The sequence below is a fragment of the Pseudomonas sp. SZ40 genome (assembly GCF_052958135.1).
Genome location: NZ_JBQWIF010000034.1, coordinates 1 through 57,671, shown reverse-complemented (window position 1 = coordinate 57,671; position 57,671 = coordinate 1). Strand labels below are relative to the sequence as shown.

General features: G+C 60.9%; 15 protein-coding genes (1 of these 15 running past the window's edge). 11 read left to right on the top strand and 4 right to left on the bottom strand.

Going from position 1 to position 57,671, the window contains the following annotated elements; genetic code table 11:
- From ACT9T4_RS21445 to ACT9T4_RS21435, 3 genes are all read right to left on the bottom strand, one after another.
- Nucleotides 1-328: the 5' end (the start) of a peptidylprolyl isomerase gene (locus ACT9T4_RS21445; RefSeq protein WP_499118843.1), read on the bottom strand. It extends 599 nt beyond the left edge of the window; 328 of the gene's 927 nt are visible here — the first part of the coding sequence; its start codon is at nucleotides 326-328; its stop codon lies off the left edge, out of view.
- Nucleotides 255-1,136: a peptidylprolyl isomerase gene (locus ACT9T4_RS21440; RefSeq protein WP_499118841.1), complete on the bottom strand. Its 882-nt coding sequence runs from the start codon at nucleotides 1,134-1,136 to the stop codon at nucleotides 255-257. Before ACT9T4_RS21440 ends, ACT9T4_RS21445 begins: the two co-directional genes overlap by 74 nt.
- A gap of 91 nt (nucleotides 1,137-1,227) precedes the next feature.
- Entirely contained in the window at nucleotides 1,228-43,953 is a 42,726-nt protein-coding gene (locus ACT9T4_RS21435; protein WP_499118840.1) for an Ig-like domain-containing protein, read from the bottom strand.
- 289 nt (nucleotides 43,954-44,242) lie between these two features.
- Here ACT9T4_RS21435 and ACT9T4_RS21430 point away from each other — a divergent pair, with 289 nt between their 5' ends.
- Together ACT9T4_RS21430 and gspD are read left to right on the top strand one after the other, a co-directional pair.
- Nucleotides 44,243-44,938, top strand: coding sequence for a type II secretion system protein N (locus tag ACT9T4_RS21430; RefSeq protein WP_499118838.1), 696 nt, complete (start codon nucleotides 44,243-44,245; stop codon nucleotides 44,936-44,938).
- A gap of 13 nt (nucleotides 44,939-44,951) precedes the next feature.
- Complete coding sequence (gene gspD / locus ACT9T4_RS21425) at nucleotides 44,952-46,862, top strand: type II secretion system secretin GspD (RefSeq protein ID WP_499118837.1); 1,911 nt, start codon at nucleotides 44,952-44,954, stop codon at nucleotides 46,860-46,862.
- A 214-nt stretch (nucleotides 46,863-47,076) separates the two neighbouring features.
- Here gspD and ACT9T4_RS21420 read toward each other — a convergent pair whose 3' ends face one another.
- A complete protein-coding gene (locus tag ACT9T4_RS21420; RefSeq protein ID WP_499118835.1) occupies nucleotides 47,077-48,012 on the bottom strand; it encodes a LysR family transcriptional regulator in 936 nt (311 codons plus the stop codon).
- A gap of 108 nt (nucleotides 48,013-48,120) precedes the next feature.
- Here ACT9T4_RS21420 and ACT9T4_RS21415 point away from each other — a divergent pair, with 108 nt between their 5' ends.
- From ACT9T4_RS21415 to ACT9T4_RS21375, 9 genes are all read left to right on the top strand, one after another.
- Complete coding sequence (locus ACT9T4_RS21415; RefSeq protein ID WP_179539352.1) at nucleotides 48,121-48,792, top strand: RraA family protein; 672 nt, start codon at nucleotides 48,121-48,123, stop codon at nucleotides 48,790-48,792.
- 132 nt (nucleotides 48,793-48,924) lie between these two features.
- A complete protein-coding gene (locus ACT9T4_RS21410; protein WP_499118833.1) occupies nucleotides 48,925-49,980 on the top strand; it encodes a TRAP transporter substrate-binding protein in 1,056 nt (351 codons plus the stop codon).
- Between the two features lie 71 nt (nucleotides 49,981-50,051).
- Nucleotides 50,052-50,660 (top strand): TRAP transporter small permease subunit, encoded by a 609-nt coding sequence (locus tag ACT9T4_RS21405; protein ID WP_042552906.1) that lies wholly within the window; start codon nucleotides 50,052-50,054, stop codon nucleotides 50,658-50,660.
- Entirely contained in the window at nucleotides 50,661-51,941 is a 1,281-nt protein-coding gene (locus ACT9T4_RS21400) for a TRAP transporter large permease (RefSeq protein ID WP_042552905.1), read from the top strand.
- Between the two features lie 537 nt (nucleotides 51,942-52,478).
- Nucleotides 52,479-53,018, top strand: coding sequence for a TRAP transporter small permease (locus ACT9T4_RS21395; RefSeq protein ID WP_179539355.1), 540 nt, complete (start codon nucleotides 52,479-52,481; stop codon nucleotides 53,016-53,018).
- Nucleotides 53,018-54,301 carry a TRAP transporter large permease gene (locus ACT9T4_RS21390; RefSeq protein ID WP_042552903.1) on the top strand — a complete coding sequence of 428 codons (1,284 nt, stop codon included), beginning with the start codon at nucleotides 53,018-53,020 and terminating at the stop codon, nucleotides 54,299-54,301. Before ACT9T4_RS21395 ends, ACT9T4_RS21390 begins: the two co-directional genes overlap by 1 nt.
- 25 nt (nucleotides 54,302-54,326) lie before the next feature.
- A complete protein-coding gene (locus tag ACT9T4_RS21385) occupies nucleotides 54,327-55,325 on the top strand; it encodes a TRAP transporter substrate-binding protein (RefSeq protein ID WP_499118831.1) in 999 nt (332 codons plus the stop codon).
- Nucleotides 55,326-55,600: 275 nt separating this feature from the next.
- The gene (locus ACT9T4_RS21380) at nucleotides 55,601-56,404 is read left to right on the top strand and encodes a carbon-nitrogen hydrolase family protein (protein WP_499118829.1); all 804 of its coding nucleotides are present in this window, start codon (nucleotides 55,601-55,603) and stop codon (nucleotides 56,402-56,404) included.
- Between the two features lie 9 nt (nucleotides 56,405-56,413).
- Nucleotides 56,414-57,199: an HpcH/HpaI aldolase family protein gene (locus ACT9T4_RS21375; RefSeq protein WP_499118828.1), complete on the top strand. Its 786-nt coding sequence runs from the start codon at nucleotides 56,414-56,416 to the stop codon at nucleotides 57,197-57,199.
- The last annotated feature ends 472 nt before the right edge of the window (nucleotides 57,200-57,671 follow it).

Here is a 57,671-nt window from a genome sequence, read left to right as displayed (position 1 = left end):
CAAGCAGCGCCATGGCCCGGCTGCTCACCAGGCTTTCGAGAATCTTGCGCTCCACTTCCTCGTTGGCGAACAGCGGTGCCGACTCGCCAAGGGTGCGCTCGATGGTCAACTCAAGCTGAGCTCGGGTAATCGGCGTTTTATCCACCGTAACCAGCGTGGCCGAAGGCTCTACCGGCACCTCGTTCAAGGCCTGCTTGCTGTCGTCCTTGCAACCCGCCAGCAGCACCGCAAGCGCCAGCGCGGCGCCAGCCCACTTAACTGGCTGCACGGTTTTCACCCGGCTTTTCGGCGTTGTCGACGTCGGCCTTGGCTGCTTCAGGCTGATCATTCTTCTCGATCTTCGCCGCCGCCTTCAGACGCTCCAGTTCGGCCGCCTTGGCTTCCTGGCGCAAACGGTAGCGAATATCACCGGCCACGCTTTCGAGCGGCTGCTTGATCACCTGCGGGCCTTCCAGCACTTTGACGATATGGAAACCGAATGGCGTGACGATGGGCTCGGACAGCTCGCCAGCCTTCATGGCGAAGATGCGGGTGCTGAATGCCGGGTCGATCGCACCTTCCTGCAGCCAACCCAGGTCGCCACCGTGCTGGGCGGACAACTGGTCCTCCGAGTACTCCTTGGCCAGGGCGGTGAAGTCTTCCTGAGCGTTAGCCTTGGTGTAGATGGCACTGGCCTTGGTCAGCAAGGCCTGACGCTCGGTTTCACTCAGCCCCGGGTTGGCCCGCACCAGAATATGGGCAACGTGGATCTTCTTGGCCTGGAACTGGTCGGGGTTGGTCGCATAATAGTTACGCACCGCCTCGTCGGTGACGCGCTCGCGCAGGAACTCTTCGAAGTAGCGGCCGATCAGCATCTGCTTGCGGAACTCCGCGACCTCGGCCTCCACCTGTTCAGCGGGAAGCAGCTTCTGCTCTTCGATCTGCCCGGCCAGGCCTTCGCGCTCCAGATAATCATCCAGCTCACGGTTCACCAGCTCAGGGTTTTGCGTCGGCACGCGCTTAAATTTGAGGTAGGCGTCGAACTGAGCCTGAGTAACGGGCTGGCCGTTCACTTCGGCGATGGAGTCGGAGTTCGAGTCGCAGCCAGCGATGGCGACCAGCACGGCGAGCACGCCCAGTCTGTGCAGCATATTCATCCTGATTGTTCCTGTCCTTGGGGAGTAGAAGGGCTATGGCGGGCTATATATAGCATTTAGCCATTGCGCACCGGTAATGGCTCACACTTTTTTAACTTTGCGGCCCACCATAAGGATCGACGATGGGTGGATGCTCATGCTGCCCTGGCCATTTGGTAGCGATAGCACGCGTACCCGCCGGCAAATCTGTCAGGCGGTTTACGGAGCCCGTGGCACTGTCCACATAGGCCAGGCTGACCCGGGTGGCGCCCTGGTGCTCATCCTCGACCACTGCCAGCAGACCCAGGCCCCAGGGCTGCCGCTCGAGAGAGAGAATCCGCGGCGCGTTGCCAAAGTCGTCGCTGAAGTGCAACTGCGCCAGTGTGTGAACCGTGCCCTTGGAGTCCATACGCTGCAACTGGCAGTCATGAACGAACAATGGCTGGCTACCCAGGGTGGCAATGCCAGAGCCGCATGCATCAAGCACCGGCATATCAGTTCTAGACTGTTGATCCGTATGACGGCTGGAGCCGATCACTGCATAAGGCGTCTCGTAATAACCGCCATCGGTAGTATTCGCGCTCACCCAGACCTTGTTGCCCTGAATACTCATATCCATCACATTCTCGAACTCTTGCTGATTGTCGGCAGACTCGAGCACGTCACCGCTGAGGATATCGACTCGCTCAATCAGAGCCTGCGACAGCCCATTAGAGGGGTTAAGACGCTGATGGCTGGTCCATAACTGGCCTTGGGCGTCGAAGTCGAATGCTGTCACTGGATTAGCCAATGTGGAAAGTCGCTGTGGCGTGCCAGTCAGACCTTGCTGGCGATACAGCGTGCTGCGGCCATCGAGATTACGCAGGGCATACAGTTCGAAGTCTGGCAGATCGTCGCTGGACAGCGGATTGGTGCCCAGGCGAACTTCAAGCTCATCAGGGAACCCGTCACCATCACTGTCCGGGTTGCTCGTACTGGTACCCAGTACCACTTCACGGCTGTCGCATAGCAGGTCGAGATCGGTATCCTCGCAGGCGCTGAAGTTGGCCAGACGCGAGCGCTCAATCTTGCTGATGCCGTGCAGGGCCTCTTCGCCCAGGCTGGTCAATACCGCCTCGGTATCCTTGAAGCGGCTTTGCCCATGCTCCAGCGCGGCGAACTGCATCACACTGCGCGCCTCACCCGCCGGAATCACCAGCCGGTAACCAATACCGGCCTCACGGATCCCATCATAAAGACGCATGCTTGTGGCATCGAGGATCGAACGCCCCGCTGAATCGGCAAATACCGTAATCATGCGTGCATCCAGCTCGCCACTCTTCAGAGTCCAAACTAGAGAGCTGTCCTCGGTACCTAGCTGCGTATCACCCGACGACGTACTCAATTGGGTCGATTGCTGGTGATTATACGACTGACTGGTGGCATAGCGCGGCTCTACCACCATGGGTTTATCGGTCATGTTTACGAATCGATCCAATACCCGCAGAAAACCGCGCCCATCTTCGGGCACATAGAACTCACGACTGATGGCTAGACCATCACCAGCACTATGCAACGGCGTCCGCAGGGCGCCTTCAGGACTGCGAACAAAGTAACCATAATCGATAGAATGGCTATTGAACTGGAATAGCCCCTGGTTAATCTGTTGCCAGCCGTCACGATCAACAATCTCGATCCGGCCACTATTGCTCACGCGATAGCTGACTCCGGACTCAGTCAGCAGATACTGATCGCCCTGGCGAATGTCACGCAGGTCATCTCCTGCCTTCAATGGGTCGCTGCCATCTACAAATAGCTCATCGCCATCATTGCGCCCAGCACCGTCGCTATCAGCCTTGTACGGCGAGGTCTTACTCACACGCAACTCGTAAATATCGGATAGACCATCACGATCACTATCACGGTTTAAGGGATCGGTACCTGCAAGAGACTCCTCTAGATTGCTCAAACCATCGCTGTCGTTATCTTCATCTGGAACGAGATCGCCATAGCGGTACTCGAACAGGTCAGGCAGTTGATCATCATCACTGTCAGCTTCCAGTGGATTGCTACCGTTCTGAGCCTCGGCACCATCAGGCAGACCATCGTCATCACTGTCCGCTTTCTTGGGATCTGTACCGCGCGCTATCTCATCGGCATCGTTCAGACCATCACCATCGCTATCAGCAGCCATAGGGTCAGTGCCGTATTGATGGAATTCGTCATAGTCACTCAGGCCATCGCCATCACTATCAACTGAATGCGGATCGGAGCCTGCCTGCTGCTCTTCAAGATTACTCAGCCCATCACCATCCGGATCGGCCGTTGCTATACCTGGCTCGGCAACAAGTGGATCGAAACCACTGTACAACTCGAAGCCGTCCCACAAGCCGTCACCATCGGTGTCGCGAGCATCCGGGTCGGTGCCCAAAAGCAGTTCATTAGCGTCGGAAAGCCCGTCTTGGTCGCCGTCAGCACGGCGCGGTAGATAACCCAGCTCGATCTTGTAGCCATTATTCTCATCCGGCACGTAACTGATTACCCTGCCCTGCAGATGGTTGTCAGACGTTCCTACGTTATGCTCAACCCCCGTACCACTGCGTACGAGATAACCATGAAGACGCCTGATATCCATTGCGAAAGAAACGCTATTAGTCGACGTATAGAAGTAGTTGTAACGCGAGTACCAGTCGCCCTCCAGAACGTCGTAGAACCGCTCTTCGATACGCCCGTCACGATGCAAGACTACTTGAATCGTCATAGTGCCCGCGTCCTGAGCCGCATACGGGCTGCGCCATCCCATCCAAGTCAAGATGACGCTATCGGCGCTCTCCTTGAGATACATATCACCACTCTCGAAACGACTGCCAAGGGGCATCATCTCTACAGAGCCGATAAGTAGTCGCTGCTCATAAGGCCAGACCTCAACTTTTGAAGAGGGGAAAGCAAAGCCAGACGGAAGCATGAACTGCACGTAATTGGTATCAACGTGGTGCCCGAGCTCATTTTCCAGTGGCTGAGGCACTTCGCTGTCATCCATGACCAGTTGCAGTTCTCCAATATCGTTCTCACCGTCACGATCCAGTTCGACGGCGTGCTGCAGGCTCAATTGCACATCGAGAACTCGGTGTTGCAGGTCGATAAGCCAATCAGCTTTCTCGCGGCGCGCTAGGGCGTCGAAACGGAAACGACCATCGGCGTCGGTGAGCTGAGTGAATGCAGGCTCGCTGTTCGCTTGGGCAAGCCTTGCCGCAACAGGTTCTTCTGCGCAACCTTCACCACCACAGTGTTCGCCTTGCTCGCCAAGCAGCGACACAACCACACCAGCCACCGGACGCCCCAGCACATTGACCACACGGCCCGTGAGTACTGTAGGCGGCGGCTCCTCGACGACTACGTCCAGCATAAGCTCGCTGCGGTTACCACTGACATCGCTAGCGACCAGACGCAGACCAAGATCACCCAGTTCACTCATGGTAATAGCGAAGTTCAGGTCGCCACCGATGGACGAGCTGTCGAGTAATTGATCGCGCTGCCACAGCTCGACGGAGCGGATCAGACCGTTATCAGTAACGCGCGGTTTGAGCTGCAGCTCGTCACCCAGGTAGAAGGGGCTATTAGGCAGATTGGTAACAATCACAGGTGGCTGGGTATCGGCCAAGCTAGGTTCGTCATCCTGGCCATCAGGAATACCATCACCGTCCACATCTGGGTTCTGATGGTCGAGACCTAGAGGGATTTCGTCGGCATCTGGCATACCGTCGTTATCGGAGTCGATAAGAGTCGGCCAGTTAGCCAAGTCTCGCAGTTCCTCTACTGTCATGCCCGATTCGACGAAGCGCGGATCCTTCAGCTGCTCTAGAACACGGCGTACTTCACTACGGCTCTGGTTGAGCACTACATAGTGCATGAGCACCTTGCGCCCGCCTGCAGGGATAGAAATCGTCGAATTCATTTGATAGTTGTTATAGCCGACATATGGCAGATAAGACTGCTGCCCACCATTATCATTAGGAATGCCGAACAGCAGACCTAGGGCTGATACGCTGTCGCTGCCATCGATAGCGTCGTCGATCAGCACATAACCATCCTCGAACATATCGTTCACTAGACCACGAGTCTGGTTATAGGTGAGGTAACCGTCTATTCGCCAGGATGCCGATACCGGCTCATTGGAAGGATTCTCGATAATGTCAAGGTATCGAACATAAGTACCGTCAGCGGGGGCATACACTTTGCGGTGGACTACAAGATTGCCGCGTTGAGGTGCCAGGGTCAGTTCCTGTCCATTCAAGCGGAACTTATAACCACCGGACTCTGACCAATATTGACTGTTATTGACAGTCAATATATTTGCCTGCTGCAACGTGCTTCCTGAAGCAGAATCGATACGCCCATCGGCGGCGTAGATAGTCCACCACTGCTGGTTTCGCAGCTGCGGATGGCTATTCCATTCAGTACCTTCATAAGCCAAGTCAGCCTCAGCGATCGGCTTGTCGCCCCGCCGACCAATAGCCTCAAGACGAAGATCACCGATGTCGCTGAGGTCGACGCTGTCTTCCAAGGACTCGACGACCAGCACTTTAGTGGCGCGCATCGGCTGTGCACCGAACAGCCCGCTGGCAGATACATTGATTTCACGGTTCACCGTCAACAGGCTCAGGCTGAAACGACCACTGCTATCGGTGACAACGCTGATGCCTTCAGCGCTAACCGATACGCCAGGCAATGGCTTGCTCAACATATCGACCACGCGACCACTGAATCGGATGCTAGGTGTCTCCTGGATAGCGATCTCCAGCTTCGCCTCTGCACTGTTTCCATTGCTGTCAGTAGCACGTAGCACCAGATTGCTTTGAGCCGCATCCGGCAGGATCACATTGAAACGCTGCTCGCCACCACTGTTGCGGGTTTCAAGTAGAGTGCCGTCCTGGAATAGCTCCACCTTACGGATTAGTCCGTTGTCACTAATAAACGTAGTGACTTCAAGTGCCTGACCAGCATACAGACGCTTAGGTGGTAGCGCTGCGAAACTAACGCTAGGTGCAGTGATGTCGGCTACCAATGGCTCGCTATCCTGGACATCCAGCACACCGTCACCATCGGTATCAGGATTAGCGGGATCAGTACCCAGGCGGATTTCGTCGGCATCGCTCAGACCGTCTTCATCTTGGTCATAAAAGGCGAAGAAGTTCACCACTTTGCCTGCCAGGCTGGCGTCGATATTGTCCAGGCCCAGTCCTTTTAGGCCTCGCAGCTTGGCGGCGGTGGCCACGGCCGCATCGCTGGAGCCCTCCAAAGTGGCGAAGTGCATGATCACGCGGCGCTCGCCGGCCGGGATGCGGATCTGATAGTCGGTTTGCCACAGGCGGCCACTCTGGTTGGCGTAGCTTATGCCCTGGCCACGGTTGCCGTTGCCAGCAAACACATGTAGCAGCACCGGACGGGTTGCAACCGCGGTATCGCGCAGGGCCAGAAAGTCGTCGGCGGTGGTCAACTGGGTATCACCGCTGCTAGTGACGACCGCCACCTGGCTATTGTTAGCCGCGCCGTAGTAGGACTGCAGGCGCACGGTGGCCACTTGTTCCTGGTCAGTAGGATTGTCCAGCACTTCCAGGTAACGCACATAGGCACCGCCGGCGCTCGGCACCAGCACGCGGCGGCTGACCACTAGGCTATTGATGCGACGAGCTTCGTAGTGGTACTCACGACCGCTGGCCGAGGTGCTGGCGCGGTTGTAGCGGTAGTCGTAGCGGCCACCGTTCACATATAGCTGGAACGCGCGGTTGCTATTGATGGCGCCACCGGTGCTAGACCAGCCGTCGGCGTTCTCGGCAAACGTGAAGCTACGGTTGTTCTCGTCGGTGGCCGACCAGTACTGCGACACGGTTGGCTTGTCGTCGCCAGCCAGGTTCGGGTTGGTTCCATCAACAAAGCGTTCGTTGATGTCCTGACGGCCACCGGCATCGCTGTCCACCACCTTCGGATCACTCGCCGGTACGCCTTTGACCTCCCAGCCATCGAGCAGCTCGTCGTTATCGGTGTCGGCGTTGCGCGGGTTGGTGCCAGCCAGGAACTCTTCCAGGTTGGTCAGGCCATCGTTGTCGGTGTCGTCGGTGGCCGGGACGCTCAATAGGTTGTTGTCGATCTCGAACTTGTCGGACATGCCGTCGTCGTCGCTGTCGGTCTTCAGCGGATCGGTACCATAGGTGTAGATCTCGGCGTAGTCGTCAATGCCGTCGCCATCGCTGTCAACCAGCGCCGGGTTAGTGCCATGGTTGATTTCATCCGGGTCGAGCACGCGGTCCAGATCGGTGTCCCGGGTCAGCGGGCTGGAGTGCCAAGTCAGCACTTCGTCACCATCGCTCAGGCTATCGCCATCTGTGTCGCCCACACGCGGGTTGCTGCCGGCTTCCTGCTCTTGCAGGTTGTTCAAACCATCGCCATCCGTGTCTTCGGCAGCCTCTCCGTTAGCTTGTTTAGCATCGAAACCGTAGCGCTGCTCAAAGCCATCGTGCAGGCCATCACCATCGCTGTCGGCGCTCAGTGGGTCGAGGCCTAACAAGTATTCGCGGGCATCTGGCAGGCCATCTCCATCGCTGTCCACCAGGGTGATCCAGTTGACGATGCCATGTTGCTCTTCGAGCGTCAGATTCGGCTCCTGCACATCGCGGCTGGCCAGTTGCTCCAAGGTGTTGAGCGCACGCTCGCGACTTGAGTCCTGTACTAGGTACTGCACCAACACCTGCCGGCTGCGCGGTGCGAGAGTGACTCGGTAGTTGGCGCGATACTCGTTACCGTTGAACTGGGTTGAAGCCGGGCGTAGTGGCGCATCCGCACTGCCGAATGCCACGCCGGCGGCGTACAAACCACTTTCCGGCGCCGTGTCGTCGGTCAGTAGGTAGCTGTCTTCCGGGTCAAAGGCGGAATCGCCGGACGAGGTTAGTACCACCGTGCGGCTCGCGCGGAAGTTGCCGTAAACGTAGAAGGGTACGGTCATAGGCTGGTCGCTGGGGTTTTCCAGCACGTTGATGAAGCGAGCATAGTTCTGGTCAGCCGGCACGTAGGCCTTGCGGCTGACCAGTACGTTGCCGAGCTGCTTGGCCGGGTAAATCAGCTCCCTTCCATCCAGGCGGGTGCGATAGGTGTCGCTGTTGTAGTTCGTACCATTGACCACTAGGTACTGGGCACCGTCGAAGGTCCAGCTGGAGGCGGAGGTGCCGTTGCTGATGCTGCCGTAGCGGTTGAAGTCCCAACGAACGTTGTTGTTCACCACGCGGTTGTACGAGGTGCTTTCTTCAGCAGCAGCCACATGACGCTCTTCGATCGGCTCGTGCGCGGTACGGCCGTGGGCGGCCAGCACCAGCTCACCGATATTCGAATTGCCACCACGGGCCAGCTCGAAGACCTCGCTGGTAGCCGAGACCAACTGGTTGCCAAAGCGAGCCTCAGCCTTGACCCGCGGTTCTAGCGCCAGTGTGGACGCGGAAAGAGTGAAGCGGCCCTGGCTGTCGCTGGTGACGGTGGCAGAAGAAGGCATCGGACCGGTGCCGTTGCTGAAACTCACCTCATCCACGAAAGACCATGGGCCATTGGCTCGGAAGCTGAGGCGTACATAACGGCTCCTAATGTTCACGTCGGCCAGCGTCAGCTGAACATGTGGCGCAAGAGACTCTGACTCCGGCTCACGATTATTGGTATTACTCGGCGGCGTGTTGAGGGCGCCGACAACGACCCATTCATCGCCCACTTTCTGCAGGACATCAAACGAAGGCAGGACCACGTTGCTCAGATTGTCCTGAGTCGACCCAACTTTGACGGTGCTGACATGTGTTATCTGCCCGAAGTCAAAATCGATATTCATGGTCCGAGCAGTCCAGCCCAGCCATTCGTAAGCCCTGCCCATACCCAGGTCAGTCGCGATACTCGCCGTCCCAAATTGCCCATCGATCAACTGCCGTCCAGTGTCGTCGCCATAGCAGTAAGTACCGCAACTCGTGCTCTGGTCCAAGGTGTAGGAGACCGGCTTGATGCGCTCGGCCTCGTAGCCGTCGACCAGAGTCACCTGGGCGCCATCCACGGCGCGGCCATTGCCATCCAGCACTCGGCCGACGACCTGAGTGCCGGCGTCGTCCATCAGTTTCAGACGGCGCACTCCGCTGCGGCTTTCGTTGCCGTTGGTATCGCGGGCACTGGCCTCGACATCGAGCTGCGCACCTACGGCTGGCACACGGATCACATGTTGGTAGGGTGCGCGATCATAGGTCGCCACGGCCACGCCGTTGACATAGAAGGTCACGCTGGCGACACGGCCATCGTCACTGGCATCGGCACGCAGGCGTAGTTGCTGGCCGTGAGCCAGGCTACCGCCGGCTGCAGGCGATACCAAGATCACGCTCGGTGCCTGGATGTCCTGCTCGGTTGGCGCGCTGTCTTCGCTATCAAGCAGGCCGTCCTTGTCCATATCTGGGTCGAGCGGGTTCAGGCCAGCCTTCACTTCGGCACCATCGGATAAGCCATCACCGTCGGTGTCCGCCACCTTCGGATTGGTGAGGGTCTCCAGCAGTTCCTGTTTGTTGCTCAAGCCGTCGCCGTCGTAGTCCTGGTCGGCATCCTGGGCGCGGCGCGGGTTGAGGATGTCGGCGTAGGGCCCCTTCAACTCGATAAAGTCGGACAGACCGTCACCATCGGTATCCGCCAGATCCGGGCGGGTGCTGTAGCTATTGATCTCGTCGTAATCAGTTATGCCGTCATCGTCACTGTCAGCTTTTCGTGGATTGGCGCCATTACTGATTTCGGCAGCATCCAGCACACGGTCGAAATCGGTGTCGTCATTAAGCGGATCGCTGTTGTGCTGATCCACTTCGGCGCCGTCGGTCAGGCCATCCTCGTCACTGTCAGCGGCGCGCGGATGGGTACCCAACTCCTGCTCACGCAGGTTGCTCAGGCCGTCGCCGTCGCTGTCCAGGTTTTGCTCGCCCGCCACTAGCGGATTGAAGCCGTACTTCACTTCAAAACCATCAAGCAGGCCATCGCCATCACGGTCGGCAACAAAGGCGCTGGTGCCATTGGCATATTCATAGATGTCTTTCAGACCATCGTTATCGCTGTCTTTGAGCGATAGCTCATGCATATACACCAGCATGTTCGGCAAGTAGATGTTGACCAGATTGGCTTCGGCGCTATATAGCGAGGCATAGCTGTAATAGACATGGCCTTGGCCATAGACATAGCGGAACGACGTCGCGGTCTGCTCGGCGCGCGGGCCTGCAAGTGTTAACGGCACCACACCCGGAGCAATGGACGTCAGCGCGACACGGGCATGCATATGCTCGCTGAGGTTGCGCTTGGCCCACCAGGAACCTGCCTTGCCCTCGGCGATACCATCAGTACGCTGAGCTGGGTACAGCAACCCATTGCTCGCCGACACCGCCGCACTGAGCAGCGGTTTGCCAGGCAGCAGGGAGCCTATAGACGTATTGTCGTTGTGGGAGTTGTAGATCAGCGTGCCGCCATTCTGCACGAACGGGAACACCTTACTAGCGGCGATCGACGCTGAGTAGCTGGCGAAATGCTGATCAATGAACAGCATATCGATCTGAGTCAGGTCGAACGTGGCGAGGTTGCTGATCAATACGGGTTCATAGCCTGCGGCCCGAATGATCTGTTCCAACAAGGCGTTGCTCAGATACCCCACCCGCACCTTCGGCGACACCAGGGTAATGGCGCCCACATCGGTGGTGCCGCCCCATACCGGTTCAACGTCCGCCGAAGTTGCAGTCACACCCTGGCTGCCGAGGATGCCGTTGGCGATCACCTGCACATGGCCCGGCGCAACCGGTACACCGGTGAGCACGAAGCTGCCGTCTTGAGCGCTAACGCCGGTGATGCCGAGGGTTTCCACCTGGGCATTGGCGACTGGCTGGTTACCACTGTCGACTACGCGGCCGATAACGGTGGTCAGCGGGTCGGTCACCAGTGCGAAGGTATGCTCGCCGCTGCTGCCCTGGTTGTTATTGGTATCGGTAGCGATCAGTTCCAGGCGCAGGCTGTCTGCATCGTTAGGTAAAGCCATGGCGTATGTGAACGGCTTGCTGGTCAGCAGCGCAATCTGGGCACCGTTGAGACGCACGGAGACTCTGGTTACTCGGCCGTTGTCCTGCGCATCCGGGGTGATCACCAGGTTGAGGCCTTTGATCAGCTGTTTGCCCGGCGCCGGGTTGACCAGCGTTACGGTCGGCGCTTGGGTGTCTTTGACCAACGGCTCCTTGTCTTCGTCGTCGCGCAGACCGTCGCCGTCGGTGTCAGCTTTCAGCGGGTCGGTGTGCAGTTGGTCGACTTCCACGCCGTCTTTGAGGGTGTCGCCGTCGGTGTCCGGGTTGTTGATCAGAGTGCCCAGCAGCGCCTCACGGGCGTTACTCAAGCCGTCGTTATCCTTGTCACCATTACCGTCGCCTGCGTCGCTTGGGTTCAGGCCCATATCCAGTTCCAGCTTGTCTGGAATGCCGTCGCCGTCGGTGTCTTTCTTCAGTGGCGAAGAGGCCGGGATATTGCTGACCTCCTGACCATCGGTCAGGCCATCGCCATCGGTGTCCGGGTTCAGCGGGTCGGTGTGGTGAGTACGCACTTCAGCGCCATCATTCAGACCGTCACCATCGGTGTCGGCTACCCGCAGTTTGGTACCGGCGGCCTGCTCTTCGAGATTGGTCAAGCTATCGCCGTCGAAGTCTTCCGCGCCGTCTTCGATGCCGTTGCCATTGGTGTCGCGCAGGGTCGGGTCGAGGCCGACGGTTTCCAGTTCCAGCTTGTTGTTTAGCCCGTCGCCGTCGAAGTCGCCCAGCGGGTCGAATACTTGCAGGCTCAGGGCATTGCCCACGATGACTGGCGTGGCAGGTGTACCCGGCAGGGTGCCGCTCAGGGTCAGCGGCAGCAGGGCGCCGTCGGCTACCGTGTTATTAGCCTGGGTGAAGAAGGCCGGCACGCTCAGGGTACGGGTCGGGCCGTAGTACCAATTGAAGCCCTGGCTCTGACCATTCAGCTCAGCACGGCCATTGTTGATGTTCCACCAACCGAGGTTGTCAGCCAGCACCATCGGTACCTGATAGCTCTGGCCAGCCAGCAGCTTCACCGGGCCGACTGCATTGAACAGTGCGTGTGGAGCGCATAGCTCGCCGCCCTGCTCGCGCACTTCATCATTGCGGGCCACGCCACGCAGGCCGGAGTCGCTGGTGTCGAAACTGTAGCAACGGCCCAGTTGCAGCACCGGCTGAGCGCTGAAGCTCAGGGTGCGACCGTCATTGCTGAGGGTCGCGGTACCGTTGCGCACACCGGTACCTTCCAGCAGTTTGATGGCGCTACCGCTGTCCAGATGCACCGGCTCGTCGTAGTCGAAGTAGGCACGCAAGGTGGTGCCGTCGCGGGCCTCGATCACGCTACGGATGATTTCCGGCGGTTGCAGGGTGAAGTTGATGCGGAACTGGCTGGCCAGATTCAGCTGCGGCAGCGCCGCTACCGGACCGGCCAGGCTGACGATGACTTCTTCGAAGGTCTCGTCGCTGATGGCCAGCCACGCCTGCCCCTGCACCAGTTCGATCGTCGCGCCGCCAACCTGACCATTGATGGCCGCGGAACCACTGACACTGGCCTGCACGCCAAGGTTGGCTGGCTGACCGTCGAGCTGACTGATACGGTTGCCGAAGCGGTCCTGCAGCATCACTTGCAGGCGCACATCCTGTTTGACCCCACGGGCCAGTACATCGCCCGCAGCCTGGGTGCGGCCCTGGTCGTTGAGCAGGCGCAGGTGGCTGGCGGCGGCCGGCAGTACATCCAAGGTAACCGCGGAGACGTTGGTGATGGCACCGGCACTGTTATAGGTATAACGGATCGGGTTACCACTGCTGCTTACCGGCAGGCTGAACTGGCCGACGGTCTGGCCAGCTTGCAGGTTCAACTGGGCTCGACCGTCCTTGAGAGTGACGCGCACCTGTTCGACGGTCTGACCGTTGGCCGTGGTACTGCCGATCTGGATGCCGGTGCCTGGTGTCACATGGAATTCGCTGGTCGGCAGGGTCAGTTGCAGTACGCTGGCTTGGTCGTTGGCCACGTTGTTCAACACCAGGTCCTGGGCCTGGATCGTCAGGGTTGCGGTGCTGCCTGCGGCCATCGCAGGCAAGTAGCCCAGCAGCAGGTGACGTGTCGGCCCGGTCTGCACGCTCAGGCTCTTCTCGGCGCGTGCAATCTGGCTGAACTGCGGTAAATCGGCCCACAGTTGGTAATCACCGGTAATGCGATCAGCGTTCAGGGTCCAGCCAGCATAGCCACTGGCGTCCGTGGTGCTGGTGCCGAGAGTTTCGACATAGCCGTCGCTGAGGCGGCGCAAGCGCCACTGCACCGGCTGATCCGGCACGCTGCGCGCAGCGGCGTCGAGCACTTGTACGCGGTACAGCGGACGTCCCTGCACGGCCACGGACGCCGGGTTGTCGCTACCTTGCAGGTTCTGGAAGCGAATCTGGTTCGGTGACTGGGTCAGAGCCACGCTGTAATCCTGGCTGAGTACCTGCTGGCCGATGCGGTCGGTCAATTCGACCTGAATGCGGAACTGGTCGTTTGGCAGCACGCTATCCGGCATGCGCAAGTCACGAGCGTAGCTGTTCCAGTGGTTGCCGTTGGCGCAACGGAAGTAGTCATTGTTGCCACGCTGGCAGCTGAACAGCTCCTGGCGAACATCACCGATGCGCTGCAGGACACGCACATTGAGGCTGCCAGTGTCGTCGACGGCATTCAGGTTATCGAGGTTCAGGCGTGCCAGACCACCGTACACGCCACGGCTTGGCAGGGTAACCTGCAGGGCCTGGGCATTCGGCGCCTGGTCACGGACTACCCGCAGATTTTGCGGCGCAGCTTCACTGACCTGGCCACGACTGTCGGTAAGCAGCACTTTGAAAGGCTGGCTGAGGCTGCTGGCCACACGCTCGGTGCGTTTGTCCTGAACGGAGAAGGTCCGGCCGTTGATTGCCATTCCGCTGACATCGTAATGGTCGGTAAAGCCATTCCACACCAGATCCACGGCCTTGATGCCGACATCATCCCTGGCCGACAGCTGCACGCTGAAGGTGCTGCGTTCGATGACCTGCGCTGGCAGCAGCAGATCGGTGACTTCAGGGAACGCATCGTCAATCACCGTGACGCGCAGCTCGGCACTGCTGGTATTACCAGCCTGATCACGCACCTCGATGCTATAGACCTGCTCGCCCAGGGTGGTGGCGGCGTCCTGATACGTCAGCAGATTCTTGCCAAAGGCCACGGCAACCACCTGGCCATTGCGGGTCAGGGTGGCTTTGTCCAGGGCACCATCGGTGTCGGCCATTTGTGCCTTGATGGTGATCGGGTAGCCACGCACTGCCTTCTTGCTATCCAGGAACACGGCGGCGCCTTCATAGCTGAGACTGACGGTCGGGGCCTTGGTGTCCTGGTGGCGGTAGAAGCGCTTGGCGGCAGACTCGGCGCTATTGCCGAATACGTCCACGGCACGGGCTTTCAAGTACTGGCCGGTAAAGCGGGTATCCAGAGCCAGGCTGGCCTGGAATGGCTCGGCCTTGCGCACGGCCACGCGCTGCCACGGCCCTGCAGGGTCGGCTGCGAGCAGGAATTCCACTTGTGCCAGGGGCTGCTGACTGCCGGATATCTGTGCACTGGCGGCCAATGGTAGAGGCAGCCAGGTGTGCTCGTCGGCGGTCAGGCCGACCGTGAACGGGTTGGCCACGCCTTCGCCCGGCATCAGGAACAGGTCACGGGCGACCGATTCGCGCACCACGCCAAATACGTCTTCGCTGCGCAGGCTCAAGGTGATGTTCTGGCCACCCGGCAGGCTGGACGGCAGACGCAGAGCGGTCTGCTTCAGTGCCTGTTTGAGGTTGCCAACTGGCTGGCCATTGATACTCAGCGACATACCACGCAGGGCGTCGGTGCTCAGGCCCAACGGCAAGGATTGCGCCGGGATAATTCGGCTGGCAGCCAGTGGCGTCAGCAGAGCTGCATCGGCTGCACCCAGACCATACGGCAGCTGGAACACTTGTACGCCCTGGGTACCCAGGCCTACGGCCAGGCGATTGTTTTCCACGCTCAGGGCGGTGCTGCGCTGGGCCAGCAGCAATTTGCTGTCGGCAACCACCAGGCCGCTGCCCGGTTCCACCGCATCCAGACGCACGCCTTGCAACTGAGGTTGTTCCAGCCACAGCAGGTTGCCGCCCAGGTATAGCTGGTTAATGCTGGTGCCGGTCAGCAGTTGGCTGCGCTGGCCGCTACGCAGGTCATAGCGCCAGGCACTATCGCCCAGCAGATAGAACAGGTAGTCGCCGGTCAACGCCAGTTGGCGCACTTCGCCGCCCAGTTGCCCACTGAGTTCACGGATCGGGGATTCAGCATCGTTGCGCAAGTCGACCAGGAATACTCGACCGCTTTCGCTCAATACCGCCACCTGCTGGCCACGGGCCGACAGTTGTCGCAGATTTTCCTGGGTGGTGATGACCAGACTGCGTTTGCTGTTCAGGTCGCTCAGGGCAGCCAATTGCAGGCTGCCACCGGCGGCGACGATCAGGTGATCGCTACTAACGGCCAGGTCACTGGCTGCCACGTTGCTGAATACGGTGCGGGCAGCCAGGGTGCTGCGGTCCAGCGCCTTGACCTGTTGCTGCTGGTCTTGCAGCACGAACCAGGTGCTGCCACTGACGGCAACTCGGCTGGCCGCCTGGGTAAAGGCGGTTTCCGGGTACAGGTTCGATTGCCAGGTGCCGCTGCCGTCCTGACGCAGCACCTGAATGCCGAAGTTGTCGGCAGCGACCATCAGTTGGCCGTCACGCAACGCCAGGCTTTCCACATTGCCGCGGGTTGGTACGACAGCAGTACGGCTTTCGTACAGGCTGACGTAGCCATCGGCACCACGCACCGGAGCCAGCACCTGGCCTTCGGTACCACCCAGCCACAATTTGCCGCCAGCCCACTGCGCGGCGTCCACCGAGGCAGCTGCCAGCGACCAGTTGCCTACGCGCTGCTGGGTAGCGGTGTCGATCAGTTGAATGCGTTGCGGCGCCACGGCCAGCACCTGGCCCGGCAAGGCGAACAGGCGCTTGGCACCCAGGCTCAATTGCGTCGAAGTGCCTTTGAGACTCGCGTCCAGACGCCACAGGCGGCCGGTATTATCGAGGACCTGCAAGTAGTCACCAGCACGCACTACACTGAGCAGCCCCTCACCCGTGAACGTCGCCTGCGTCTGGCCGCTGGCGGACAGGCGCAGGAGTTGCCCACTGGTCAGGGCCAGGAAACCGTCGCCATCAGCCAGCAGAGCACGCACTTCGCCATCCAGAGTCTGGCTACCACTGGCTTTGAGCTGGTTGCCCAGGGCATCGAACCAGAACAGGTCCCGCGAGCTGGCGGCGAGAATGCGTTCACCCTGCACGGCCAGGTGTTGCAGCGGCGCAGCGACGGCCACATTGCCTGCGGTTTGCAGATTGTCATTGGGGTCGAGCAGGGTCAGGCCGAAGCCTTTGATGCTCAGCAGCAGGTATTGCTGCAGGTAGTCCATGGCAGCGATCTCGCCACCCAGGCGCTGGCGCAGACCACTGCCATCGTGCAGCTCGGCGCCGCGGGCCAGCCACTGTCCGCCCACCTGCGGCAGCAGGACATCGAACGGCACGCGCACGGTATTGCTTTGCAGGTGCCAGGCATCCACCACAGGAGCACTCCAGCGCTGCTCCTGACGGTTACCCAGCTCGTCATCGATCAGTGCCCGCACACGCAGCTCTTTCAAGCCGGCTGGCAGGCGCACGCTGAGACTGTCGCTGCCACTGGCCAGCAACTGATCGCTGCCATTCAGGGCTTCCAGGCTCAAACGGTAACGCGCGGCATCCACGCCATTGAGGCGCAGCTCGACCTGGCTACCGGCATACAGCACGCTCGGCAGGCCGCTGAGGGTCGGCTGAGGCAATTGCTGAGAAGGAGCCACGCGCAGATTCAGCTGCTGCTCGCTGTAATGGAAATCGCCAGCGAAGTAGGCGCGAGCACGCAGGGTGAAGCTTTCCTGCACGCTGACTTGCGGCAGGCGCAGGCTGAACTGCCCCTTGTCGCCGGCAATCAACAGACGTTGCAGCGGTTGACCGTTGAAGCTCAGCAGTTGCAACTCGACCCAGGCAGGCACTTCGCCCACCTGATAGCTGAGGCTGAGGTCACTGCCTTCGGCAAAGATCTGGTTGTTGCCAGCGCCGCTCAGGGTCAGTGCAGCACCTGGCTGATTGGCTTTGGTCAACAGGCTTAGAGCACGGCTGCCAGCGGCATCCTGCCATTGCAGGCTGGCGCTATCGCTACCTGGCAAGGTCAACCAATGGAAACTGCTGCGCAGGCCGTTGACGGCACGCTGAGGCTCGCCATTGGCACTGAGGATCGAGACACTGCCATCGCTGCCGGCAGCGAACTGGCTGGCCAGTGGCAGGCGTGCGCCTGCGCTCAGCAGCGAGCCGTCATCCGGGCTGAGGTGCGCGGCTTGTTGGGTGCCTGCAGGCACTACGAGGCTGAGCTGCTGGCTGCCGGCGTGGTCGCTCAGTTGTACGGTCAGATTGCCCGACTCACTGGCCACCAACCAGGCTCGGCCCTGGGCAAACGACTCACCCAGATAGTCGTCCAGCTCACCTTGGTAAAAGTATGGCTGCGCGGCCAGAATCTGGCCCTGCTCGTTACGGAAACTGATATCGGCACTACCCAATGCGGCCTCGGCCGAAGCTGACAAGCCGCCGACCAGTACACCGAATGGCAGGCGTACGCCTTGTGCTGTGAATGCATCGCGAGCCGGCGCGGCGACAGCCAGAGGCTCCACTACCAACTGCTGGGCGCCATCACGCACTTGCAGGGAGATCAGTTGACCAGCGACGAAAGCCATGGCTTCGCGCTCGCTGCCCAGCGCACCGACGCGCTCGTTGCCACGCCAGGCCTGCCAGCTATCGCCGTACAGGTCTTCACTGACCTTCAGCCAGCTCAGCTCACCGTCGAATACAGCCTGGCCAACCTTGCCACCCACCGGCAGCGCATCCGCAGTGCCCAGGCTCAGACCGCTCTCGCTGGCAATGATTGACTGGCTGCTGACCGCCGTGGCGGTCCAGCTCAGCAGGCGCTGACCCTGCAAAGCGAAACCAAGGCGCTCAGCCAGTTCTACACGCCCGCTGCGTACCAGCTGCGGCAGACTGCCGTCGTTCAGTTGCAGCCAATCCAGACCTTTATCGGTCAGCACTACCAAGCGTTGGCCATCGACCTGCACCTGACGGATCTCGTCGCCCAGGCTCACCCCGATCAGATCGGCGAAACCGGTACTGCCGACGGCGTAACCACCGATCTGCTGGCCATGGCGTACGAACAGCAAGTCGCCGCTGCCACCCAGCAGGCTGCCGGCAATCGGTTGCTCCATGGCGTTCTGCCAGGTATCGCCATGCCAACGCCAGACGCGCAGGTAATCCTGGCCGTCGCGGCGAACCTGTGCAGCGAGCAGCGAGCCGGTGTAGCTCAGTTGGCGAACCTGGCCGCTGTCACGGCTTTCCAGTACGCCCTCGAGGGTCCTGACTCGGTAACCATCGCGCTGCTGGTTCTCGGCCCATGCAGCCCCCTCGGCATGACCTGGCAGCGCACTCAGGAAACTGGCGCGATAGCCGGTATCGATATCCTCGCGGCGGCTTTCCGCTTGCAGGTAAGCGAGCTTTTCCAAGCTACGCCTGGTGGTCTTCTCGTGGCCAGAACGATCACGCAGCAGGGCGTCCAGGTGCAGGGCGCTGCCTTGCACACGGCTGTTCCACACCTGGCGGGTCGCACTGAACGGCAATACCGCTGGACTGGCCGCGTCGCTCGGGTCGAACAAGTTCAGCATCGAGGTGCCGTTGAAGTCCACCATACTGGCCGGTGGCGGCACTTGCAGCCACAACTGCGAACCGGACAGCAACGTACTTGGCGGCTGCAGATCCAGGCCGATGTCTTCGCTGATACCAGTATCGGCATGCAGGTTGAGGATGCGCTGGCTGCGCAGGGTCTGCCCTTGCCAGCTGGCTTGCAGGCGCAACACCAGGACACCATCGGCAGCCACCTGCGGCATGGTGACGGCGAGCTCGATCACCTCATCGCCATCAGCAGTGCGAGCGATGCTGCGCGGCGCCGGGTTGCCAGCGTTCTGTGGGTCACCCGCGATATCCAGATACAGGCTGGCCTGCTCCAGTTTGCGCAGGCGCACACGCACCGGCAGGGTTTCGCCGGCCTGCACATGCTGGCCATCGGCAGGCATCAGGAAACTCAGCTCAGGCGCACCGGCCTGGCTATCGTAAGGCTGCAGAGTGACGCTGGCCGGTGCACTTGCCAGACCGTTGAGGTCGACGGCGCGGGCAACGATGCGCAACGGTTGGCTAGCGTCTGCGGCGACGGGCACCCGCAGGCGGTTCGGGTCACTCAGACGCTGGCAGTTGGCCGCGTCGCTGAAGGTATCGGCAGCCTGGCTGTTGATACAGGCCTCGACGTGATCGATACCGTAACGGTCGTAGCTGCGCAGGATCACTTCAGTGATTTCTCCGCGTGGCACGAACTCGCCATCCAGCGGCGCGATGATCGACAGTTGCGGCGGCGTGCGGTCGGACAGCAGGTCATAGCCGACCTGGAAGTAGCGGTAGCTTTCCTGGCCGGAAAGCCCGAAGCCAACGCGCAACTCAGCGGTCAACGGCGCCCGGCCTTGCGTTGCACCGGGCAGATCCTTCAGCCGCGGATGCAGGTAGTTCAGAGAAACCAGGCCGCTGCTGCGGTCAAAAGCGGCAGCACTGTAACGGCCATCCAGCACACGAATCTCGGTGGATTTGACCAGTTCCAGATCACCCAGGATCTGGAAGCGCAGATCGGCCGGAGTGCTTTCTTCGACCGGCGCTGGCAGGGTGCTGAACTGGCCAAGGTTGAGGTCGGGTGCACTGACCTGAGCATCGAAACGACGCTCGCTGGTGTTGCGGCCATCACTGGCGCGCAGCAGCAGGCTGAAGCCCTGATACTGGCCTTGAATGTCGAGGTCGAAGCTGCCTTTCTGGATGCTGATCCAGTCGGTTTTCCAGGTCTGACCACCATCGGCGGAGACACGGTAGGCGAAGCCCAGCTTGTCACTGGCCTGCACGTTATCTACCGCGCTGACTTGCAGTGTATAACGGCTGCCCAGCTTCAGTTGGGTGGCGGCGTTCAGCGGCTGGCCTTGCAGCAACACTTGCAGGGAATCCTGACGCGGCGCAAGACGGTCTTCGGCCTGGTAGCTGCCGGTGTAAGTGCCGGCCAGGGTCACACCGTTGTCGCGGGCGACGTTATTGGCAGCGTCACGTACACCGGCCAGGGTCACTTGATAGAGGGCGTTGGCTTCCAGCACGGCATCGGCACGCAGGCGCAGTTCCAGGCGGTTGCCCTGAGTGATCACAGCGGCAAAGCGGTTGGTGACGTCTTCGCTTGGCTGGGCGTGGGTGTCGTAGTCCTTGAAGACCTTGACCACGCTGGCGCTCTGCACGCTTAGCGGCTCGTCGGCTTCCAGCACCAGCGGCTGCGAGGCGCCCAGGGCACTGATCAAACGTACGTTTGGCAAGGTGTCATCGACGGCGGCCAGCCATTGGCTTGCCACGCTGTCCACACGTTCACCGCTGGCCTCACGCAACAGCGCCACCTGATACTGCCAGCCGGGCTGGCTACGCGGAGTGACGAAGGTGATCACGCCGTCGCCCAGCGTGAATGTCACCTTGTTACTGGCGCTCGGCAAAATGCCCTGGCCGGCCGGGAACCAATGCAGGCTCAAACCTTCGGACAGGCCCTGAGCCTGAATGGTGACAGGCGTGCCACCGGCATCACTGATCACCTGCCCCTGTGCATGAGCCGATACCACCGAGTCGATGCTCAAGGGGGTGACCACCGACAGCGCCGTTGGCAACACTGCACGCTGCAGGCCGTAGCGCACGCTCACGCTATACAAACCGGCTTGATCCATTTGCAGGCTGAAACTCAATTGGTCGCCAGCGGCATTGACCTGCAGTTGCTCACGGCCGAGCACACGCTCGCCGATCTGCAACTCATCGATCAGGTTCAGTTGACGGCCACGCAGCACATAGGTGCGTGCAACGCCAGTGACGCTGCGGTTCGGTTGCAGGGCGTCCAGACGCATGAGCTCAGCACCGAAGAAGTCCACGGCATCCACCAGCCATGGCAGGTCGAAATGGACCTCAGCACCGTTGAGCCAATCCAGTGGTGCCTGGCTGACCTGCAGACGATATAGGCCAGCCGGCTGGAATTGCGCCTGCTGGCTGATGGCACGCAGCTCGCGCCCCAGCAGCTGGGTACTGGTGGCCAGGGCCTCGCCGCCCAGGCCTGTCACGCTCAGTTGCGCTTCTCGCCAGGCGTAATCGGCACCGGTAAAACGCAGACCTACCGGCTCATCGGCCGCGGCCAGGGCGTCAGGGTTGAGCGCCCAGGTGTTGTTCATCGGGATCGTGGCATTCAGGTAACTGGTACCGTTGCGCCACTCCAGCAGATCGCCGTGCAGCTCCAACTGGGTCAGGCTGCCGACTTCGGCGCTGCCCACGGCCAAGCTGGCCACTTCACGGGCGCGGAGCATGCGCTGACCATCCAGATCGAGATCGAACACTTGCAGGCGGCCAGCATCCAGCCAAGCCAGCAGTTCGCCCTGGGCGGTCAGTTGAGTAACGCGCCCTGGCAGATCGAACTCACCCAGCACCGGCTCGCCACGGCCGCGCAGCAAGGCGGCGCGTTGCATCACTTGCAGACTATCGCTGCCTTGCAGATAGACGCGGCTGCCATCCAGCCACAGGCGCTTGGCACCGTTCAGGCCGTGGGCATGACTACCCAGCAACTGGTTACCCTCACGGGCGTTGCGGACTTCCAGTCGATCGCCAAACAACAGGTAGGCAGCACGGTTATCCAGCGCGATATCCACCAGACCAACCGAGTCAGCCACAGCGAGTTCGCGCAGCTCCGGTCCTTGCACCTGCCCTTGGAAGACGCGGGCGCCGGCTTTGAGTAGCAGCACATCACCGGCCAGACGCACATTCTGGAAGGCGATCTGCCGGGTATTGGCCAACGCTGGCAACGCTTGTGGAGCGTACAGGTTGCTCAGGTCGAACACCTGTACCTGGGCTGTATCGGTGAGCAATGCCACATAGCTGTCGCTCATAGCGATATCGCGCAGGTTACCGCTGGCTTGCCACTTGGCCAGCAGTTGCGGGGTACTGCCATCGCGCAGGCTGGATAGCTGGACATCACGACCACTGGCACTCAGCAGCAAGTCGCCGACACGCTGGTAGAGACTGACACCGTCGAGCTGCCTCTTCACCGGCAGTTCGATGCGCAGACTGGCATCGCTGGCAAGGTCGCCGACGAAACCAAGGTTGCTGACTTCCACCAACAGCGGGCCGAGGTGGTCTTGAGGCACGCTAAAGCTCAGCAGGTCGGCGCGTTCCAGACGCACATCGGCAATTTGCCGGCCGTTTACCCGAACCACGGTGGCTTCACCGAAACCACGGCCTTGCAGGCCGATGAGTTCGCCGGCATTGAAGATGAAACGCTTGCTCTGCGCAGCCAGCGTACCGCTCAGTCGGTCATACAGCCCCGCCTGGTCGATGCGCGGATCGGCCACATAGGTGATTGCGGCGGCACGGAACAGCTCTTGATTGCCCTGCTGCACGCGCACACCAACAGGACGGTTGCTATCCGGGTTACTCACCAAACCTGGCAGGCGGAAGCGAATCTGGCTGTCATCGCGGTAGACGATGTCGCTGGCGGGAACCCGCTGGCTGCCCACTTCGATGATGGCATCGACGCCGAAATCATGACCGCGCAGGGTGATTTCGCTACCGCCACGCCAACTGGCCTGCCGCGGCGAGATGCTGTCCAGTTCGGGTTGCGGCGCGTCGTCGCTGATGAAAGCAAAACGGTAATCGGCGCCCAGCGTCTTGCCCTGCTGGTCGCGCAGGGCACCACTGAGGCTGACCTGATAGAGCTTGCCGCTCTGCAACGCGGTGGTCGGGCGCAGCACCAGACGGCCAACACCGACCTGTGCCGCCTGACTGGCCACTGGGGCACCATCGAGCAACAGTTGAACGAGCTGGCTACCCTGGTCACGCAACTGAGCGTTATCCAGCAGGCGGTTGAATTGTACTTCGATGCCAGCGTCCTTCGGCAGACGGCCAGAAGGCTGCGGCTGCTGACTGAGGATGGTCAGGTTCTGATAAGCCAGAGTGTTGAGACTACCGCCCAGGTAGGTTGCGGCCTCAAGGCTTGGCAGCGGGTTCTCCGCGGGTACGCCATCGAGGTATACGAAAGCGCTGCCAGCGTACAGAGCCTGACTGCCAAGAGACAGGCTGTTGACGTTGCCGACCACGCTGAAATAGTCACGCAGGCCAATGCTTTGCTGAGTGCGGCCATTGAGCCACGAGGAAATATCGAATAGCTGCACGTCGCCCTGCCCGCCTGCGACGTAAAGGGTTTGCCCGGCCAGTTGCAGTTGACCCGCGAACAGGCTGCCACGGCTGACCAGATAAGTGAGCTTGAGATCAGCCACTGGCGTGGCATCGGTATCACTGTCCAGCACGAAGCGCTGCACCGTCGCATTTTCGCCGCTCGATACCAACAGTCCCTGGCTGCTGATCAGCAGATCTTCGGGGGTGAACGGGTTTCCAGCCTGGTCGCGAGTGGCAACACGACGCAGCACACGGAATTCGCCACTGGCCAGTTCAACTTCCAGCAACTGGCGCTGGGCCGGCAAGGTCAGCCACAGGCTGGAGCCAGCCAGACGCAGACGCCCCGGCGTACCGCCCAAACGGGTTGCGCTGATCAGGCCCAGATCGACGAGTTTCAGTTCACCACTGATGCGGTACTGACGCACGCCTTCGTTGCTGGCGACGTACAACAGATCATCGCGGGTGGCCAGGGCGGTTATATCGCTGGCCAGCTCCAGTTCATTGATCTTGTTCGGTTCGGCCGGCAGGGTCAGATCGAAGTGCAGCAATTTTCGGCCACCAACGGCGAAAAGCTGGTGATCGTTGATCGCAAGGTCGGCGAAGCCGGTGCTGCCCAGACCGCTTGGGGCTTCGTAGTGGTAGGGCTTGAGCTGGCCAGCGAAGTCGCGGTTGACGATGACCGGGTGCACCGGGTCGCTGATATCGGCCACGAGCAGGCGCGCGGCATTACTGGTCACACGGGCGACGCGGCCCTGACTATCGACCTTGTCGAAGCTGCCGCCAGTCACGGCATACAACAGTTGACTGCTGCCATCGTCCAGACGGGCAATAGCGGAAACCGGGCTGGCCATATCGCCAGGCAGGTTCACCGAGCCGGTCGGAATACCGGTGTAGAAATAATCCACCGGCGACAGGCTTTGCTCACCGTCGAACAGTTGGCTGGTCACTGCCACCTGGGCCTTGCCAAAGGCGCCAGCGGGAGCACGCACTTCGGCGCGATTACTGCTGAGGATCTTCAGATCACCGGCCAGGCCGCCGGCGAAACGCACCTGCATGTAATGGTTGAAACCACGACCATGCAGGGTCACCAGGTTGCCGCCCTGAGGAGGTCCTGTCTGCGGTTGCAGGTCGTCGATCTCGATCTGCGGCAATACGGTCATCGCGCCTTGACGCAGGTAATTGAGGCGCTGGTCGATACGCTCTACTTTCACCGCCAGGCTGGCGCTGATGCTGCCCATTTGCAGGTCAGGTACGTCCACGCGCAGTTCGCTGTCGCTTACGCTTTGAATCTGCTGTGGCTGCAGACGTGTTTCACCCAGCCACACCGTCAGTTGCTCCGCGGCCACGCCAAAACCGCTGCCTTTGATCAATGCGCTTTCGCCACCGGTAGCGTGGAAGTAGTGCAAGCCTGCAGTCGCTCCGACCACACGCTGGACCTGGCTGATCAGCGGGCGAATACCGGTGCGACGCTCGAGTTGCAGCACGAAGGCCTGACGCAAGGCATGGCCTGCCAGATCGGTAAGCGCAGTGCTCACCTCAATACGCAACGGGCCTTGATAATCACCCTTGAAGCGCAGGTCCACCTGACCGCCGCGCAAGGTATTGATACCGGCCATCTCGAAGGCATCGACGGCCAGCGGTTGACCGCCCTCACCCAGTACCCGGATGGCTGAGGCCAGGTGCGCCGGGTCGGTATTGATCAGGTTATTGAAGGCGACAGTCACCCCTTCGTTGCTGCCCAATACGGCACCGTTGCCTGGAGTGCTGGAGGCGACGGCGAGGTATGGGGAGGTATTGATCTGCACCCCCTTGCCATTGCCCTGCATGATCTGGCCGCCGACACTGAGCAATTCACCGCTGCTCTTCTGCTCCTGCCAGTAAATGGTCTGGTACTGGCCCGTCGCATCGGCTTCCAGCAACAGATAGCTGTCGCCAGTGCCAACGCTGATCAGGCCTTGCTGTACCTGCAGGGTAATCTTGCCAATGGCCTCGGCAATCGAGCTGGCGGCCACGGTGCCTCGTTCGATAGCCTGTACCCGGTAGTCGAGCTGAGCGCCGAAGTCCTTGAAAGTGGCCAGGTACAGCTGTTTGTCGCGCAGGAACAGCACATACAACTCGCCGTTGAGCCACTGCACATCTACCGGTGCACCGAGCAAGTCCGGCTTGAGGCTGCCATCGAAGACAATGTTTGGCAGCGGAGCCTGAGCACCCAGCTCGTTGCGGCCGATTGGCAGGAAGCGGATATAGCCGGTCCCCAGATCGTTGGCAGCGGCCACGGCCAGCGCACCACGACCGGTTTCCACGGCCAGGTCGACCGCGCGGTGGCTAGGCAGTGTCAGGCTGGACACCAGCAACGGCTTGCTCAGGTCGTTGGCATCCACAACCCGTACCCCGTCACGGTCGTTGGCCAGGTAAACCAGGCTGTCGAGCACTTCCAATCCCAGTACAGGTTCGCTCAGGCGCAATTGCGAAAGGCGAATCGGACGTTCCCACAAACCGATGTCGTAGATTTCCAGGCCAGCGGTCATCAGGTAACGATTGCTGGAGGTCGGCTGGGCGCCAGCTTTGACGCCGACGAACAGACGGTCACCCACCACCTGTGCAGCACCGATCTGCATCGGCGGATAATTCGGCAGCAGAATGCCGAGGCCCTGTGGCAGGGTGTAGGACAGCGACCCGACCTTGATTTCACGGGTCGTGGCACCGCTTGGAATGCGCAGGAATACATCGTAGATGTCAGGGTCGATCACGCCCGGCAGAACGAATCTGAATTCACGCTGAGTGACCACGTTGTCATGCAGATCGATGCTGATGCTGCCTGGTTCTTCGACAATGGGGCTGCGACCGGTATAAATCTCGGTTTCGCCATGGCGTGCACGCAGTACCACTCTGGTACCCGGCATCAATACGTCCTGACCAGCGCCGATGGTGATCAGTGCACCGCCCTTCTTGCTCGCCGAATCAGGGCTGACGCTGTACTTGACCTGCTCCAGCGCTTGCTCAGTGCCCACGACCAGAGCACCGAGGTAATCGGTACGCAGACCACCGTCGTCCAGACGCAGGTGCCATTGACCCGGGCTCAACGGCAGCATGTCGAGGGCATGGGGAGCAATTTCCAGGCGTTGCGCGCTGACCCATTGCAGTTCGATCGGGTACTGGTTAATGAAGCCTTTTACCGTACTGGAGAAGCCGCTGCCGTGAATCACCACTCGGTCTTGGGCGCCACGGTGGAAGCTGGCATTTTCCAGGTACTTGATCGCAGGCTGCATGGCGCCAGTTGGTGCAACCTTGAAATCGACCTGATACGGCGCCCATAGGCCGGCACCGCGCAGATTGCGCGCCTGTTCCAGGCGCAGACGCAGCTGCGCGCCCGGTGCAGGAGTAAAGCGCACTGCCACGCGGCTGGCGGACTGCCCGTCACCGTTGAGGGCGTCGATGGTCGGGCTGCTCAGCAGTCGCTCGCCGTTGCTCATGTCGACAAGACGCAAGCTGCCAGCGGCGCGCAGGGACTCAAGCGTGACCGGCTCATTGAAGGTCAGCTCCAGCGCCTGCTCACCGGCCGGCAGTATGCCGCCCTGCTTGACGCTGGCGTCCAGTACCAAGGCGCCAGGTAGCTCGAGCAAGGTCAGGCCAGCGGTACCGGAACCCGCAACCAGGCGGTTGTTGAACAGGTCCAGAGCTTCGATACGTTCCTGGTTACCGGCCGAGACCACGCGTGGCTGCAGCGGCTCACTGAGGTCGACCACCACTACCCCCGTATCGGCAGAAACGAACAGCAAGCTGCCCGCCAGGCGTAGACGCACACCACGGCCAGCGCTGGCCTGCAGCTTCTGATCGAGGCTCAGCAGCACACGCTCTTCAGGCTCGTCGCGGTTGATGATTTCCACCCCACGACTGCCAACGGCTGCGATCAGATAACGGCCATAGCTGAGCATGTCCTGCGGATTGGCAACGAAACTGTAGCGACGAGCTTGTGCTGGATCGAACAAGTTCAGAGCGCGGATCTCCCCCTCCTTGCCGTCCACCGGCACGCCGAGCGATTCTTCCCAGCCTGGGCAATTGACCCAAGCGGCGCCTTGAACCTGGCCGCCACTGAACAGCCAGCCATCGTTGAGTTGCAGCAAGGCGCCACCCTGCAGGCCAGCGGGGCCGGCAACACGTACCGGGTCTTCGCCATTCTGGTAGTTCAAGGCCAGCAGGCCACCTGGCGCAGCGTCTTCGATTCTGAACGCACAACTGTCTGCATTCGGAGGTTCGGCGACAACGGATACGGCGGCAGCAATCAGCCCGGGGCCTTGCTTGACCAGGCGACTGATCGGTGCCTCGAGGTCTTCTTCATGAATGGTTTGCAAGCCGTTCTGTTCATCCAGATTGAGCCGCGCCACACCACCCAGTCCACTGGCCACGTAAAGCCGCTTGCGCCAGGTATTCTGCTCCCACTCGAGGGTCGGATTGACGCGCAGAGAGTCGAAGCCGACCTTGAAGTCCTGGGCCTGCTGACGATCGAGAATCTCCTGCTCTTGCTCGGTCGGCTCAATCGCATAGACCGACTCCATGCGCTTGTAGATGGCATCTGCCTGCATCTTGAGGCTCAAGCGTGTGGCATCGCTTGGTAACGACGAGGCACCACCGACCAACAACGGTTTGCTCGCGTCCTGTACCGAGAAAGATGCCGCACGATACAACTCGGGCAGCCAGCCACCGGCCGGCAGGTTCTGCTTGCCGTAACCATTGACCATGTAGCCGCCGTTGGTAATGGCCACACCCGTCTGCTGGTCGATCCACACATCACTCGGGAATATCAGGGACGGGTGCAGCTCGGACTGCTTGCGCAGGCCATAACCGAAACCGCGAATACCGGTGAGGTTGGCCTGGTTGCCGTAACGGTCTTCACCGAGCACATCGACCTTGCCAGGTGCACCGCGTGGCGAGGTGACACGCATACGGTTACTGGCAAGAACCTCGATACGACCAACCGGCAGACCGCCGAAACGTACCTTGAGACCGTCCATCACGGTATTGCCCGGCTCGAAGCCATCACCACTGACAGTCACCACGGTATCGCCGGCCACCGGGCCCCACAGCGGTACCAGAGCGTCGAAACGGATTGGCGCGTCCACCAGCAAGGCACCTTCGAGCACGGCCTGCTGCCAGATGCCATCGCGCTGGACTTGCAGGGTCAGGTTGTACTGACCGGCATTCGGCAACGCTGGCACGCTGACTTTCAGTACGGCAGGCGCGCTGCTGTTATCACGGGTAACGCCTTCGATCTGCAGGGCTCGGTCGCCGGCATACAGGCGCACCTGAGCCAGATTGGCCGGAATGCCAAGAGCGCTGACGCTGATCAGGCTGACGGTGTCGCGTGCGACGCGACGCGGAGTCACTGCCTCGATGGACAGTGCATCATTGCGTGCGCCACGGAAGGTCAGCGGCACGCGCTGGTCCTGGGCCAGGCGCTGCAGCACGAAGCTATCGCGAGCGCTTATCGGCTTCACCGAAGCGATACCGGCCTTGGCCAGCAACGTCAGGCGCTCGCCCACGCTGAGACGGTCAGCGGTGCTGGATGGCAGCAACAACCGGGCATCGTTATTGGTGATTTCCACGGTTACCGGCAGCTCTGCGCCACGGCTATCGAGCAATCTGAGCAGACCATTGTTGGCGGGATACAGGTCGATGGCTTTGTTGAAACGCGCAATCACCTGCACGCGGCCATCCACCTGACGATCGAGGATGCCGTTGGCTGGGTCAATGGCGTGCAGTTTCAGCAGTACATCCGGCACCACTTGCAGCAAGCTGCCTTTTTCATCGACACCGCCCGAGTGGGCCGAGTAATCACCCGCCACCACGCTCTCCACGCTGCCGCTGGAGGTCATGCTGCGGCCGACGACAGGTTTCAGCGGGTCGGTTACGTCGACCATCAGCACACCCTTGTCGCCACGCGCGACATAGAGGGTGTTGCCATTGAAATCGAGATCGTAGACATAGCCGATGTCGTTGATACGCGCCACGACGGTAGGCGCGCTCGGGTCGAGCAGGTCCACCACAGCCACGCCACTGGCACCGGCTGCGACGTATGCGTAACGTCCCTGCAGCGATACGCGGGTGCCCGGCAGGTCGAGCTTACCAAGGCGGCGCAGCCCAGCACTGGCGCTCTGGCTGTAAACCTGCAAGCCACCACTGCCGATGGCCTCCTTGGTCAGCAGGCGGTTGCTGCGGTAATCGAAGACACCACCGACCGCCACGATCAGGCCACTTTCGCCAGCAGCACCGGCTTGTGTCGCCACGTCCAGCATTGGCAGTTTTGGCTCGGCGGCCAGGCTCTGCACCAGATAGGTTTTGTTGGGCAGGAAGGCGTCGACGATGCCCAGGCCTTCTTCGCCCATGGCCAGCAGCACCCGTGCATTGCGCACGCGCAGGCCACGCACGGCGGTGCCTGGCAGCTCCAGATTGCCGATAAGGGTCGTTTTCGCCGGGTCCAGCTCGTCGAAGGCGACGGTGAACAGGCGCGCTGCATCCGGGGTACCGCCGCTGCCCAGATGGACGGCAGTGATGTAGACACGGTCGGTACCGCGCTCGAAATAGGGCTCCACGCCTACGGCGATGAAGCCGCTCGGCAGGCCAATGCGTGAAACGATACGGTCGTCGGAGCGGTCGCCGTTGCGGTCGATCAGGCGCAACAGGTCATCCGGGTTCAGTGGTTTCTGCGGGTCGGCGGTGTAGTTACCGGCATTGAGGTCATAGACCAGTACCCCAGCCTCGCCCTGAGCGGCAAACAGCAGACTACCTGATGGGTCCAGCGCCATATCGTAGATACGGCCCTTGTCGCGAATCTGCGATTGCGGTGGCTGCTGGTAGGTGAACGCCTGGCTGAGGGTACCGAGCTGACCATTGGTCAGTTGCACACGCACATCGACAGTGCCAATTGGGCCTGCCGGGGCAACCACTTCCAGCGTTTCAGCGTCGAGCACCTTGTATTGCAGCGCCGGTATATCACCGAAATGCACGGTCATGGCGCCGCTTTCACTACGGAAGCCCTGGCCTTTTATCTGTACACGAGTGCCGCCGTTCAACGAACCCACGGCGGGTGCCAGCGTCCGCAACAACAGTGGCTCCACGAACTGTACGGCGCCGACTTTGGAAGCCTTGCTGCCGTTACCACTGACCACCTGCAGACTGGCTGCACCAGGCAAGCTGGACGGCGCCTGAATACGATAACGAGCGGTGCCGTCTGCCAGGGTTTCGGCAAAAGCCCCGGTTGCTGCCTGGCCGGACACGCTGAACTGTACTTGGCCACTGGCACCACGCAGCACCACATCCAGATCGCCACCGCCGACGTCGAGCATACCCGGCGCAGTGCTGACGATTTGCACCTGAGCCCCACCAGCGCTACCGGTGCGGAAACGAATTTCATGCTCTAACAAGCCTCGGCTGCGGCGGCTGGCCAAGTCGCCTTTGAGGATCAGGCGGTAGCTGTGGTTGGCCAGCAGGCTCTGCCCTGGCTGAACGGTCAGTACGCGCTGATCGCTGCTGCGCTGCAGACTGAACGGTAGCTCCACTGCTGGCTGATTGTTTTGCGCGTCGCGCTGCAGCGTAATGAACTGACGCAACTGGTCGTCATCCATGGTGCTCAACGGACGGGTGAATTGCAGAGTCAGCGGGCTATCCAGCGGCATACCGTCCGCTTGATCGGCAGGAATGGAGCGCACCAGTTCCAGGGTCAGCAGGTCCACCAGGCCGAGATTGGAGATCACTTCCTCGCCCAATGGGGTCGGTACCGAAAACGCCCCGATCCCCTGATCGGTAAGCACCATAGGTGTGCTACGCGCAGGTTTGAGCAGCAGGCCGCCAGCGGGCGACCTGATGCAATACGGCAGCCCCAGGGCATCGAGCAAACTGATGTTATCGGCACGACTGAAGTCGTAGAAGCCCAGATACCCGATGGAGCCAAGTTCGCAACTGGTCTTGTCGCTGGCCGCCTGAGTCAGGTTCAGTGCAGTGCTCGACTGGGCCAGAATGCCCTGGCTGGCGCCAGGCACGCTGAAGCCGCCGGACAGATAACGCCCCTGTTCACGAATGAAGGCCGGACGGCTGGCGTCGTAAAGGTTCAAGCCATTGCCGGTCACGAACTTACTGCCATCGGCGGTGATGCCGGTGAGGCCGGTGACGCGCGAATCGCCCACTTGCGGCAGCGACGGTCTGCTCAGGTCGAAAATCACCCGGTTGCCACCGTTGGCCACGTGCAGGGCATCGCCGATCACGCTGATATCGGTAACGTTGCTCAGCGCCAGGGCACGACCATCGACGGTGGCGGAGGTGAGACGGCGCACCACGCTCGGGCGCAGCGGGTCGGCAATGCTGACCACCACCACGCCTTCCTTGCCGGCGTTAATCAACAGCAGGCCCTGATGGGCGACCACTTTCTCGGCCACGGTGCCGTTGGGCAGCGGCAGGCTGTAGCGAATGTCGCGGTCCTTGCCAGGCGGCTGCTCGGTGAGCATGTCCGGGTCACGGGTTTCGCGGTCGTACACCAGCAGCACGCTACGGCTTTCGTATTCGGTATCCAGGTAGGGGAAATCGTAGCCACGGGCGGTGACGTAGAGCTGTTTCTCGGCCAGAGCCATGGCGCTCGGTTGCAGGTCCTGCGGCAGGTTGTAATACCCCAGGCCATGACGCGGCGCGGCTTCGGCGATCTTCGCCGGGTCGTATTTGACCAGGCTGATCCAGCCCGGCGCGTAGTAGTGCTGCAACTGCTCGAGGTTGAGAAGACTGCCCGGGGCCGGGCCTCTCAACTCGCCACGGCCAAGCACGTAGAGCATATGCAGTTCGCTGTCGGCGGCGAGGTCGACGATATTGCCCGGGGGCAGCTTCAGCGGGTCCGGCACATAGCTGGTGAGTCGGCCATCGGCGAGGGTTTTCAGGCGCGCGTCGATTTCCTCGATGGTCATCGGCGGTTCGGTTTCCAGGCTACGGTCGAGCTGCAGGCGGCCATAGAACAGGGCATTGCGTTGTACGTAGTGGCGACCAAGATCGTCGGCCAGTTCGATATCGATAAAGCCGCGATAACCGCCACCTTCATCGTCACGCAGGTCCGGTACCAGCAGGCTCATCCGCTCGGCGCTGTACAGGCGCAGATCATCGGAGCCGACCTTGAAGGTCTTCGCCGTCGCCGGTTCACCGCTCTTGTAAGCAGTGAGGGTCATACCGGCGTGGAAGCCTTTACCCACCAGATCGACGCGGTCGTTCTTGCCGGTCTGGGCCACGCGTACCACAGCAGGCGTGAGGTGGGAAATGCTCAGCTCATCGACGAACACGAAGCCACCGAGCACGGTGTCGCTCAGGCCGGCAGCGGTGGTGACGGTGACCGCAGCAGGGCCTGGATAATTCGGTACGGTTTTCGCGTAGATCGTGACGATACCGGTATCCGGATCAGCCACGCGGCTTTCCACTACCAGCGGTTCCCCCCCCACAGACAGGCGTGGCTGTTCGCCGAAGTGGGTGCCGCGCACCACCACCTGGGTACCGCCACGTACGTCACCGACGTTCACGCAACCATGGCGCTCGGCGCTTTCTCGGGTACAGATGCTGATGATGTCGGGGTAAAGCGCATCGGCCGAAGCGGTGCTGAAACTGAACACGTAGTCGGAAGCCAGCACCTGACCGGTTACGGGTTTCAGGCCCTGCTTCAGGCGGACGTAATAACGCTGACGCGGTAGCAGGTTCTGGCCGTCTTTACGCACCAGTTGAATACGTCGCTTGGTGGTATCGGTACCACGAGCAGCGAAGGACAGCTCGAACTGCGCGGTGACATCGCGACCAATCTGCGCATCACCCTCCAGTACCTGCACGTAATCGCTGAGCAGCGTATCGCTCGGCAAAACGGCCGAGAGCTCGATAAGGATCTGCGAAAGCTGGGTGCTGACATCGGTCTCGCCCACTTGCGGGCTGTGCTGCAGCACGGTCAGCGCCGGCAGATCGATGCGACCGATGCCACCTCTGCCGGCCGCCACCTGAATGGCTCCACGGGCCAGGGTCAGGCCGCGCACGCCGAAGTCATCCAGAGTAGCGTTGCGCTGCACCATTACCGGGACGCTGGCATCCACACCACTCTGGCCGACGCGCGCCAGGTCGAGGATCTGCACCAGGCTTTGCGACGGTTTGTCTTCCTGATCGGAAAGCAGTTGGGTGACATAGGCCAGGTTGCCGGATACATGCACGTCGTAGAGACCGTCTGGGGTCTGATCCGGACGATGCGGTGCGATCTCCACCACCTGCGCAACACGTGGCTGATCCGGTTCGCTGATGTCGATTCGGCTCAAACGCGCACTGTCGCCGCTGCCAGCCATGTCGGTCACGTACAGCTGGTTGCCCACCAGATTAAGACGGTTGGCAACACCCAATGTGTCGACCCTCGCCACGATGGGCATGGCCGGAGTGCTCAGATCGGCAACTACCACCCCCTCTTCCGAGGCGGCGATATAGGCGTAATGGCCACGCACTTTTACATCGCGGGCGAAGCCGTTGGGTTTGATGTAGCCGACGTGGTAAGGCGCGGTCATGTTGGTAACGTCGATGACCTGCACGCCGCCGTTGCCGTTGGCGACCAGGGCCAGATTGCCGCTGCGGGTCAGACCGTAGACATCCGGGTAGGGCATGTCCACACGGCCCAGCAGCAGGTACGGCAGACCGAATTGGCCATCACCATTTTTCTGTCCGAACAGCAACAGCTCACCGGCGTTGTTATCCAGGTACAGGGCGCCGGTGCCTTCGCTTGGGGTATCGCCGCCGTGCCAGTCTTGCTTGATTTCCGAGGTCAGCTGATCGGCGAAGCTGCAGTTGCCCAAGTCCGACAGGCAGCTGCCGCCGGTCATGCCGGACTTGCCTGCCAGGACGATGTTCTCGTCGGTGACTAACTCCCCGATGCTGCCGCTGAAGATTTCCGCCGCGCCGTTGAGCAGTGGCGAATAGGCGAAGAAATCACCGTTGCCGTTGCTCTGCGCTTCGTCCACAGCGTCGAGAATGAAGATACCGGTGCGAGCCGGGGCATTACCGGCCAGGGCTTCGGTTCTGCTCAGCAGGCCCAGGCCCTGTTCGATGCGCAGCGGGTCGATGGTCGACCAGGCTGCGATCATCGCGCCGGAACGGTCCAGAGCGCGGTATTGGTCGACTGCGGTGTAGTGCACTTTCTTCGCCGACACCTGGTCGCCGTTCTGCGGGGCGATAAAGCGCCGCTCGCTGATCGGCCAACCCATTTCGTGGTAGGTGTCGCGGGTGACGGTGTGGTTCGGCGTGACCACTTTGGTCAGCACATGCAGGCGCTCGTTGCGCAGGCCGGTCCGGCGCAGCACATCGCCCTGGCTGAAGTCGGCCCAGTAGATGAAGTAATGCTTGTCCGGATCGCTCACCGGTGTGGTATCGCCACTGGCGCGCTGGTCATCGCGGAACAGTTTCAACGGGTACTGGTCAGCGACCTTCCATTCGCCGTTTTCGTTCTGATACTCGCGGCTCCAGAGCATGCTGACATCGGAAATGGCACCGCCCATGTCTTCGATGGATACCACTGCGCGCAGGCTTTCGCCCATGGTCAGCACATCTTTATCAATCGGGTAGAGCACGCCCAGGCGTGGAATCACCGTATCTTCCAGCTTGCCGACACGTACGATCTGCGACTCGCCAGCCTGGCCAAGTACATCATAGGCGATGGCTTGTACGGTAAAGCCCTGCACCCCGGCAGGTGCGGCGATCAGTGCCCGATAGACATGATCCTGAGCATGGCTGCCGACCTGCTGACCATAGCTTTGCTCGGTGCTGGTCACCGGAACGCCGTTGATATAGAAGGTCACGCGGTCGATGCCTTCCGGGCCGAGGTCATCGAAGGCTTCGACGAACACTTCCACGTCTTCGCCGTCGATCACTACCGCGTTGTCATTGTCCGGCTTGACGATACGGGCATTGGGCGCCTTGTCAGCCTTGATCCTGATGCTGCCCGGCAGATCGACGAAGGTCGACTCATAGCCGTCGAGGTCACGAGCCTTGGCGCGCAGGCGCAATACCTGGTCGACACGGCCGGTGGGCACCTTGAAATGGAATTGATACGGCGCCGCGGAATCCTCACCGAGAGCCTGGTATTTCGGCTCGGAACCCACGGGGCCGATGGCGTAATACAGCGCTGCGGCGTCCACACCCACTTCAGCGTCGCTGGCCTGTACCTGCACGACGATACCGCGGCCTTCGGTCAATTCGGTGACGTCGCCCATGGCGAAGCCGCGTGCATCCAACAGCTTGATGGCGTTGACTTCTGGAGCCTGATTACGCAGCAGGTTGACCGGGACCTTCTCCATGGTCTCGTTGCCACTCGGGTCGCGAGCGATGATGCGCAACTGCAGTGGCAGGGATTCAGGGAGGCTGTCGGTGCGCCCCAGATAATCGGCGATGCTACCCAGGGGCAGGCTGCCTATATAAGGCGCACTGAGCAGCAGGCGATCGACCACCCGTTCAGTGTCATCGAAGGTGCCGTCGGCATTACGGTCAGCATACAGGCCCAGGCTTATCGAGCCGACACGTACGTTGTCGGTCACTTCCAGCTGGTAGGGCAGGTTGCGTTTCTCCGCCACGCTGGCGCCAGTGGCAAGCGGCAGCTTCACCGTCAGTTGTGGTGCCTTGTCGTCTTTGAGCACTCGGACTTTCACCGGCTTGGCAGTGCTGACACTGCGGCCCTTGCCGTCAGCACGTCGCTCGAGAGTGCTGGCAGTCAGGTTGAGGTCGGTGCCGGCCTGGCCATACGGCACTTCCACCAGGAATTCGTAGGGGAAGACCATATCGGTAAGGCTGCGGTCGCCGCCTTTATAGCCGGCAATGTTCAGCACCACGCGGTCGACACCCACGTCGTCCACGGCATTGACTTCTACAAGCAGCAACTGCCCCTCGGTGGTCTCGCTGCCGTCTTTCGGAGTAGCGATGATCACACTCGGCAGTTGGTCGCGGATGATTTCCACGTCCAGGCTTTCTTCGGCGCGGTGCGCATCCAGATCACCATGGGCAACGCCATAGGTGTCTACCGCTTCGATGCTCAAGTTGATGCGGTTGGCCGCCGGATTGGTGCTATCGAAAGCAGGCACCGGCACCATGTAGTTGTACGGCGAGGTGCGCAAACGCTGGATATAAGGGGTCTGCCCATTGCCATAGGTGGCGATTAGAGTGACGTACTCGATGCCTACATCATCGAAGGCCTTGACGTTCACATACAGTGGGTTGCCTTCCACAACCTTGGCGCCCGATGCAGGCTCGGCTACGTCCAGCGTCGGACGCTCATCCGCGCGCACCGGATACCCCACTTCCCAGGCCTGGCTGTTGGCAGCGTCGAAGGCCTCGACACGCACCAGCACATCGACCCGTTTGATCTCGTTGGTGGTCAAACCAAAACTTTTCAGAATGGTTGCCAGACGCTCCACATGGAGCAACTGACTGTATTCAGGCGTATCGATGTTCAGAGTGGTAATCGGCTCGTAGTCGTCGGCCGGGATCCCGTCGATGCTGCGTACCAGAGCGAAGTTCTGTTTGACGTAAGTGCCATCGTTCTTCAGCACGCCATAAGCGCGGGACAGTGTCAGACGGTTCACCTTGACGTTGTCATAGCCCTGGAAAGCGACGGTGAAGTCACTGTCTTCCGGGGCGCCGAAACCGATTGCCGGGCGCTTGATCGCCGCTTCTGGCTTGATCAGGTCTGCCATTACCTTGATCTGCCGCTCGAACAGACCTACAGCGCCGTCGGAGTCTTCGATCTGCGCAGTGAGGTTCAGCGTCTCGTTATGACGGATCAGGCCTTGCGGCACCTCCAGCACGAACGTGCGCTGCAAGGCATAGGGACTGTTGCGGCGGCCAAAATCATCGGCAATGCCAGCATCGTAGTTGGCATGCAGGCTGTCGTGAATGCTGGCGAACGCTGCATCGACCACCAGATCTCCGCCAGCGGCAATGTTGCTGGCGGTGGAAACCAGCGGCAATGGCACACCGTTGGCGAACACTTTCAACCGCGAATCGGTGAGCAGACGGTCATCGGCAGCCACCAGCCCAACACGGATGCGGAAGGTACCGGCAACGATTTCCTGGTCTTCAGCCGGAGCAGTAATGCGAACTTCCGGCACCACGTTGGTCAGCGGGTGAACCAGGAAAGTCCTCTCACTGAGATTGCCATACGTATCGGTCAGCTCGAGTCGATACTCGGTCGGCTCGGTCTGGTCGAACAGAACCTCGGTCTTGTCTGTCGCCACCAGCGGAGGCGCTGCCGGGCAATTGACCTGGAAGCCACGCTCATGAACAACTGCCGCCACACTGCCATCGCGCTTCAGGCGCACGATGCGATAGGTAGCCAGGCCGGCATCATCACGAAGAACCGTGTCGAGGCGGAAACGCTCGTTGATGCGCACCCAGAACTCGCCATAGTTGATACGTGCAGGGTCTGTCAGCGCTTTCTGGTAGCTGCCGTTGACCCAGTAGGTATTGAAACCTGAGAAGGTCAGTTGCGGTTTTTCGTTCGCCTGAAGCGGATAGATCAAGCTGTGCTCACTGCTGCGACCGCTGAAATCTTCGGCGATCAGGGTCAGCTCCAGCTCACCACTGGAGAAGCCTCTGGGCACGGAGTACGGCACTTGCCAGGTGGTCTGCCCATAGCTGACGCCAAGGTCGTGTACCACACGGCTGCGGTTTTCAAGCAGCCGTAGGCTTTTGAGAGCAAGACTGTCGTCACTGAAGCCCAGTTTCAGGTCCAGCTGCTGCATAGGGATCGCCACTGTCCCGGCCACCGGGCTGATCAGGCGTGAGGTCGGTGCCTGCTCGTCGAGAATCAACGGCTGTTGCAGCAAAGCGCTCAGGGTTTGCTCGCCGCGCTCGTGAGCGAAGCGATCGGTGGCGTGGCCAAGCAGGGTGACGTTAGTGCCCTGAGCTTCCACTGGGACCGGCATCAGAGTGGCGAAGCTCTGATCGTTCCGGCTCTGCGAGCCACTGCGTCCCAGTTGCAGGAAGGCGGTTTGCGCGGGCGCACCGATACCGTCCTGCAGCAGCAGGTTGATCGCGTAGCGACCCGGTACGCGCGTACCACTGGCGGCGCCAACATCGGCCGCTCCCGATTCCTGCAGGGTGAACTGCAGCTCGCGGATGAACGCCGGAACACCGCTACGCGGGCGTAGCACCAGACGCGTGACGTCTCCATTGACCAGGCTAGTGAAATCGATCAGCCCGTTGGGCGCCTGCACCTCACGCAGCGTCGGGCGAACCTCACAGAGGTTGCGCGAGAAGGTTTCCAGCTCCCACACACTGCTCGTGTCGCCGACTTTCAGCGTTTTCGGAGCATTGGACTCTTCGTCGCCCTGCAGGGTCAGACGGCCAGCGGCTATATTGAGGAAGGGTTTTTCGTTGTAGAGCAGCGCGCCCTGCCAATCCCCGGCTTCCGGGTAGGCAAAGGCGATCTGGGCAATGTTGCGCTGCATCGTGGCGGATTTCAGGGTGAGCCCCTTGGCCGCCCGTGAGGTGGTCAGCTCACGCAGGGAGCTGAGCATCAGCAGATGTTCGACGGTACTGTTGTCGTAGTCGTCGGTCACTTGCAGACTGCCACGCAAAGGCTGGCCACGCTCCTGCTGGGCCGATGGCGCGCTGTCACGCCAAGCCAGTTTCGGTGGCTGATCGGCCTGAATCAGTATGCGCCGGGTCTGCAGGCTCTGGTTACCGAGCAGGTCGGTGGCCGTGACGGTGAGCGTCAGGGCGATAGGTTCGGCTTGCGGCCGGTAACGCTCGATATCGATCAGCGTTTGCCGGCCGATGGCCGGCACGTTCACTTCCGCATCACCGAGGCCTGAGGCCTGGGCCAAGACTTCGTTGCGGCCAAGGTCATCGAGCAGACGCACTTCATAAGAAGCGATGGCGGTGTCGTCCTTGAGGTTGACCTGCAGATGGGTTTGCTGGCGATCGAACAAACGCTCGCCCGGCTGCTGAATATTGATCTGCGGGCCGGTTTCATCGGCCAGAACCTTGACGTTGATCGGTGCAGAACGGGTTTCATTGATACCGCGGTCGCGAGCACGCAACACCAGTTGCAGCACCTTGCCGGCATAACGTCGGCCAAGCTCCGGAGTCAGGCGCAGACGTGCATCGAAATCGGCGTAGAAGCGCTGACCGACCAGAACCGCGCCCAAAGTCCCAGGGTTCGGCACCTTTACGGTTTCGACACGGTCCATACGGCTGAACAGCGTCCAGCCAACGACATGCTCTTCACCGCTTTGCGGGTCGATGAACACCGCGTCGATCGCATCAACCCACTGATTGTCGCCGGCACTGCCCTGCAGTTCGAAGCTGGCTCCCGGCGACAGGCTGAAATCACCGGCCGGCTTGTTCAGTTGCAGGGTAGGCGCCTCGCTGTCATCGATGATTTCCAGATCGAAAAGCACCTCGGTCACTTGGCCTGCGCTGTCAGTGGCGCGGGCGCCTATAACGGTGTCTGCCCCCGCCTTGTTGGGTACGCGCAGAGCCGCACCGACATAACCACCTGCAGATTTGTCCAGGTCTGCACCGCTCACGCTTTTCAGCAGTTGAGTCTGGCCACCGCTACGCTGGAAGAACTCCAGCCTGGCAACCTTGCGGTCATCGGTAGCCAGCACTTGCGCGGTAAAGGCTTCACCCTCGTACAAGCGCGCGCCCGGAGCGGGGGCACGAACGCTGACCACGGGAGGCAAGTCCTTGCTCAACGGGAAGCGCCACAACGTCGGCTCGGCATCGTTACCGTACTGATCCTTGCCTCGCAGCTCGATCACCAGCTCCTCGCCTTCGCTCGGCACGACCAGTTCGAACTGGTCGTCGAAGCTGGCAACCTGCTGCTTCTCAGCAAGCACACGGCTATGCAGGGTTTTAGCGCCGCTGACAGCACGCAGGCTGACCAGTTTGGTGTCATCCACACCACGTAGTTTCACCGTCACGGTGTTGCCGGCATACAGCGGCGCGCCCTGCACTGGCGAGGTCACCGCCAGGCGCGGGCCAAGGGTGTCGGCCAGTACCTTCACAGCCAGCTCTTTGCTGTCACCGGTCTGGCCACCATCGTCCACCGCCGCAACCTTCAGGCGTAACTCGCGCGGCTGATTACCCAGTCCAAGTGGCTTGAGATCGATACTCAGACGGTTGACGGTCTCCGGCCCCGGCGTGAGCCCCGCAGCCTGGTCGACACGTTTCTGCCACAGCGGCGCGCTGCCATTGGCGGCCCAGAGGCTGGCCTCCAGGGCATGCACGGCGCGGTCATCGCGGGCCACTACGTCAACGCTCAGGGTGTCCTGGCTGTACAGGCTGCCCTGAGTGGGACTGAGCGCGCGAACCTCGGGTTTGCTGTCATCGCCCACACCGATCAGCACTTTCAGTTCGCTGTCGTTGCCAGTGGCATCGGTGGCCACGGCGCGGATGGGGTAACGGTCGTAGCGCACACCGTCGAGGTGCTTGAAGGCCGGCGCAGCGACGACCTTGATAACCGAGTAGGCCTTCAGCGCGCCGGGGATCTGCTGCACGGTGAGGTCGCCGTCGACACTGCTCAGGCGATCATTCGGATTGCCGGTAAGGTAGAAGCCGACACCCGCCTGCTTGGCAACGCCGTAAAGCTCCAGGCGCTCGACACCAACGTTGTCATAGCCGGTGAGCTTGAGCACAAAGGTGCTCTGCTCCACCACCGGAGCAAGATCCTCACCGGCGTCGCTGACGCTGATGGCCGGCGAGGCCAGATTGAGCACTGGATCGTCTTCGTCTTTGCCCAGGGTCACGTTCACCGCAGGGCTGCGGGCAGTCTGGTTGGCACTGTCCGTAGCGATGGCGTGCAAAACAAGCGGCGTTTCGCTCTCCACACCCGGCGGAGCCTGATAGACCACACTGAACGGCGCACGCAGGTCGCTGCCCACCAGTTTGTCATTGACGTAGAAATCCACCTGACGCAACCCGAGGTCGTCGGTTGCGTTGGCGCGAAACTCTACCGGCTGACCAGAAACCAGATGAGCACCTTCCACCGGGTAGCTCAGCGACACAGTAGGCGCCTGATCACCTTTGACCGGAAGCAGCAGCGGTTCGGACAGGTTGCTCTGCTGATGCAGATCCACCGCCTGGGCACGTAGCTCAAGGGTGCGCCCCAGCCATTCGGCCTTGATCGGAAGCTGGAAGGTGTGACTCGTGCTACGCAGACCGAAAGCGTTGCCGTCATAGTTATCCGTCACATGACGGAATGAACCGACTTCAGTGCCATTCACCTGAAGGAAGACATCGGTGCCACCCTCCAGAGTGTCATCGCTGACTTCCACGGTCACGGCCATGCTCTGGCCGACGGTGGCGATGCTGCCAACTGCGGGCTGGGTGATGCGTGCGATGGGCTTCTGATTCTCCAGCACCCGCAGCAGGCGCGCTGGGGCATCGGCGACACCGCCATTAGCGGAATGTACGCGAGCGGAAAGGCCCAGGCTGGTTTCACGCACAGATATTTCCGGCACCTGCAGAGTGGCCTGCCAGATTTCGAATAGCTGTTTCTTGCCAGGATCACTTTGCAGCGGCCTTTGCTCGAAAGCCGGGAAAGAGGTTTCACCGACTTTGCGACCGTCGAAGAAGTACTCCACCAGACTGATACCGCTTTGATACTCCACATCCGGCAGCACGCCGAGGTTGACCGCGATAACCGCCCTCACCGGGCTGTTTTCGATCACACGCTGTGCGTCGATGGGGTTTTCGAAGATAAAGGTCGGTACCTGCGGACTGCTCTTGGCCACCACCTTTACCGGGCGCTCGGCAGTACTCTGACTTTTGCCAGTGCCGTCGAACGCCACCGCACGCAGACGCAGGATACGACCTTCCAGCTCCTGCTCGACAGGCAGACTGAGGCTGTAGGGTGGCGCCAGCCGGCGGCCCACCAGGTTGTCGTCGAGCCAGAACTCGACACTTTTCACCGCCACGTCATCACTGGCAGTGGCATTGAGCTCCAGCACGGCACCCACCGCGACGCTGGCTTCGGGCTCCAGCTCAACGGAGGGTACGGCGTCTTCTGCAGCCACTGGCAGATCAACGCCGATTTCCGGGTAACGCTGCAGACGCGCATGCAGGGTCAACGGGCTGGTAGCAGGGATCTGCGCGCGAGCTAGCAGTTGACTCTGCTCATTGCGCTCCAGGACACCCTCGCTACCGGCAGGCAACTGCAGCTCCACCGCAAGACTGTCAGCGAGTGGCGATTCGCTGCCGTCATCAAACACCGCGATCAGCGATGGCAACGTCTGGAAGCCATTCAGGCGTGGCAATACCAGTGCCTGGCCGGCGACTTGCCCCTCATAACGAAGGGCCGTCAGCCGGCGGCTGAAGTCGACGTTCACCGGCAGGCTGATTTCGGCCAGACCTGGATAGCTCACATATATGAAAACTGCCTGGCCATTGGTTTCTTCGAGAGGATAAACGACCCCTTCAGCGCTGACCCAAACCTTGCTGGTATCGCCTGAGCGATAGCTGACGCCGCTACCAAGGCCGGCCAGGGGCGTGATACCGCGGAACTCGAAATCCACCTCAGGCACCAGCCTGGCGGACTGCAATGCATCGCTGAACAGCAAGCGGTCGGGGTGCACGCTGATGGAGCGTGCAGCCTCATCGACGTTATCGCCGATGAAACGGATATCGGAATAGCTGTTCTGGTTGCCGGATGCGTCCACTGCCACGGCCTGGACCATCACCAGGGCATTGCGCGCCACTTCATCGGCAGACAATGCTTGGTCGAGGCGCTGGCGCAGAGTGAACGAACGCTGGCCATCAGTACGTGGAAACACTCGCACGCCCTGGGGCATACGCAAGAAAGCAGTGGCTTCGGCACGACTGACCACACCACCAGCAGCGCGCAGATCGGAAGCACGCAGGCCGGTAAGGGTAAAGCTGACATAACTGAGGTCGACGTCATCACCCGCATCGAAGCTGGCTAGCAGGAACTGCCCACCCTCACCGGATTCGATCGCTAACTGGGTCAGCTCGAGCTGCGGCGCTACGCGCTCCTGCTGGAAGGTTTCGCTGTAGTCTTTCTGGGTGCCGTCGGCAAACTTCAATTGCACCGCTGGCTGCAACGCGCTGGCGCCATCGATGCGGAAGGTGAAAGAGCAACTGTTGGGGGCGTCGCTGTCGCGCGCGGCGTCGATAGGCAACAGACGTTGCGAGGTAGGGATGATGGTGACTTCTGCAAGCTGCCGACAATCGGTAACCGCCAGCACATAGTCGCTGGCGCTTCCGGTGGAGCCGAGGGCGCTAGCGGCACGAATATCGAATTCTGCATCCGCGAACGCGTCCGATGCGGCCAGCACGAAGAGCGCGGCAAGCATGCGGCAAAACCCGAGAGAGCGGCATCCGTGCAGCATATTCGTGATTAAGTTCCATTTAATTTGTGCATCGCTCACAAGGCTGCTGATAGACTCAGCCTTTACGATGGCGAGATGCTATACAGGCGGCTTGGGTATTTCAAGCCTGTTACAAATGCCAAAATGACATTACGCGAAAAAATTGTGAACCAGTGCATGTAAAACAGTGAATCGCGCTGTGAAGGCACCTGCTGTCTTTGCACTTGAAATCACCTACAGATAGTATTGCCGCGCCATTCCAGGGACGATCTTCATGGCCACCTTATTAATAAGCGCTACCCAATTTTTTGCGGTCCGCTCGGTTCGACTGAGCGCGCTTGCAGTGCTTTTTATTGCCATGCTGGTAACGCTCACCTGGCAAGCCACACAATTTATCCGTGATTTGAATAGCCAGCCCCGCATTGCCGGTGCAGCTCGCAGCGAAACAACTAAACCCGACACCGAAGACAAACCCAGTAGCGCCCTACTGAGTTTATTTGGCGCGAAGAAAAACGATGTCGAGTTAGCCGCGCAAGCACTTGAAAAACTTCCAGAAAGTAATCTCAACCTGCAAGTTTCCGCAATTTTCTCAATGGCTCGAGCCGAACAAAGTTCGGTGATTCTGGAGGACGGCGACCGCACCATGATTCTCAAGCCTGGTGAGGAAGCACGCCCCGGCATCGTGGTACAAGCTATCGAAAGCCATCGCATCACATTGAAACGTAACGGAAAACTTGAACAGATCAGCTTCAAGGGCTTCGGAGAAATGCCAGGCGGCAACTCGATAGGCAGCCCACTACCTACTGCTCAGGAAGTCAGCGCGGTACCGGCAACAAGTCAAAACAATGACAACGAAGTCATCGCACAGGCCCCAACAGGCAACCCGCCTGCGACCTCAACGGCCGTCGACCAGAATTTGCCCACTGCTTATCAACAGTACATCCAGCGCAAACTCGCGCAGAACAAGTAGTAGAGTGTCCGCCGTGTCGATCCGAGCCGTTCTGAAACTGTTGTTGCTGACCACTATCTGCGTCAGCCCGATTAGCTGGGCACAAGAAGCCGAGCCGCTACCGGGCGACGAAGTGCGCATCAACATGCAAGACACCAATATTCGTTCGTTTATTGAATGGATTGCCAAGGCCACTGGAAAGAACTTCATCATCGACCCGCGGGTGACTGGCAAAGTTACGGTTATTTCCAATGAAGCCATGGCCCCGGAAGAAGCGTACCGAGTTTTCCTCTCTGTATTGCAAGTCCATGGTTTTTCAGCGATTGAGTCGGCAGACGCGGTCAAGGTCATCCCCGATGCCAACGCCAAACAGACCGGCGTCCCTCTGGTGGACGACAATGCACTCAACGACGACCAGCTCGTGGTTCGGGTCATCCGCACCGATCACGTCCCGGCCACACAGCTGGTGAACATCCTGAGGCCAATGGTTCCTCAGGTCGGTCACCTCGCCGCCTACCCGGACAGTAACGCGCTGATCATTTCCGACCGAGCTTCCAACATCAACCAGTTGCTCAAGCTGGTGGCCGAAATCGACCGTGCTGGCCAATTCGAGATCGATGTCATTCCGTTGAAGTTTGCCAACGCCAAAGAATTGTCGGCCATGCTCGGAACCCTGGTACCGCAAGCCGCCGGGCAGGAAGGTGGGAGCAAAATGAGCGTTTCGGTGGACGAGCGCACCAACAGCATCCTGATTTCCGGTGACCCGAGTAAACGCCAGCAACTGCGCGACGTGCTCGCCAACCTCGACCGACCCGGCAACATCATTCGCGACACTCAGGTGATCTACCTGCACTATCTGAAAGCATCCGAGCTGGCGCAAATCCTGCAAAACGTGGCCACCAGCCTGCAAAAACAGGACAAGGACGTCGGCATCAGCAGCGCCGACATCTCCATCCAGGCCAACGACACCACCAATGCCCTGATCATCAGCGCCCCCCCGGCCATCATGGACACCGTCCACGGTGTAGTGAAACGTCTGGATATCCGCCGCGCTCAGGTACTGGTGGAAGCCGTGATCGTGGAAGTATCGGACAACAAGGTCAACGAACTGGGAGTGCAGTGGAAAACCTCGGAAGGCGGCGATGGGCTGTTCGGCGGTTTCAAGTCCTCGCTCAAGGGCAACGCCATCGACAGCTTGCCCACCAACCCGCTGAAGCTCGACGCAGGCCTCAGCCTGGGCTTCTACAACAATGGGTCGCTGCAAGCTCTAGTACGCGCACTGTCGACCGATGACTCGATGAATATTCTGTCCACGCCCAACCTGGTCACGCTCGACAACGAGGAAGGCAAGATCGTGGTTGGTCAGAACGTGCCCTTCGTGACCGGCAGCTCGACAAGCGCCTCCAACCCCTCCACCAACCCGTTCCAGACCATCGAACGGCAAGATGTGGGCATCACCCTGAAAATCAAACCGCAAATCAACGAAGGCGACTCGGTTACCCTCAACGTCTACCAGGAAATCTCCAGCGTCAGCAGCGACACAAGTGCCGCCGATATCGTGACCAACAAACGCTCCGTCGAGACTCGTGTGCTGATCAAGGACAACATGACCCTGGTGCTTGGCGGCCTGATCTCCGATGAGGTTCGCGACGCCGGCGACAGGGTGCCGTTCTTTTCCAAAATCCCGGTGATCGGCCGTCTGTTCCGCAGCGATCGCAAGGAAGTGGCGAAGAAAAACCTGATGGTGTTCATCAAGCCCACCATCATCAATGATTTCGACCAGGCCAACCAACTGACCGAGGGCAAATACAACTTCATCAGGGAGCGCCAATTGCGCTACGCCGAGCAGGATATTCGCAGGAATGTGCCAACCCTGCCCGAGCGCGTGAGCGCTCCCGAAAAAGAGCTCAAGGTCGCGCCACAACCCCTGACAGCAGCCCCCTGATGACTGCCAGCATCGGCACTGGCCAGACAGTTACAGCGAGTCCTGATGCATCCCTTCAAGCTCGCTCAGTGCGGGCTTCGTCTTTTGACGACAGGGCTTTAACCTCACACGTTCTCGCTGGCACCCGGGCTAGTCCTGAACACCTCATCGAGCGCCAACGGACGATCGGCAAGGCCCGCTGTCAAAGCTCCCCTGCGGCTAGGGCCTTCACCACTCAGAGTGCGGCCAACTCCCCAGAATCAATCGCCTCCGCCCCCACCAGAAACTTCTGCCGCAATAACGTCTCACGGGTTATCGCGACCAGCGCATCGATCTGCATGTCGGGCATTTCCGTCATGTAAGAGAGGCAGAAGCGCGCCGGGGGAATGGGTGGGTCGCAGGGCAGGGTTTTCAGCAGGTTGAGGGCGAGCATTTCGCGGATCAGGGGTACGGGCAGGATGCCGATGGCGTGGCCGGCGGAGACCAGTTTGGCCATGAAGCTCAGGGAGTTGCTGGAGTGAAAGGCTTCCGACGGTGCGTTGCCGCCCTTCAGCCAGTTCTCGACCACCGAGTAGAGGGTCGAGGGGGCGGAGTGGCTGACGATGGGGTGGCCGGCCGCATGTTCCGGCAGGAAGGGGTCGGCGTCGATGGCCAGTTGCGGTGAGGCGACCCACTGGAAGGTCATCCAGCCGATGAAGATGTCGGTGACGTCCTCACGGGTGGCGGGGTTGGTGAGCAGCGCCAGGTCGAGTTCGTGGTCGTTGAGCTTGCGGTTGAGCACGGCACCGACGTCGATGGTTATTTCCAGGGTGATCTCGGGAAAGTGTGCCTTGATCTCGGCGATCACGGCGGTCAGGCCGACCATCGCCGAGCATTCGTCGGCGCCCAGGCGCAGCCTGCGGTGCTGCTTCTGCTTGGCGGCGAACTGCTCGAGTTTCACGCTGTTGTTGAGCGCCAGCTCGGCGTGGCGCAGGGCGATATGGCCATCGGCGGTGAGGGTCATGCGCTGTTTGCTGCGGTCGAACAGCTTGACGCTGAGCAGCGATTCCATCTCCCGAATGCGCGAGGAAATGGCCGGCTGGGTAAGGTGAAGGTGGCGTGATGCAGCATGTACACCGCCCAATCGGGCAGTCCAGTAGAAGGCCTCGATCTGCATCAGGGTAATACGCATGATAAAAATCTTCCCCTCTTCTGTTCGTTGATTTTTATTATCGCCAGAAAAACATGCTTGCTAGGATCGGGCTAACTTTCTTGCCCAGAACGAATAATTAAATAGCGCATGTATATTATCGAAGCACTTCCTGAAGCGATTGATCCAGAAGAACTTTCCGTTCTTTTGCGCGCCGAGCCCGCGACTATTGGGCACTTCATTACCACCGGCATATTGAGCCCACAGATACGGGCGCATTTCGAAAATCTGCGCACCGTTGGCACTGCCGTCACGGTGAAGATGCCCGGCGCCGACGGCGGGATCTTACATTACGCGATGGGTTGCGCGAGGCCTGGCGATTTTCTGGTGGTCGATCGCTGCGGCGAAAGCGTGACCGCTGCCATGGGCGGCGCCATGGCCTATGCCGCCAAGCAGGCGGGCATTGCCGGGATCGTCATCGACGGTTACGTCACCGATCTGGGCGAGATTCGTCAGCACGGCGTACCGGTCTGGTCCTGGGGCGCCAGCGCCATCACCACGCGGGTGAAGGGCGAGGAAGGCGAATTCTGTACCGCGGTGCAGTGCGGTGGCGTCGTAGTTCGACCGGGTGATGCGGTGATAGCCGACGAGAACGGCATCGTTATCCTGCCACCCGCCCAGGCATTGGCCCTGGCCCGCCGCGCCATCGAGTTCCAGGAAAACGAGAAGCACACGTTGGCGCGCCTGGCTCGCGGCGAGAAGTTTCCCGACGTGGTGGGCTCGCGCCCGCTGATCGACGCGGCCATCGGCAAAGCACGCTGATAGCGCCGCTCCATCGATAAACCGGCATCACTGCGCGCAAGGTCAGGCGCCACGACAATTCCAATACTGACCCGCTGCACTTTTCATCAGGTTTCTGCCCCGTAGCTCCCCCAAAAGAACAACAGGACTACCATGAAACTGTACTCGCTCCCCAGGGTGATCCTGGCTGCGCTGGGCTGCTCGATTGGCGCCAGCGCGCTTGCGGACGATGCGTCGTCCATCCATTTCAATGTGGTCGGTGGCGGTAGCCACAATTACACCTTTCGCGCCGTCGAGCGCCCGTTCTGGAATCAGACCCTGCCCGCCAACTCGGGCGGCAAGGTCAGCGCACGCCTGATGGGGCTGTCGGAAAGTGGCCTCAAGGGCCCGGAGATGGTTCGCGTGCTGCGCTCCGGCGCGGTGGAGATCGGCATGGGCGTGTTCGCCTTCGTGGCGGGCGACGATGCCGCCTTCGAGGGCATCGACCTGCCCGGCATGGCCGCCGACATCGAGACTTCGCACAAGATCGCCAATGCCTACAAGCCGGTGCTGGAGGCACGCATGGCCGAGCGCCACGGCGTCAAGCTGCTGGCCACCGTGCCCTATACCGCGCAGGTGTTCTTCTGCCGCGATGCCGTGCATGGCCTCGACGATCTCAAGGGCCGCAAGGTCAGGGTACGTGGCCGCAACATGGCCGACATGGTCGGCGCACTCGGCGGTTCGCCGGTTACGCTGCCGTTCGCCGAGGTGGTCACGGCGATGCAGACCGGCGTCATCGACTGCGCGGTAACCGGCATGGGCTCGGGCAATGCCGCCAAGTGGTACGACGTGGCGGGCCATGTCTACGATCTGCCGGTGGACTGGTCGATCGGTTTCTACGCCATGGGCCTGCAGCGCTGGCAACAGCTTTCCCCTCAGGTGCAGCAACTGCTGCAGACCCAGGCGCAGGTGCTGGAGGATGCCCTGTGGACGGAAACCGCCAGGGAGAACCGCTATGCGCTGGCCTGCAACACCGGTGCCGCCGACTGCCAGATTCACCACCCTGCCGACATGCAGGCCAATGCCCCCAGCGACGAGGAGCGCGCCAAGCTGCGCGCCGTGGTGCTGCGCATCGCCAATGACTGGGGCACGCGGTGCGGCGCCGACTGCGTGCAGCGGTGGAATGCCACGGCGGGCAAGGCGATCGGCATCAGCCTGAAAGATCCCTGAGCACGGCGAAGGCCTCGCCCGATGCGGCACTTGCCGCACTGCCCTGCAACCGTTCGCGGAGAAACCTGCTCATGCAACGTACCGATACCCCGAGCCTGCGGCTCATCAATCGCATCGCCAAGGTCAGTGCCTGGGTGGGCGGCATCGCCCTGATGGGCTCGGCCCTGATGATCAGCATCGACCTGCTGTTGCGCCGCCTGTTGGGCTTTTCCATGGGCGGCGCTGACGAGATCGCCGGTTATGTACTGGCCATCGTCAGCGCCTGGGCGTTCCCCATCGCGCTGCTCAAACGCTCCCACCTGCGCGTGGACATCATCTACTCGCGCCTGTCGCTCAAGCCCAAGGTCGGCTTGGACCTGCTGGCACTGGCTGGCATGGCGCTGTTCGTCGGCACGCTGCTGTTCCATGTCGGCGGGGTGCTGTGGGATTCCATCGCCTATCGCTCGATTTCCACCACGCCGCTGCAGGTGCCGCAGTGGATTCCCCAGTCACTGTGGTTCGCCGGGTACCTGTTCTTCGCCACCACCATCCTGGTGCTGGCCTACAACAGCGTGATTCAGCTGCGTCAGCAACGCTGGGCGGCGGCCAACGCGCTGATCGGCATCAACTCCGTCGAGGAGGAGATCGAAGAAGAATCGCACTCCGGCCGTCCTCACGACATTACCCGGGAGGGCCGCTAGATGTTGGCTTTCACTCTTATCGTGCTGCTGGGCCTGCTCGGCCTGAGCGTCGCTGCGGCGGTCAGCGTGGGCCTGCTGGGCATGTCGCTGGCCGAGCTGTTCTCGGCGCTGCCATTGAGCAACGCCATGGGCGAAATTGCCTGGAGTACCGGCGCCGAATTCCTGCTGGTGGCCATTCCGCTGTACATCCTGATGGGCGAGTTGCTGGTCTGCTCGGGCGTGGCCGGGCGCATGTACAGCGCTGCCGACAAGTGGCTGTCGTGGCTGCCGGGCGGCCTGATGAACTCGAACATCGGTGCTTCGGCACTGTTTTCCGCCACCAGCGGCTCCAGCGTGGCCACGGCGGCGACCATTTCGACCATCGCCCTGCCGGAGCAGGAGCGCAAAGGCTACCCGGCACCGCTGTTCCTCGGTTCCATCGCGGCGGGCGGCACTCTGGGCATCCTGATTCCGCCGTCGATCAACATGATCCTGTTCGCGTTGATCGCCAACCTCTCGGTACCCAAGCTCTATCTGGCGGCGACCATTCCCGGCCTGCTGCTGTGCGTGATGTTCGTGGCGATGATCGTGATCACCTGCATGATCTGGCCGAAACTCGGCGGCACCCGGCAGCACGCCACCTGGGCCGAACGCCTGGCGAGCATCCCCGACCTGCTGCCGCCGCTGGCGATCTTCGTGCTGGTGGTCGGCGCCATCTACAGTGGTTTCGCCACCGCCAGCGAGTCGGCGGCACTGGGTGTGCTGGCTGCGTTCGGCCTGGGCCTGTGGCGCCGGACCTTCACGTTGCAGAACCTGGGCCAGGCATTCGAATCCACCATGCGCACCAGCGGGATGATCATCTTCATCACCCTGTCGGCGTTCTTCCTCAACTTCGTACTGTCGGCCATCGGCCTGACGCCGACGCTGGTCAGCTTCGTCACCGACCTGGACATGTCACCGATGGCCACGCTGCTGGCGATCATCCTGTTCTACATCGTGCTCGGCTGTTTCATGGATACGCTGGCGATGTTGATCACCACCGCGCCGCTGGTGGTGCCGGTGATCGTGGCGCTGGGTTTCGACCCTTTGTGGTTCGGGGTGATCCTGATCGTGCTCTGCGAGATGGGGCAGATAACACCGCCGTTCGGCATGAACCTGTTCGTGGTGCAGAGCATTCGCAATAAAGGCAACTTCATGGATGTCATCTATGGGGCGTTGCCGTTCTGCCTGGTGCTACTGTTACTTATCGCGCTATTGATCCTGTTCCCGCAACTTGCACTGTGGCTTCCACAATTCGCGTGACGCTATTGATACCTGCGCGATACACGAATACTAACTGGACAAATTAAAACGACTGATTAGTTAAGATACGCTGCAAAAGGACTTGCACTATTACCCATCTTATTTCGCGACGCCGATCAGAAACCCTGCCGGCCACCACAGCCCACTCACTACAGCCCGCCCAACCCGCGGCGGCGCTCGGCTGCCTGAGCGCTTATAAACGGCTGAAATTTGCAAGACAATAACGCGCTAAATCGCGTTACTTATTGGTGCGTGCGCGCCATGGAAGTGCATTGAGCATCACTATCTGCGGTTTTTATCAGCCTAATAAAAACATTGAATCCGACTCTTCGGGTAGTGCCGTTGACACTCGATGGCAATGAGAAAAGAATCAATCACCGCGTATGACAACATACGACTAATAACAAAAAGGTGATACATGCCCGCCTATTTCATCACGGCCAACGCTGCCGTATCGGACACTTTCACGAGTGCCGAAAACAATGATCAAGCAACTTCCTTACTTCGCTCATCTGCCCATTCGCTGGAGAGAGCACCGTGAAAAACATTCTGACTATCTACTTCACCGCGCTGAAAGTGCTGATCGTTTCCAGCCTGGTGTGTATCACCCTGTTGATCTTCTTCAACGTCGTCCTGCGCTACGGCTTCAACTCCGGGCTGTTCTTCAGCGAGGAGATCTCGCGGCTGGCATTCGTCTGGCTGGTGTTCGCCGGGGCCCAGTTGATGCTCCATGAGAACGGCCATATCGGCGTCGATATCGTGACTAGTCGCGTATCGCCAACCGTCGGCAAATACCTGCTGCTGCTCACCCAGGTGCTGATGCTCTACGTCACCTGGCTGTTCCTGGAGGGCAGCTGGAAGCAGACGCTGATCAACCTGCATGTCGGTGCGCCATCGACTGGCGTGTCCATGGCGCTGTTCTACGGCGCAGGGCTGGTGTTCTCGGTGCTCAGCGCTGCGCTGATCACCATGCAGATGATCGACAACCTGAGAAAACCCGCGGGTAGCTACAAGCCGCAGACCGCCGAACCCGACACCCATGTCGCACCCACCACCCAAGCAGGGGTACTGAAGTAATGGCCCTCACCGTCTTCGTCGGCGTGCTGATGGCCGCCATCCTAATCGGCGCCCCCATCGCCTACGCCCTGATTCTCTGTGGCGTGGCCCTGATGTGGCTGCTGGGGTTGTTCGATGGGCAGATCATCGCGCAGAACATCATCAACTCCGCCGGCAGCTTCCCCCTGCTGGCCATTCCCCTGTTCATCATCGCCGGTGAGGTGATGAACAGCGGCGGGCTGTCCAAACGCATCATCAACCTGGCCATCGCCATGGTTGGCCACCTGCGTGGTGGCCTCGGCTACGTGACCATCTTCGCGGGCGTGTTGCTGTCCAGCCTGTCTGGCTCGGCACTGGCCGACGCGGCCTCGCTGACCGCGCTGCTGCTGCCGATGATGGTCATCGCCGGCTACAACAAGAACCGCTCCGGTGGCCTGATCGCTTCGGTCTCGGTGCTCGGCTCGATCATCCCGCCGAGCATCGGCTTCGTGGTGCTGGGCGTGGCGTCCGGCCTGTCGATCACCAAGCTGTTCCTCGCCGGCATCGCTCCGGGGCTGATGATCGCAGTAGCGCTGTGCGTGGCCTGGTGGCTGGTATCACGCCGCGACACCGACGTGAAGCTGAGCCCCAAGGCATCCGGCAAGGAGCGCGCCAAGGCCTTCGTCGACAGCATCTGGGCGCTGATGCTGCCGGTGATCATCGTCGTCGGCCTGCGCTTTGGCGTGGTGACGCCGACCGAAGCGGGCGCCGTGGCCAGCGTCTATGCGCTGCTGGTTTCCGCACTGGTGTACCGCGAGCTGAATCTGAAGGATCTCAACGCGCTGCTGCTGCGTGCCGGCAAGACCACGGCAGCGGTGATGTTCCTGGTCGCGGCGGCATCGATCCCGGCGTGGATGATCACCATCGCCGACATTCCCGGCCAGATCATCGACCTGATCGCGCCGGTGATGGACAACCCGAAGCTGCTGATCCTGGTGCTGATGCTGCTGATCCTGGTGATCTCCATGGTCATGGACCTGACGCCCACCGTATTGCTGCTCGCGCCGATCCTGGTACCGGTGGTGACGGCGGCGGGAATCGACCCGATCTATTTCGGCGTGCTGTTCATGATCAATTGCTCCATCGGCCTGATCACCCCGCCCGTGGGTACGGTGCTCAACGTCGTCTGCGGTATCGGACGAATGCGCTACGAAGCGCTGCTCAAGGGCACCTTCCCGTTCCTGATCGCCGAAATCATCGTGCTGTTCCTGCTCGTCGCCTTTCCGCAGCTGGTCACCGTGCCGGCCGAATGGTTCGCCAAATAACAACAACCACAACAAGGATTCCATCATGAAGATGAAATTGACCGCACTCGCCGCGTTGCTCTTCGCCAGCAGTTTGAGCTTCGCCGCCGAGTACAACTCGCACACCATCAAATTCGCCGCCACCAGCCCGAAGGGCACTCCGCCAGCCATCGGCATGGAACTGTTCGCCAAGAAAGTCAGCGAGCGCAGCGGCGGCAAGATCAAGGTGCGCACCTTCCCCAATGGCGTGCTGGGCGGCGACGTGCAGGTACTGTCGTCGCTGCAGGGCGGGGTGATCGAGATGATGACCTGGAACGCCGGGCTGATGCTCAACCACGTCACCGACTTCGGCATCCTCGACTTCCCGTTCCTGTACACCGACACCGCCAAGGTCGACGCCATGCTCGATGGCGAAGTCGGCAAGATGCTCACCGACCAGTTGCCGCAGCAGAACCTGGTCGGCCTGGCGTTCTGGGAGCTGGGGGTGCGCAACCTGACCAACAACAAGCGCCCGGTGGAGAAGCTCGAAGACATCGCCGGCCTCAAGATCCGCGCTCAGCAATCGCCGCTGTTCCTCGATGTGTGGTCGGCACTCGGCGCCAACCCGACGCCGCTGCCATTCACCGAAGTGCACACAGCGCTGGAAACCGGCACGGTCGACGGTCAGGAGAACCCGGCCGCGCTGATCCTCGCGTCCAAGTTCAACGAGGTGCAGAAGTACCTGAGTCTCACCCATCACAACTACAACCCGCAGATCGTCCTGATCGGCAAGACCTTCTGGGACACGCTCAACGACGACGAGAAGAAGTTGCTCAGCGAAGTGGCCATGGAAGTGCGCCTGGAACAGCGGCAGATCTCCCGCGAAGCGGACAGCAAGGCTATCGCCGAACTGGAAGCGTCGGGCATGACGGTCAACCCGCTGCCGGATGAAGAAGTCGCCCGTATCCAGGAAAAGATCCGCCCGGTCGTCGACAAGTACGCCGCCAAGATCAATCCCGAGCTCGTCAAGAAAGTTTACGAGGCCATGGACGTCGCCCAGCCCTGAACACCTGTTCATGATCTTCCGCCCCCAGGTTCGTCGATTTTGGTAGCCAAGGGGCGGGAGCTGACGGCTGATCGCCCCTTGTGGGAACGGGCCATGCCCGTGATTTCGCGGGCATGGCCCGCTCCCACAGGTACTGCATCAATGGCTGCTTCTGCCTTGGAGCTGCCACGTCATGCACACAACGATCGTGAACAGTCCCTAAGCACCGCAGCGTCGCTGCACGAACAAGCGCGCCCGATCGCTCGGGCGCGTTCTGCCTGTCATAGAGGAAACCCATGAAAATTTCGGTCGCGCAGATACACCCCATTCCCGGCAACCCGACCCAGACCATCGAGAAAGTCGCCGAGCTGTCACGCCAGACGGCACTCGAAGGCTCGCGCCTGATCGCCTTCCCAGAATGCCTGCTCACCGGCGGCTCGTTCGACAGCCGCGAAGATCTGGAGCGTGGCGCTATCGACATCGAAGCGCTGGCCCCACTCCTGGCCGTGAGCGCAGAGACGGGTATCTACATCATCGCCGGCTTCTACGAACGCCGCCCGGACGCCATCTTCAACACGGCAGCGCTGATCGGCCCCGAAGGTATCGTGGGCCTGCATCGCAAACGTCACCTGCCGTTCATGATCGGTGACCGCTTCACCGATACCCCGGATGAGTGGGCACCGCCGGTGTTCGATACCGAGATCGGTCGCATCGGCATGGCCATCTGTTATGAAATCCGTTTCCCGGAAGTGGTACGCACCCTGGCCCTGGAAGGCGCCGACATCGTCGTGTTGCCGGCCGCCTGGCCAGAGCAGGCGCGCATGCTGCCGGACATCTTCAGCACCGTGCGGGCAGCCGAGAACATCGTCTACTTCGTGGCCCCGAACCGTAACGACATGGATGGCGGCATGCAGTTCATCGGCATGAGCCACATCATCGAGCCGTCCGGCAAGACGCTGGTACGTGCTGGCGCGGAAGATGGTGTGTTCACCGTCGAGATCGACGTCGAGAAGGCCCGCAACAAGTCGCTGATCCGTGAACCCGGCGTGTTCGAAGTGCATCCCTTCCGCGATCGCCTGCCCGATACCTACCGCATCTGAGGTGACCTGATGACCAGCACGCTCAAACAGTTGATGGCCCGCTCGCACACCTACGGCATGAACATCTACGGCACGTCGTCGATGGCCATCGAGGTGGCGGGCAACTGGGGTCTGGATTTCGTTTTCATCGATGCCGAGCACACTTCGCTGGGTGTCGACCGCGACATGGAAAAGCTCATCCTGGCAGCCAAGTGCTCGGGTATTCATAGCCTGGTGCGGGTACGCGGCACCCTCGAGTGGGATATCCGCAAGGCGCTGGAAATGGGGGCATCGGGGGTGATCATTCCGCAGGTGCACAACGCCGAGCAGATGCGCACCATCATCCGCTACAGCAAATTCCCACCGATGGGCCGCCGTGGCGGTGACAGCTCGGTGCGCTCGGCCAACTACGCAGGGCCGAACTTCGACTGGGGCAGTTATACCCAGGCAGAGAATGAACGCAGCGTGATCGTGCCGATGGCGGAGAGCTACGAGTTCTTCGACAACATCGACGAGATCCTCGACGTCGAGGGTATCGACGTCGTGCACTTCGGCCCAGCCGACTATTCGCTGTCGCGCCAATTGCCAGTCGACTATCGACTGGGCAACCCTGAAGTGCTGCAACGCCTGGAGCTGCTGATCGAGAAATGCCACGCCCGCTCGATACAGGTCATGGTGCCCTGCTTCCCCGCCGACGGCGAAACCGCCAAACGCCTGCTCGAGATGGGCAGCGACATGCTGCTTATGGGCAGCGACCTGTCCTGGCTCAACCAGAGCGGGCGCAGCATCGCTGCGGTCAAGGAACAGCTGCAATAACCGAGTAAAGCGCCAAACAACGAAGCCCGCATAAAGCGGGCTTCGTCGTTTTAGAGAAACGGGCCATTGCAGGAGCCGGCTTGCCGCGATGCTCTTGACCGCAGCTCGCCAGCAAGCTGGCTCCTACACGTGTCCTGTACCCTGGGCTGAGCGACGCGAAAGCTGGGGCGCGATCCGTAGGGTGGAAGACGCTTCACCCTTCCACCAAGCCCCGCGCGCAGGACGACCTGCTGTAGGAGCCGGCTTGCCGGCGATGCTCTTGATCGCAGCTCGCCAGCAAGCTGGCTCCTACACGTGCTCCGTAGCCTGGGCTGGCGACGCGAAACCTGGGGCGCGATCCGTAGGGTGGAAGACGCTTCACCCTTCCACCACGCCCCGCGCGCAGGACGGCCTGCTGTAGGAGCCGGCTTGCCGGCGATGCTCTTGATCGCGGCTCGCCAGCAAGCTGGCTCCTACACGTGCTCCGTAGCCT

Coding starts and splice junctions, on each gene's coding strand:
- ACT9T4_RS21440 (WP_499118841.1), bottom strand. CDS start 1,136: ATGAATATGCTGCACAGACTGGGCGTGCTCGCCGTGCTGGTCGCCATC.
- ACT9T4_RS21435 (WP_499118840.1), bottom strand. CDS start 43,953: ATGCTTGCCGCGCTCTTCGTGCTGGCCGCATCGGACGCGTTCGCGGAT.
- ACT9T4_RS21430 (WP_499118838.1), top strand. CDS start 44,243: ATGGCCACCTTATTAATAAGCGCTACCCAATTTTTTGCGGTCCGCTCG.
- ACT9T4_RS21420 (WP_499118835.1), bottom strand. CDS start 48,012: ATGCGTATTACCCTGATGCAGATCGAGGCCTTCTACTGGACTGCCCGA.
- ACT9T4_RS21415 (WP_179539352.1), top strand. CDS start 48,121: ATGTATATTATCGAAGCACTTCCTGAAGCGATTGATCCAGAAGAACTT.
- ACT9T4_RS21410 (WP_499118833.1), top strand. CDS start 48,925: ATGAAACTGTACTCGCTCCCCAGGGTGATCCTGGCTGCGCTGGGCTGC.
- ACT9T4_RS21405 (WP_042552906.1), top strand. CDS start 50,052: ATGCAACGTACCGATACCCCGAGCCTGCGGCTCATCAATCGCATCGCC.
- ACT9T4_RS21400 (WP_042552905.1), top strand. CDS start 50,661: ATGTTGGCTTTCACTCTTATCGTGCTGCTGGGCCTGCTCGGCCTGAGC.
- ACT9T4_RS21390 (WP_042552903.1), top strand. CDS start 53,018: ATGGCCCTCACCGTCTTCGTCGGCGTGCTGATGGCCGCCATCCTAATC.
- ACT9T4_RS21385 (WP_499118831.1), top strand. CDS start 54,327: ATGAAGATGAAATTGACCGCACTCGCCGCGTTGCTCTTCGCCAGCAGT.
- ACT9T4_RS21380 (WP_499118829.1), top strand. CDS start 55,601: ATGAAAATTTCGGTCGCGCAGATACACCCCATTCCCGGCAACCCGACC.
- ACT9T4_RS21375 (WP_499118828.1), top strand. CDS start 56,414: ATGACCAGCACGCTCAAACAGTTGATGGCCCGCTCGCACACCTACGGC.